The organism is Streptomyces iconiensis, assembly GCF_028657195.3.
Classification (GTDB): domain Bacteria; phylum Actinomycetota; class Actinomycetes; order Streptomycetales; family Streptomycetaceae; genus Streptomyces; species Streptomyces iconiensis.
Window position 1 is genome coordinate 171,394 of the sequence record NZ_JANCPR020000008.1, and the last position, 57,671, is coordinate 229,064.

49 protein-coding genes (2 of these 49 only partly in view) are annotated in these 57,671 nt (G+C 71.2%); 37 read left to right on the top strand and 12 right to left on the bottom strand.

What is annotated here, in order from left to right:
- Nucleotides 1-1,499 carry the 5' portion of an ATP-binding protein gene (locus tag NMN56_RS10445; RefSeq protein ID WP_274038898.1) on the bottom strand. 784 nt of this gene lie to the left of the window's left edge, so only the first 1,499 of its 2,283 coding nucleotides appear in the window; it begins with the start codon at nt 1,497-1,499; the stop codon falls past the left edge of the window.
- A gap of 173 nt (nt 1,500-1,672) precedes the next feature.
- Between NMN56_RS10445 and NMN56_RS10450 the strand changes: the two genes are divergently transcribed.
- The 13 genes from NMN56_RS10450 to nusB all read left to right on the top strand — a co-directional run bounded on the left by NMN56_RS10450 (nt 1,673) and on the right by nusB (nt 14,891).
- Nucleotides 1,673-2,137, top strand: a complete 465-nt coding sequence (locus NMN56_RS10450; protein ID WP_274038899.1) for a DUF948 domain-containing protein — start codon at nt 1,673-1,675, stop codon at nt 2,135-2,137.
- 9 nt (nt 2,138-2,146) lie between these two features.
- Entirely contained in the window at nt 2,147-2,494 is a 348-nt protein-coding gene (locus NMN56_RS10455; RefSeq protein WP_274038900.1) for a DUF6167 family protein, read from the top strand.
- A complete protein-coding gene (alaS, locus tag NMN56_RS10460; protein ID WP_274038901.1) occupies nt 2,494-5,169 on the top strand; it encodes an alanine--tRNA ligase in 2,676 nt (891 codons plus the stop codon). Before NMN56_RS10455 ends, alaS begins: the two co-directional genes overlap by 1 nt.
- Nucleotides 5,169-5,642 (top strand): Holliday junction resolvase RuvX, encoded by a 474-nt coding sequence (gene ruvX, locus NMN56_RS10465; RefSeq protein WP_274038902.1) that lies wholly within the window; start codon nt 5,169-5,171, stop codon nt 5,640-5,642. The genes alaS and ruvX overlap by 1 nt, the downstream gene beginning before the upstream one ends.
- Nucleotides 5,643-5,768: 126 nt before the next feature.
- On the top strand, nt 5,769-7,511 hold the full coding sequence (mltG, locus tag NMN56_RS10470; protein WP_274038903.1) for an endolytic transglycosylase MltG: 1,743 nt from the start codon (nt 5,769-5,771) through the stop codon (nt 7,509-7,511).
- Nucleotides 7,511-8,404 (top strand): shikimate dehydrogenase, encoded by an 894-nt coding sequence (locus NMN56_RS10475; RefSeq protein WP_274038904.1) that lies wholly within the window; start codon nt 7,511-7,513, stop codon nt 8,402-8,404. The genes mltG and NMN56_RS10475 overlap by 1 nt, the downstream gene beginning before the upstream one ends.
- 208 nt (nt 8,405-8,612) lie before the next feature.
- Nucleotides 8,613-9,806 (top strand): chorismate synthase, encoded by a 1,194-nt coding sequence (gene aroC, locus NMN56_RS10480; protein ID WP_274038905.1) that lies wholly within the window; start codon nt 8,613-8,615, stop codon nt 9,804-9,806.
- A complete protein-coding gene (locus NMN56_RS10485; protein WP_430542522.1) occupies nt 9,803-10,327 on the top strand; it encodes a shikimate kinase in 525 nt (174 codons plus the stop codon). The genes aroC and NMN56_RS10485 overlap by 4 nt, the downstream gene beginning before the upstream one ends.
- The gene (gene aroB / locus NMN56_RS10490) at nt 10,324-11,418 is read left to right on the top strand and encodes a 3-dehydroquinate synthase (protein ID WP_274038906.1); all 1,095 of its coding nucleotides are present in this window, start codon (nt 10,324-10,326) and stop codon (nt 11,416-11,418) included. The genes NMN56_RS10485 and aroB overlap by 4 nt, the downstream gene beginning before the upstream one ends.
- Before the next feature lie 183 nt (nt 11,419-11,601).
- The gene (locus NMN56_RS10495; protein WP_274038907.1) at nt 11,602-12,561 is read left to right on the top strand and encodes an AAA family ATPase; all 960 of its coding nucleotides are present in this window, start codon (nt 11,602-11,604) and stop codon (nt 12,559-12,561) included.
- 113 nt (nt 12,562-12,674) lie between these two features.
- Nucleotides 12,675-13,805 carry an aminopeptidase P family protein gene (locus NMN56_RS10500; RefSeq protein WP_274038908.1) on the top strand — a complete coding sequence of 377 codons (1,131 nt, stop codon included), beginning with the start codon at nt 12,675-12,677 and terminating at the stop codon, nt 13,803-13,805.
- A 91-nt stretch (nt 13,806-13,896) separates the two neighbouring features.
- Nucleotides 13,897-14,463 carry an elongation factor P gene (gene efp, locus NMN56_RS10505; protein WP_274038909.1) on the top strand — a complete coding sequence of 189 codons (567 nt, stop codon included), beginning with the start codon at nt 13,897-13,899 and terminating at the stop codon, nt 14,461-14,463.
- A 2-nt stretch (nt 14,464-14,465) separates the two neighbouring features.
- On the top strand, nt 14,466-14,891 hold the full coding sequence (nusB, locus tag NMN56_RS10510; protein ID WP_274038910.1) for a transcription antitermination factor NusB: 426 nt from the start codon (nt 14,466-14,468) through the stop codon (nt 14,889-14,891).
- A 551-nt stretch (nt 14,892-15,442) separates the two neighbouring features.
- Here nusB and bldD read toward each other — a convergent pair.
- Nucleotides 15,443-15,943, bottom strand: coding sequence for a transcriptional regulator BldD (bldD, locus tag NMN56_RS10515; protein ID WP_030875652.1), 501 nt, complete (start codon nt 15,941-15,943; stop codon nt 15,443-15,445).
- Between the two features lie 243 nt (nt 15,944-16,186).
- Here bldD and pyrR point away from each other — a divergent pair, with 243 nt between their 5' ends.
- From pyrR to metK, 13 genes are all read left to right on the top strand, one after another.
- Nucleotides 16,187-16,801: a bifunctional pyr operon transcriptional regulator/uracil phosphoribosyltransferase PyrR gene (gene pyrR, locus NMN56_RS10520; RefSeq protein ID WP_274038911.1), complete on the top strand. Its 615-nt coding sequence runs from the start codon at nt 16,187-16,189 to the stop codon at nt 16,799-16,801.
- A gap of 157 nt (nt 16,802-16,958) precedes the next feature.
- Entirely contained in the window at nt 16,959-17,978 is a 1,020-nt protein-coding gene (locus NMN56_RS10525; RefSeq protein WP_274038912.1) for an aspartate carbamoyltransferase catalytic subunit, read from the top strand.
- A 1-nt stretch (nt 17,979) separates the two neighbouring features.
- Entirely contained in the window at nt 17,980-19,266 is a 1,287-nt protein-coding gene (locus NMN56_RS10530) for a dihydroorotase (protein ID WP_274038913.1), read from the top strand.
- Between the two features lie 5 nt (nt 19,267-19,271).
- Complete coding sequence (locus NMN56_RS10535; protein WP_274039359.1) at nt 19,272-19,859, top strand: PH-like domain-containing protein; 588 nt, start codon at nt 19,272-19,274, stop codon at nt 19,857-19,859.
- A complete protein-coding gene (carA, locus tag NMN56_RS10540) occupies nt 19,859-21,049 on the top strand; it encodes a glutamine-hydrolyzing carbamoyl-phosphate synthase small subunit (protein ID WP_274039360.1) in 1,191 nt (396 codons plus the stop codon). Before NMN56_RS10535 ends, carA begins: the two co-directional genes overlap by 1 nt.
- The gene (gene carB, locus NMN56_RS10545; RefSeq protein ID WP_274038914.1) at nt 21,042-24,362 is read left to right on the top strand and encodes a carbamoyl-phosphate synthase large subunit; all 3,321 of its coding nucleotides are present in this window, start codon (nt 21,042-21,044) and stop codon (nt 24,360-24,362) included. Before carA ends, carB begins: the two co-directional genes overlap by 8 nt.
- Nucleotides 24,363-24,486: 124 nt before the next feature.
- Nucleotides 24,487-25,596: a quinone-dependent dihydroorotate dehydrogenase gene (locus NMN56_RS10550; protein WP_274038915.1), complete on the top strand. Its 1,110-nt coding sequence runs from the start codon at nt 24,487-24,489 to the stop codon at nt 25,594-25,596.
- Complete coding sequence (pyrF, locus tag NMN56_RS10555; RefSeq protein ID WP_274038916.1) at nt 25,593-26,432, top strand: orotidine-5'-phosphate decarboxylase; 840 nt, start codon at nt 25,593-25,595, stop codon at nt 26,430-26,432. Before NMN56_RS10550 ends, pyrF begins: the two co-directional genes overlap by 4 nt.
- 215 nt (nt 26,433-26,647) lie before the next feature.
- A complete protein-coding gene (locus NMN56_RS10560) occupies nt 26,648-26,971 on the top strand; it encodes an integration host factor (protein WP_019356158.1) in 324 nt (107 codons plus the stop codon).
- 37 nt (nt 26,972-27,008) lie between these two features.
- Nucleotides 27,009-27,605, top strand: coding sequence for a guanylate kinase (gene gmk / locus NMN56_RS10565; RefSeq protein ID WP_274038917.1), 597 nt, complete (start codon nt 27,009-27,011; stop codon nt 27,603-27,605).
- Between the two features lie 82 nt (nt 27,606-27,687).
- On the top strand, nt 27,688-27,966 hold the full coding sequence (rpoZ, locus tag NMN56_RS10570) for a DNA-directed RNA polymerase subunit omega (protein ID WP_274038918.1): 279 nt from the start codon (nt 27,688-27,690) through the stop codon (nt 27,964-27,966).
- Between the two features lie 55 nt (nt 27,967-28,021).
- Nucleotides 28,022-29,287: a bifunctional phosphopantothenoylcysteine decarboxylase/phosphopantothenate--cysteine ligase CoaBC gene (gene coaBC / locus NMN56_RS10575; protein WP_274038919.1), complete on the top strand. Its 1,266-nt coding sequence runs from the start codon at nt 28,022-28,024 to the stop codon at nt 29,285-29,287.
- A gap of 272 nt (nt 29,288-29,559) precedes the next feature.
- Complete coding sequence (metK, locus tag NMN56_RS10580) at nt 29,560-30,768, top strand: methionine adenosyltransferase (protein ID WP_274038920.1); 1,209 nt, start codon at nt 29,560-29,562, stop codon at nt 30,766-30,768.
- A gap of 144 nt (nt 30,769-30,912) precedes the next feature.
- Here metK and NMN56_RS10585 read toward each other — a convergent pair whose 3' ends face one another.
- From NMN56_RS10585 to NMN56_RS10600, 4 genes are read right to left on the bottom strand one after another with little or no spacing between them, the layout of a single operon-like run.
- Entirely contained in the window at nt 30,913-32,028 is a 1,116-nt protein-coding gene (locus NMN56_RS10585) for a hypothetical protein (RefSeq protein WP_274038921.1), read from the bottom strand.
- Nucleotides 32,025-33,980, bottom strand: coding sequence for a hypothetical protein (locus NMN56_RS10590; RefSeq protein ID WP_274038922.1), 1,956 nt, complete (start codon nt 33,978-33,980; stop codon nt 32,025-32,027). Before NMN56_RS10590 ends, NMN56_RS10585 begins: the two co-directional genes overlap by 4 nt.
- A complete protein-coding gene (locus NMN56_RS10595; protein WP_274038923.1) occupies nt 33,977-34,744 on the bottom strand; it encodes a toll/interleukin-1 receptor domain-containing protein in 768 nt (255 codons plus the stop codon). Before NMN56_RS10595 ends, NMN56_RS10590 begins: the two co-directional genes overlap by 4 nt.
- A 10-nt stretch (nt 34,745-34,754) precedes the next feature.
- The gene (locus NMN56_RS10600) at nt 34,755-36,059 is read right to left on the bottom strand and encodes a helix-turn-helix domain-containing protein (RefSeq protein ID WP_274038924.1); all 1,305 of its coding nucleotides are present in this window, start codon (nt 36,057-36,059) and stop codon (nt 34,755-34,757) included.
- 211 nt (nt 36,060-36,270) lie between these two features.
- Here NMN56_RS10600 and NMN56_RS10605 point away from each other — a divergent pair, with 211 nt between their 5' ends.
- The gene (locus NMN56_RS10605; RefSeq protein WP_274038925.1) at nt 36,271-36,909 is read left to right on the top strand and encodes a TetR/AcrR family transcriptional regulator; all 639 of its coding nucleotides are present in this window, start codon (nt 36,271-36,273) and stop codon (nt 36,907-36,909) included.
- 245 nt (nt 36,910-37,154) lie between these two features.
- Nucleotides 37,155-39,329, top strand: a complete 2,175-nt coding sequence (locus NMN56_RS10610; protein ID WP_274038926.1) for a primosomal protein N' — start codon at nt 37,155-37,157, stop codon at nt 39,327-39,329.
- Between the two features lie 386 nt (nt 39,330-39,715).
- Here NMN56_RS10610 and NMN56_RS10615 read toward each other — a convergent pair whose 3' ends face one another.
- The gene (locus tag NMN56_RS10615; RefSeq protein WP_274038927.1) at nt 39,716-40,288 is read right to left on the bottom strand and encodes a hypothetical protein; all 573 of its coding nucleotides are present in this window, start codon (nt 40,286-40,288) and stop codon (nt 39,716-39,718) included.
- 315 nt (nt 40,289-40,603) lie between these two features.
- Here NMN56_RS10615 and fmt point away from each other — a divergent pair, with 315 nt between their 5' ends.
- The 7 genes from fmt to NMN56_RS10650 all read left to right on the top strand — a co-directional run bounded on the left by fmt (nt 40,604) and on the right by NMN56_RS10650 (nt 48,721).
- Nucleotides 40,604-41,560: a methionyl-tRNA formyltransferase gene (gene fmt / locus NMN56_RS10620; protein ID WP_274038928.1), complete on the top strand. Its 957-nt coding sequence runs from the start codon at nt 40,604-40,606 to the stop codon at nt 41,558-41,560.
- A gap of 423 nt (nt 41,561-41,983) precedes the next feature.
- Nucleotides 41,984-43,420 carry an RsmB/NOP family class I SAM-dependent RNA methyltransferase gene (locus NMN56_RS10625; RefSeq protein WP_274038929.1) on the top strand — a complete coding sequence of 479 codons (1,437 nt, stop codon included), beginning with the start codon at nt 41,984-41,986 and terminating at the stop codon, nt 43,418-43,420.
- A 33-nt stretch (nt 43,421-43,453) separates the two neighbouring features.
- On the top strand, nt 43,454-44,137 hold the full coding sequence (gene rpe, locus NMN56_RS10630) for a ribulose-phosphate 3-epimerase (RefSeq protein WP_274038930.1): 684 nt from the start codon (nt 43,454-43,456) through the stop codon (nt 44,135-44,137).
- Nucleotides 44,138-44,265: 128 nt separating this feature from the next.
- Nucleotides 44,266-45,279 carry a sugar-binding transcriptional regulator gene (locus NMN56_RS10635; protein WP_274038931.1) on the top strand — a complete coding sequence of 338 codons (1,014 nt, stop codon included), beginning with the start codon at nt 44,266-44,268 and terminating at the stop codon, nt 45,277-45,279.
- Nucleotides 45,280-45,419: 140 nt separating this feature from the next.
- The gene (locus tag NMN56_RS10640; RefSeq protein WP_274038932.1) at nt 45,420-45,896 is read left to right on the top strand and encodes a cation:proton antiporter regulatory subunit; all 477 of its coding nucleotides are present in this window, start codon (nt 45,420-45,422) and stop codon (nt 45,894-45,896) included.
- A gap of 49 nt (nt 45,897-45,945) precedes the next feature.
- Entirely contained in the window at nt 45,946-47,226 is a 1,281-nt protein-coding gene (locus NMN56_RS10645) for a cation:proton antiporter (RefSeq protein WP_274038933.1), read from the top strand.
- A 58-nt stretch (nt 47,227-47,284) separates the two neighbouring features.
- On the top strand, nt 47,285-48,721 hold the full coding sequence (locus NMN56_RS10650) for a hypothetical protein (RefSeq protein WP_274038934.1): 1,437 nt from the start codon (nt 47,285-47,287) through the stop codon (nt 48,719-48,721).
- Between the two features lie 161 nt (nt 48,722-48,882).
- On the opposite strand, the gene NMN56_RS10655 is transcribed toward NMN56_RS10650, so the two are convergent.
- Nucleotides 48,883-50,658, bottom strand: a complete 1,776-nt coding sequence (locus NMN56_RS10655) for an NADH-ubiquinone oxidoreductase-F iron-sulfur binding region domain-containing protein (protein ID WP_274038935.1) — start codon at nt 50,656-50,658, stop codon at nt 48,883-48,885.
- Nucleotides 50,655-51,410, bottom strand: coding sequence for a hypothetical protein (locus NMN56_RS10660; protein WP_280842585.1), 756 nt, complete (start codon nt 51,408-51,410; stop codon nt 50,655-50,657). The genes NMN56_RS10655 and NMN56_RS10660 overlap by 4 nt, the downstream gene beginning before the upstream one ends.
- Before the next feature lie 718 nt (nt 51,411-52,128).
- Between NMN56_RS10660 and NMN56_RS10665 the strand changes: the two genes are divergently transcribed.
- Complete coding sequence (locus NMN56_RS10665) at nt 52,129-53,037, top strand: PucR family transcriptional regulator (protein ID WP_274038937.1); 909 nt, start codon at nt 52,129-52,131, stop codon at nt 53,035-53,037.
- Here NMN56_RS10665 and NMN56_RS10670 read toward each other — a convergent pair.
- The 3 genes from NMN56_RS10670 to NMN56_RS10680 all read right to left on the bottom strand — a co-directional run bounded on the left by NMN56_RS10670 (nt 52,918) and on the right by NMN56_RS10680 (nt 56,693).
- Entirely contained in the window at nt 52,918-53,955 is a 1,038-nt protein-coding gene (locus NMN56_RS10670; protein WP_274038938.1) for a DoxX family protein, read from the bottom strand. The genes NMN56_RS10665 and NMN56_RS10670 overlap by 120 nt on opposite strands.
- 337 nt (nt 53,956-54,292) lie before the next feature.
- Nucleotides 54,293-56,035, bottom strand: coding sequence for a DUF1996 domain-containing protein (locus NMN56_RS10675; RefSeq protein ID WP_274038939.1), 1,743 nt, complete (start codon nt 56,033-56,035; stop codon nt 54,293-54,295).
- 7 nt (nt 56,036-56,042) lie between these two features.
- Nucleotides 56,043-56,693, bottom strand: coding sequence for a DUF4142 domain-containing protein (locus NMN56_RS10680; protein ID WP_274038940.1), 651 nt, complete (start codon nt 56,691-56,693; stop codon nt 56,043-56,045).
- A 596-nt stretch (nt 56,694-57,289) separates the two neighbouring features.
- Here NMN56_RS10680 and NMN56_RS10685 point away from each other — a divergent pair.
- A protein-coding gene (locus NMN56_RS10685; protein WP_274038941.1) for a GuaB1 family IMP dehydrogenase-related protein crosses the window boundary here: on the top strand, nt 57,290-57,671 show its beginning. 1,055 nt of this gene lie beyond the right edge of the window; only the first 382 of its 1,437 coding nucleotides appear in the window; the start codon lies at nt 57,290-57,292; its stop codon lies beyond the right edge, outside the window.

Genomic DNA, 57,671 nt, shown 5'->3' on the forward strand with positions numbered 1-57,671 from the left:
CAGCCGAGCATCTGGAGCGCGTACGCGGTCGCAGTCTCGTCGCCCTCGCGCTCGCTCAGTTCCAGGCACTCGTGCAGCACGCCGAGTGCGGAGACGACCTGGCCGCGCACCGTGAGCACCAGGCCGGAGACCCAGAGCGCCTTCGCGCGGGCACGGGGGTGCACGCCCTCGGTGCCCAGCGCGCGGTCGAGCCAGTGCTGGCCCTCTGTCACGCGCCCGCACCCGATCCAGTAGAACCACAGCGTCGCGGCGAGGTGCTGCCCCGCCTGCGCGTCCCCGGGCTGTTCCAGGCTCAGTTCGAGCGCGAGCCGCAGATTGGGCAGGTCGCGCTCGACGCGCGCCGTCACGTCCTCCTGCCGCGGCCCGAACCAGTCCAGCTCGCACCAGGTGGCCAGGCCCAGGTACCAGTCACGGTGCCGTCTGCGCAGCTCGTGGTCCTCGCCCAGCTTCTCCAGCCATCCGGCGCCGTACTCACGGACCGTCTCCAGCATCCGGTAGCGGGCCTGTCCCTCGGTGTCGGCACGCACGTCCCGTACGACGACGGACTGCGCCACCAGCTCGTCCAGTACGCCCAGCACGCGGTCGGCCGGCAGTGCCTCGTCGGAGCACAGATACTCGACCGCCTCCAGGCCGAAGTCACCGGCGAAGACCGACAGCCGTGCCCACAGCAGCCGTTCCCGCGCGGTGCACAGCTCGTGGCTCCAGCCGATCGCCGTACGCAGCGTCTGGTGGCGGGGGAGCGCGTTGCGGTCGGTGCCGGCCAGCAGCCGGAAGCGGTCCTCGATACGGTGCGCGATCTGCTCGACGGTCAGCACTCGCAGCCGTCCGGCGGCGAGTTCGACGGCGAGCGGGATACCGTCCAGGCGGCGGCACACCTCGGCGACGGTCTCATCAGGCCCGGGCGGACGGGGGAGCACGGCGCTCGCGCGCTCCATGAACAGCTCGACGGCCTCGTCGACCGGCATCGGCCGCAGCGTGAAGACGTGTTCGCCCCCGATCTCCAGCGGCCTGCGGCTGGTGGCCAGCACCCGCAGTCCTGGCGCGCGGCGCAGCAGCGCGCCCACCAGCTCGGCGCACTCGCCGACCAGGTGCTCACAGCCGTCGATCACCAACAGGGCCTCGCGGTCGGCGAGATGGCGCAGCAGCGCGGAACGCGGCGGGCGTACGGAGCCGTTCGCCAGGCCCACGGCTCCCGCGACGGTGTGGTCGAGGAGGCATCCGTCGCGCAGTGAGGAGAGTTCAGCCAGCCATACACCGTCGCAGAAGCGATCCTGCACGCGCTCGGCGACGCGGAGCGCAAGCCGTGATTTCCCCACCCCGCCGACACCTGTCACCGTCACCAGCCTGGAGCGTCCGAGCGCTTCCTCCAGTGCGCCCGACTCGGCGCCGCGGCCCACGAAGCGGTTCAGCTCGGCCGGGATCCGACCGTATGCCGGCGGCGTGCGCCGGGGCCTTCCGGCTCCGTCCGAGGGCTGTCCGTGATGCTCGAAGGGTCGCATGGGACACGGAGCGTACTGGCCTGTTCGCTCACCGTACAATCGCCCGGACCGATGACAGCACGCCCCCTGTGCGGCCCACCAGGAATGCGGTACGGGCGCGGGGGCACGGCGCGATAAGGTCGGTACCTCATCCGCCGCCGCGGTCGGCCACCCGGCGAGCGGCGGCCGACCCCATGACGATCCAAGGGAAGCGGTGCAGCGTGTCCGGTGGAGAAGTTGCCGGCCTCCTCGTGGCCGTCTTCTGGGCGATTCTGGTGTCGTTCCTCGCCGTTGTGCTGGTGAGGCTCGCCCAGACGCTCAAGGCGGCGACCAAGCTGGTGTCAGGCGTGACGGAACAGGCGGTCCCCCTCCTGGGAGAGGCATCGGCGACCGTACGTTCAGCGCAGACCCAGCTCGACCGCGTCGACGCCATCGCGACCGACGTCCAAGAGGTCACCTCCAACGCCTCGGCGCTCTCCTCCACCGTCTCGACCGCCTTCGGCGGCCCACTCGTCAAGGTCGCCGCATTCGGCTACGGCGTCCGCCGTGCCCTGGGGGGCAAGAAGGACGGGGACAGGACGGCGCCGCAGCGCAAGGTGGTCGTGAGCCGCACAGTTCCCGCCGCGAGGCGGGCAGGACGCAAGCGCGGAAAGGGCTGATCCCGCACCATGTTCCGCCGCGCCTTCTGGTTCACCACCGGTGCAGCCGCCGGTGTCTGGGCCACCACCAAGGTCCAGCGCAAGATCCGTTCCCTCGCGCCCGACGCGCTCGCGGTCCGTGCGGCCGACAAGGCCGTCGAGGGCGGCCACAGACTCAAGGAGTTCGCCCTCGACGTGCGCGCCGGGATGTCCCAGCGCGAGGTCGAACTCAAGGACGCGCTCGGTCTGTCGGCGCCCGTCGAAGGGCCCTCGCACCGCGAGCTGCCCGCGCAGCCCGGCAGACAGCAGCTCGGCGCGCGCTCCGCCCCCCGCACCAACTACCCGACGCACCCGTACGACCGGAATGAGGACCACTGATGGAGTCGGCTGAAATCCGCCGCCGCTGGCTGAGCTTCTTCGAGGAGCGTGGGCACCACGTCGTGCCCTCGGCATCGCTGATCGCGGACGACCCGACGCTGCTCCTGGTTCCCGCCGGCATGGTCCCGTTCAAGCCCTACTTCCTCGGTGAGGTCGCCCCGCCCTGGCCGCGCGCCACGAGCGTGCAGAAGTGCGTACGTACGCCGGACATCGAGGAGGTCGGCAAGACCACCCGGCACGGCACCTTCTTCCAGATGTGCGGGAACTTCTCCTTCGGCGACTACTTCAAGGAAGGCGCCATCAAGCTCGCCTGGGAGCTGATGACGACCCCGCAGGACAAGGGCGGATACGGCCTGGACCCCGAGCGCCTGTGGGTCACCGTCTACGAGCAGGACCCCGAGGCCGAGCGGATCTGGCGCGATGTCGTGGGCTTCCCCGAGGAGCGCATCCAGCGCCTCGGCATGGAGGAGAACTACTGGGACATGGGCGTCCCGGGCCCCTGCGGTCCCTGTTCCGAGATCAACTACGACCGCGGCCCCGAGTTCGGCCCCGAGGGCGGCCCCGCCGTCAACGACGAGCGGTACGTCGAGATCTGGAACCTCGTGTTCATGCAGTACGAGCGCGGTGAGGGCTCCAGCAAGACGGACTTCGAGATCCTCGGTGACCTGCCCAGCAAGAACATCGACACCGGGCTCGGCCTGGAGCGCCTGGCGATGATCCTCCAGGGCGTGCACAACATGTACGAGATCGACACCTCGCGCGTCGTCATCGACAAGGCCACCGAGCTGACCGGTGTCGCGTACGGCGCCGCCGAGGGCTCCGACGTCTCCCTGCGCGTCGTCTCCGACCACATCCGTACGTCCGTGATGCTCATCGGCGACGGCGTCACGCCCGGCAACGAGGGCCGTGGCTATGTCCTGCGCCGCATCATGCGCCGCGCCATCCGCAACATGCGCATCCTCGGCGCCACGGGCCCCGTGGTCCAGGACCTCGTCGACACCGTGATCGAGACGATGGGGCAGCAGTACCCGGAGCTGATCACCGACCGCAAGCGGGTCGAGACCGTCGCGCTCGCCGAGGAGGCCGCCTTCCTCAAGACCCTCAAGGCCGGCACCAACATCCTCGACACCGCCGTCAGCGAGACCAGGGCCGAGGGCGGCAAGGTACTCGCGGGCGACAAGGCGTTCCTGCTCCACGACACCTGGGGCTTCCCGATCGACCTCACCCTGGAGATGGCGGCAGAGCAGGGCCTCTCCGTGGACGAGCAGGGCTTCCGCCGCCTCATGAAGGAGCAGCGGGACCGCGCCAAGGCCGATGCCAGGGCCAAGAAGCAGGGCCACGCCGACCTGTCCGCCTACCGCGAGATCGCCGACAGCGCGGGCGCGACCGCCTTCACCGGTTACACCGACACGGCCGACGAGGCCGCCGTCGTCGGGCTGCTCGTCGACGGCGTCTCCTCGCCCGCCGCGCACGAGGGCGACGAGGTCGAGGTCGTCCTCGACCGCACCCCGTTCTACGCGGAGGGCGGCGGCCAGCTCGCCGACACAGGCCGCATCAGGCTGCACAGCGGCGCCATCATCGAGGTCCGCGACGTGCAGCAGCCGGTACCCGGCGTCAGCGTGCACAAGGGCGTCGTACAGGTCGGCGAGGTCACCGTCGGCTCGGCGGCCTATGCGCAGATCGACGCCGGAAGGCGCCGCTCCATCGCCCGCGCGCACAGCGCCACCCACCTCACCCACCAGGCGCTGCGCGACGCGCTGGGCCCGACGGCGGCGCAGGCGGGCTCGGAGAACGCGCCGGGCCGCTTCCGCTTCGACTTCGGCTCGCCCGCGGCCGTGCCCGGCGGTGTGCTCACGGACGTCGAGCAGAAGATCAACGAGGTGCTCGCCCGCGAACTCGACGTGCACGCCGAGTACATGGGCATCGACGACGCCAAGAAGCAGGGCGCGCTGGCCGAGTTCGGCGAGAAGTACGGGCAGACCGTACGCGTGGTGACGATCGGCGACTTCTCCAAGGAGCTGTGCGGCGGCACCCACGTGCACAACACCTCGCAGCTCGGCCTGGTCAAACTGCTCGGCGAATCGTCGATCGGCTCGGGCGTGCGCCGTGTCGAGGCGCTGGTCGGTGTGGACGCCTACAAGTTCCTGGCGCGCGAGCACACCGTCGTCTCGCAGCTCACCGAGCTGGTCAAGGGGCGTCCGGAGGAGCTGCCCGAGCGGGTCTCCGGCATGCTCACCAGGCTGAAGGACGCGGAGAAGGAGATCGAGCGGTTCCGCGCCGAGAAGGTGCTCCAGGCCGCAGCGGGCCTGGCCGAGGGCGCCAGGGACGTACGGGGCGTGGCGCTGGTCACGGCGCGGGTGCCGGACGGCACGGCGGCCGACGATCTGCGCACCCTGGTTCTCGACGTGCGCCAGCGGCTCGGCAGCCGTCCCGCCGTCGTCGCGCTGTTCGCCGTGACCAACGGCCGCCCGCTCACCGTCATCGCGACCAACGAGGCCGCGCGGGAGAACGGCCTCAAGGCCGGTGACCTGGTGCGCGCCGCAGCCAAGACGCTGGGCGGCGGGGGCGGCGGCAAGCCCGACGTCGCGCAGGGCGGCGGCCAGGACCCGTCCGCCGTCGACGGTGCGATCAGCGCGGTCGAGCGGCTCGTCGCCGACGCCGGAGGCAATGCCTGATGTCGTCCGTCCGGCGGGGCAGGCGCCTTGCCGTCGATGTCGGGGACGCCCGTGTCGGGGTCGCGAGCTGCGACCCCGACGGGGTCCTCGCGACCCCCGTCGAGACCGTGCCGGGGCGCGACGTCCCTGCGGCGCAGCGACGGCTCATGGCGCTGGTCGAGGAGTACGAACCGCTGGAGGTCGTCGTCGGCCTTCCCCGTTCGCTGAACGGCGCTGAGGGCCCCGCGGCCCTCAAGGTCCGCGCCTTCGCCGAGGAGTTGGCGAAGAACATCACACCCGTACGGGTCAGACTCGTCGACGAGCGGATGACGACGGTCACCGCCGCGCAAGGAATGCGGGCCTCCGGGGTCAGTTCCAAAAAGGGACGTTCACGCATCGACCAGGCAGCGGCAGTAGTGATCCTGCAGAGCGCACTGGATACCGAACGGGTGTCCGGTGAACCCCCAGGCCAGTGCGTCGAAGTGGTTGTCTGATCGCGGTACGGTAACGTTCCGCGCGACACGGCAGCCGCCCGAACACCACTCGCACAGCGCGGGGATACCGCAGCAAGCGCCCGACGCGCGTCCACCGGCTGCCGCTCTCGCGTCACAAGGGGATCGATGACTGAGTATGGCCGGGGACCTGGTTCCCAACCGTGGCACCCTGAGGATCCCCTTTACGGGGACCCGGAGTGGGGCGGTGGTCAGCACGCCGGTTACCAGGACGGCTGGAATCAGTCCCCTCAGCAGGGCGGTTACGAGGGTCAGCCCGGATACCCCGCTGATCCCGGAGCCCAGCAGCCGTACTACCAGCAGCAGCCGCCGTACCCGCAACAGCAGCAGTACCCGCCGCAGCAGCCGCAGTACCAGGAGCAGCAGCAGTACCAGCAGCCCGTGCAGCAGCAGCCCGTTTATCAGCAGTACGGCGGCGGCTGGGACACCCAGGGTGGGGGCCAGCACTACGATCCGTCGTACGGCGGCGTCGGCACCGATCCGTACGGCATCCCTCCCGTTGACCCGTACGGCACGGGCGAGCAGCCCGCCTACCCCGGCTACCAGGGGGCGCAGGCCCAGGGCGGCTACCCCCAGCAGCAGCCGCAGTACCTGCGCGAGCAGCCGGCACCGCCGCACCAGCCGGGCCCCGTCGACCCCGACCCCGACACCGGCTGGGACCCGGGGCCCGACCAGGGCGAGCACGCCTTCTTCACGGAGCGTGACGAGGACGAGCTGGACTTCCTGGACGAGGACGACGAGGGCGGCCGGCGCGGACGCAGGGGTGGCAAGTCCAAGAAGCGCGGCGGCGAGACCAAGCGCAAGAGCGGCTGTGCCTGTGTGGTCGTCTCGCTCGTCCTCGTGGCAGGCGTCGGCGTGGTCGGCTACTTCGGCTACGACTTCTACCAGGCACATTTCGCCCCCGCCCCGGACTTCGCAGGCCCCGGCTCGGGCGACGTGATGGTCGACATCCCCGACGGCGCCTCCCTCGCCGACATGGGCGAGGTCCTCAAGCGCGAGGGCGTCGTCAAGAGCCCCGGCGCCTTCGTGGACGCGGCGGGCGACAACAAGAAGGCACAGAGCATCCAGGCCGGTACATACACGCTCCGTAAGCAGATGTCCGGAGCCAACGCCGTCGATCTGATGCTCGACCCGGCCAGCCAGAACGGCCTGATCGTCTCGGAGGGCTGGCGTGCCAGTCAGGTCTACGAGGCCATCGACAAGAAGCTCGACGTCCCCAAGGGCACCACCAAGAAGGCGGCCGGTTCCGGGAAGATCGGCCTGCCGAAGTGGGCGAGGGGCAAACCGGAAGGTTTCCTCTTCCCGTCGAAGTACAGCGTCGGCAAGGACAGCGAGCCGGCGGACGTCCTCAAGCAGATGGTCGCGCGGGCCGAGGCGGAGTACGCCAAGACCGGTCTGGAGTCGGCGGCGAAGAAGGCGGGCAAGACGCCGGAACAGATCATCACCGTCGCCTCCCTCGTCCAGGCCGAGGCCCAGCAGGACCACGAGTTCGGCAAGGTCTCCCGGGTCATCTACAACCGGCTCGACCAGGACATGCGGCTCGGCTTCGACTCGACCATCAACTACGCGATGGGCCGCTCCACGCTCGACACCAGCCTGACCGATACGAAGTACCCCTCGAAGTACAACACCTACCTCCACAAGGGCCTCCCGCCCGGCCCCATCGGCAACCCCGGCCACCAGGCGATAGAGGCCGCGCTCAAGCCGACGAAGGGCGACTGGCTCTTCTTCGTCACCGTCAAACCGGGAGACACCCGTTTCACGGCCGACGAGAACGAACACCAGAAGAACGTCGAGGACTTCAACGAGGTCCAGCGTGAGAACGGCAAGAAGAAAGGGAACGGCGGCTGATGCCCCACCAGGTGCACCAGGGGTCACACACCGGCGGAACGCGGGAGGGAGAGCGCCCGGAGGGGCGCCGCCAGGCACGTACGAGACGCGCCGCCGTCCTCGGGTCCCCCATCGCGCACTCCCTCTCTCCGGCGCTGCACCGCGCGGCGTACGCCGAACTCGGCCTGGACACCTGGTCGTACGGTCTCCACGAGGTCGACGAGACCGGCATCGCCGGCTTCCTCGCCGACCTGGACGAGCAGTGGGCCGGCCTCTCCCTGACCATGCCGCTCAAGCGCGCCGTGATCCCGCTGCTCGACGAGATCAGCGAGACGGCCGCCTCCGTCGAGGCCGTCAATACGGTGGTCTTCACCGACGACGGACGGCGGCTCGGTGACAACACGGACATCCCCGGAATGACGGCAGCCCTGCGTGAGCGCGGTGTCGAACGCGTGGAGAGCGCCACCGTTCTCGGTGCGGGCGCCACCGCGTCCTCGGCGCTCGCCGCGCTCGCGCGCGTGGTCAGGGGCGAGGTCACCGCGTACGTACGCAGCGAGGAACGGGCGCGCGAGATGCGCGGGTGGGGCGAGCGGCTCGGCGTCGCCGTCCGTACGGAGGACTGGGCCTCGGCCGCCGCGGGCCTGCGCGCCCCGCTCGTGATCGCCACCACGCCCGTGGGGGCGACCGACGGGCTCGCGTACGCGGCGCCCGCCGTCGGGGGCACGCTCTTCGACGTCGTCTACGACCCCTGGCCGACGGCGCTCGCCGCCGCCTGGAACGGGCCCGTCGTCGGCGGCCTTGATCTCCTGGTCCACCAGGCGGTGCTCCAGGTCGAGCAGATGACGGGCTGCCGTCCCGCGCCGCTGGCCGCCATGCGTGCCGCGGGCGAGGCCGAGCTGCGCGCACGCTCCTGATCTCCGTACGGCGCTTCCCTTGCACGGCTCCCCGTACGCGCCTGTGCACGGCACGGTCCGCCGCCCACCAGCGGTGGCTGCCCGCCCGCGTCCTGGGGCCGGGCGGCGAGCCGTCCGGCATCCGGGCCGTTGCGAGGCGGTGGCGCCGTACGTGGCAGGATCGGAAACACACATTGAGCGGGCCGCGCGGCGGCTGAGAGGAGCACCGTTGAGCAGGTTGCGCTGGCTGACGGCGGGGGAGTCGCACGGCCCCGCACTCGTGGCGACGCTGGAGGGGCTGCCCGCCGGCGTTCCCGTCACCACGGACATGGTGGCGGACGAGCTGGCGCGCAGGCGTCTCGGCTACGGCCGTGGTGCGCGGATGAAGTTCGAGCGCGACGAGGTCACCTTCCTCGGCGGCGTACGCCACGGTGCCTCGCTCGGTTCCCCTGTCGCCGTCATGGTGGGCAACACCGAGTGGCCCAAGTGGGAGAAGGTCATGGCGGCCGACCCCGTCGACCCCGCCGAACTGGCCGAACTGGCGCGCAACGCCCCCCTCACCCGCCCCCGCCCCGGCCACGCCGACCTGGCCGGAATGCAGAAGTACGGCTTCGACGAGGCACGCCCGATCCTGGAGCGCGCCTCGGCCCGCGAGACGGCGGCCCGGGTGGCGCTGGGCACCGTCGCACGCTCGTTCCTGCGCGAGGTAGCCGGGATCGAGATCGTCTCGCACGTCGTGGAGCTGGGCGGAGCGCGGGCGCCGTACGGCACGGTCCCCGTGCCCGGCGACGTGGAGCGGCTGGACGCCGACCCCGTGCGCTGCCTGGACGCCGACGCGAGCGAGGCGATGGTCGCGGAGATCGACCAGGCACACAAGGACGGCGACACCCTCGGCGGTGTGGTCGAGGTCGTCGCACACGGCGTGCCCGTCGGGCTCGGCTCGCACGTGCACTGGGACCGGCGCCTGGACTCGCGGCTCGCCGGCGCGCTGATGGGCATCCAGGCGATCAAGGGTGTGGAGCTGGGCGACGGCTTCGGGCTCGCGCGGGTCCCCGGCTCGCAGGCACACGACGAGATCCTGGCCCCCGAGCAGCCCGGCGGTGCCATCCGCCGTGCCTCGGGCCGTTCCGGCGGCACCGAGGGCGGCCTGTCCACGGGCGAACTCCTGCGCGTACGGGCCGCGATGAAGCCGATCGCGACCGTGCCCCGCGCGCTGGCCACCGTGGACGTGAGCACGGGAGAGGCCGAACGGGCCCACCACCAGCGCTCGGACGTGTGTGCCGTACCAGCGGCCGGCATCGTCGCCGAGGCGATGGTCGCGCTGGTGCTGGCGGACTCGGTGGCGGAGAAGTTCGGCGGCGACAGCGTCACCGAGACCCGCCGCAACGTCAACGGCTTCCTCGACAACCTGGACATCAAGTGACGGCCGTCGCGGGCCCCGCCGTCGTCCTCGTCGGGCCCATGGGTGTCGGCAAGTCGACCGTCGGCGAGATCCTCGCCGAACGGCTGGGCGTCGACTGCCGCGACACCGACCAGGACGTCGCGCGGACGGCGGGCAAGGCCATCTCCGAGATCTTCCTCGACGACGGCGAGGACAGCTTCCGCGAGCTGGAACGGGCCGCCGTACGGACCGCGCTCGCCGAACACAGGGGCGTGCTCGCGCTGGGCGGCGGAGCGGTGCTCTCCGAGGAGACCCGCGGCCTGCTGGCCGGGCAGCCCGTGGTCTATCTGGAGATGGGCGTCCATGAGGCCGTCAAGCGCGTCGGCCTGGACGCGCCCCGCCCGCTGCTCGTCATCAACCCGCGCCAGCAGTGGCGCAAGCTGATGGACGAGCGCAGGCCGCTGTACACCGAGGTCGCGCGCATGGTCATCAGTACCGAGGACCTCACACCCGAAGAGGTCGCCGAGGCGATCCTCGACGCATTGGAGCTCAAGAAAGCATGACGGAGCAGGCACTCACCCGCATCACCGTGGGGGGCACGGCGGGCACGGAACCCTACGACGTGCTCGTCGGGCGGCAACTGCTCGACGAACTCCCCGCTCTGATCGGCCAGGAAGCGCGCCGCGTCGCCGTCCTGCACCCCGAGGCGCTCGCCGGGACCGGTGAGGCACTCCGCGAGGACCTGGCGGAGCAGGGCTACGAGGCCGTCGCCGTCCAGCTGCCCAACGCCGAGGAGTCCAAGACCGCCGAGGTCGCCGCCTACTGCTGGAAGGCGCTCGGCCAGACCGGCTTCACCCGTACCGATGTGATCGTCGGCGTCGGGGGAGGGGCCACGACCGACATCGCCGGGTTCGTGGCGGCCACCTGGCTGCGTGGAGTGCGCTGGATCGCCGTACCGACCACGGTCCTGGGCATGGTGGACGCCGCCGTCGGCGGCAAGACCGGTATCAACACGGCCGAGGGCAAGAACCTCGTCGGCGCCTTCCACCCACCGGCCGGAGTCCTGTGCGACCTGGCCGCGCTGGAGTCGCTGGGCACCCACGACTACGTCAGCGGCCTCGCGGAGATCATCAAGGCGGGCTTCATCGCCGATCCCGTGATCCTGGACCTCGTGGAGAAGGACCCGGCCGCGGCGCGTACGCCCCAGGGCACGCACACCGCCGAGCTGATCGAGCGTTCGATCCGGGTCAAGGCCGAGGTCGTCACCGACGACCTGAAGGAGTCCGGCCGCCGCGAGTTCCTCAACTACGGGCACACCCTCGCGCACGCGATCGAGAAGAACGAGCGGTACAACTGGCGCCACGGCGCGGCCGTTTCGGTCGGTATGGTCTTCGCCGCCGAACTGGGCCGTATCGCCGGACGACTGGACGACGCGACGGCCGACAGGCACCGCACCGTGCTGGAGGCCGTCGGGCTGCCTGTGACCTACAGGGGCGACCAGTGGCCCAAGCTCCTGGACACCATGAAGGTCGACAAGAAGTCCCGGGGCGACAGGCTGCGCTTCATCGTCCTGGAGGGCCTGGCCAGGCCCTCCGTCCTGGAGAGCCCCGACCCCGCCATGCTGCTGGCAGCGCACGCCGAGATCGCGGCCTGAGGGCGCTCCGGAACATCCGGTACCGGGCCGTTCCCGGAACCGTGGAGGTGCTCCCGTGCGTCGGGCACTCGGGAGCGGACTCGGCCGTTCATACGGGGACGGCCGGGGGGGTACGTTCAGTACCCGCACAACACACGGCGCTGGCCGCCAGCGCCCGCACACGTGAGACGGAGTGGGGTCCGGATGCAGCACTACGGTGCCCATGGCGCCTATGGAGGCTTCGGGGCACAGCGGCCCGTTCCCCCTCCAGGCCCCTTCGCGCCCGGTGGCCCCGCACAGCACCACCCCCAGCCCCCGCAGCACCGTCCCCAGCCGCCCCACCCCCCGCAGCCGATGCGCCAGCCGCCGCAGCAGCCACCGCCCCAGCAGCCGCAACGGCAGCCATCGCCCCAGCCACCCCAGCCGCCCCGGCAGCCGTCCCCGCCGCAGGGGCCTCCCGCGCCCACGGGGCCGGGACCGGGGCAGCAGGGCCCGCCGGCCGGCGCGGTGCCGTCGAGCGAGACGACCGGGCACATCAGGCTGCCGACCGGCACCCCCGTGGAGATCCCCGCTCCTGACGCGGGACCGGCCCAGCTCGACGGCACGCGTGCGGCAGTGGCCGTGCTGCTCATCGGCCCCGCGGGCGCGGGCAAGACGACCGTGGCACGCTACTGGGCCGAGCACCGCGCCGTGCCCACGGCGCACATCAGCCTGGACGACGTACGGGAGTGGGTGCGCTCGGGCTTCGCCGACCCGCAGGCCGGCTGGAACGACCACTCGGAGGCCCAGTACCGCCTCGCACGCCGTACCTGCGGCTTCGCCGCGCGTAACTTCCTGGCCAACGGCGTTTCCTGCGTCCTGGACGACGCCGTCTTCCCCGACTGGCCCGTCGTCGGCCTCGGCGGCTGGAAGCGCCATGTCGGCCCGGGACTCATCCCCGTCGTCCTGCTGCCGGGGCTGGACGTCGTCCTGGAGCGCAATGCCGCGCGCTCGGGCAACAGGCGGCTGTCCGACGAGGAGGTGGCCCACATACACGGCCGGATGGCGGGCTGGTACGGCTCGGGCCTGCCGATCATCGACAACTCCCGGCAGGACGTGGCCAGTACGGCCCGCATGCTCGACAACGTCGTGGCCCGCAGCCTCGCCAGCCCCCTGAGCTGGTAGCGGCCCCGGAACGCACCCGCGGCGCCGGCCCTCGCCGGCCGACCGCGAGCGCCCGTCGCCCGCACGGCCCTGTCCGGACGGCCGCACCAGCTCCCTGTGCGTACCCTCGCCATATGTCCGAGGTGCATGTGTCCCGCCGCACACGACTGCGAGACCGCTGTGCGGCGAGCACGGCCCACGACGGCCCCGCAGACGCGGTGCTGATCTCCCGTCCCGCCAACGTCCGTTACCTCACGGGCCGCGCAGCTCCCGGCAGCGTGCTGCTGCTGGGACCCGACGGGGCCGACACCCTGGTCTCCCTCCCCGGCGAGGGCCCCGCCCATGGTGCACACCCCGCCGACGATCTGCGCGAGACCGTGCTGCCGGGTGACGCCTCGGCGGACGTGGACGCGGTCGTCGCCGCCGCGACGCTCGCCGAGAAGGGCGGAGGCCGCACCCTCGCCGTCGAGGAGCACCATCTGACCGTCGCCAGGCACCGTGCCCTGGGCACGGCTGCGCCCTCGCTCCGGCTGGCCGACCTCGGGCCGGCCGTTGAGCAGCAGCGCGTGGTCAAGGACGAGGAGGAGATCTCCGCGCTCCGTATCGCCGCCGAGATCACCGACCAGGCACTCGGCGAGCTGCTGGAGTCGATCCTCGTCGGGCGCACGGAACGGCACCTCGCGCTGGAGCTGGAACGGCGGCTGATCGACCATGGGGCGGAGGGCGCGGCCTTTCCCACGTCCGTCGCCACCGGGCACAACTCCGGACTTCCCGGACACCGGCCGACCGACCGGCGTGTGGAAGAAGGTGACTTTCTCACCGTGCGCCTGGGCGCTCGCTACCGCGGATACTGCTGCCAGATCGGCCGTACGTTCGTCATCGGCACGGCGCCCGACGACTGGCAGATCGAGTTGTACGACAACGTCTTCGCCGCTCAGCGGGCTGCCCGGGAGGCGCTAGGACCCGGAACCGAGTGCCGCGAGGTGGACAGGGCCGCGCGCCAGGTGCTCGTCTCCGCGGGGCACGGTGCGGGGCTCGGGGAGTCGACGGGGCACGGTGTGGGACTGGAAATTGGTGAGGACCCTCGGCTGTCACCTGCGGCCATGGGTAAACTGGACGCTTGTGTGCCGGTCACCGTCGAACCGGGGGTCCATCTCCCGGGCCGGGGCGGCGTCCGGATCGACGACACGCTCGTCGTTCGCCCGCAGGCGGACGGCGGACCCGAGCTACTCACCATCACGACCAAGGAACTGCTCGCCCTCTAGCCCCGCACCGGGCCTGGCCCTCCGGGGCGCTCCCGGAGGTGCGGCAGCCGCCTTGGTCTCCGCAGCAGCAGTCTCAGGAGATTCCGCGACCGTGGCATCCACGAACGACCTCAAGAACGGCATGGTGCTCAAGCTCGACGCCGACCAGCTCTGGTCCGTCGTTGAGTTCCAGCACGTCAAGCCCGGCAAGGGCCCCGCTTTCGTCCGCACCAAGCTCAAGAACATCCTGTCGGGCAAGATTGTCGACAAGACGTTCAACGCTGGTACCAAGGTCGAGACGGCCACCGTGGACCGCCGTGACATGCAGTTCTCGTACATGGACGGCGATTACTTCGTGTTCATGGACATGCAGACATTCGACCAGCTCCACATCGACCGCAAGGTCGTCGGCGACGCCGCCAACTACCTCATCGAGGGCTTCGAGGCGACCGTCGCGCAGCACGAGGGCGAGGTGCTCTACGTCGAGCTGCCTGCCGCCGTCGAGCTGGACATCAAGCACACCGAGCCGGGCGTCCAGGGCGACCGCTCCACCGGCGGTTCCAAGCCCGCCGAGCTGCAGACCGGCTACAGCATCCAGGTCCCGCTCTTCATCACCACCGGTGAGAAGATCAAGGTCGACACCCGCTCCGGTGAATACCTCGGCCGGGTGAACAGCTAACCGTGGCTGCCCGCACCAAGGCCCGTAAGCGCGCCTTCCAGATCCTCTTCGAGGCCGACCAGCGCGACGCCGATGTGCAGACCGTGCTGGCGGACTGGCTGCGGCTCGCCCGGACCGACTCCCGCCAGCCCCCCGTCACCGAATACACGATGGCGCTCGTCGAGGGCTACGCGGGCAACGCCCCACGCATCGACGAGCTGCTGTCCACCTACGCGGTGGACTGGACGCTCGACCGAATGCCCGACGTGGACCGAAGCATCCTGCGGCTGGGCGTCTACGAGCTGCTGTGGGTCGACGACGTGCCCGACGCGGTCGTCATCGACGAGGCCATCCAGCTCGCGAAGGAATTCTCGACCGACGAGTCCCCGAACTTCATCAACGGCCTGCTCGGCCGCCTGAAGGAGCTCAAGCCGGGGCTCTTGCGTTGACAGACCCTCGCTGACATCGGTGTGCCCTCTCACATGAGTGAGAGGGCACACCGCTTTCTTGGGCCGGCCACCCGAGCCTTTTCCGCCGGGGCGGTGCCGGGTCGGCTGGTTCCCGCCGGCTCCCGCCGTTTGGCGTGAGTTACGGGCGGTTGGGCACCGCCGGGTTGCGTTGATGGCTTCTCGCTGTTGCGGCGGGGGGCGTTCTTTTTCGCCGCGACGGTGCTTGGTCACGGTGTACGAGTACGGCGGTGCCGAGCCGGCCGTTTCCCGCTGTTTTGGCGTGGGTCACGGATGGCTTGGCACCGCCGGGTTGCGTTGATTCGCTTCTCGCCGTTGCGGCGGGGAGAGGGGGGTGCTCCTCTTTCCGCCGGGTTGCGTTGGTGGGTTTTCGCCGTTGCGGCGGGAAGAAGGGGGTGCCCTTCTTTTCCGCGGCGATGGTGCTTGGCCGCCGTGTACGGGGACGGCGGTGCCGAGCCCGGCCGCTTCCCGTCGTTGCGGCGGGAAGGAGGGGCCGCGGTCGGGAAGGCGGGTGGCGGGTGGGGCTGGGGCCCTTACACGTCCTCGTGGGAGACCGCGCGACGGGCGTCAGCGTCGAGGACGCCCCAGCTGATGAGCTGTTCGGTCAGGACGGAGGGGGACTGGTCGTAGATGACGGCCAGGGTCCGCAGGTCGTCCTGGCGGATGGAGAGGACCTTGCCGTTGTAGTCCCCGCGCTGCGACTGGATCGTCGCCGCGTACCGCTGGAGGGGACCGGCCTTCTCGGCCGGCACGTGGGCCAGGCGCTCCAGGTCGAGGACGAGCTTCGGCGGCGGCTCGGCGGCCCCGCCAGGTGTGGTGCCAGGCAGCAGTTCCTGCACCGGCACCCCGTAGAAGTCCGCCAGCTCGGCGAGACGCTGCACGGTCACGGCCCGGTCGCCGCGCTCGTACGAGCCCACCACGACGGCCTTCCAACGGCCCTGGGACTTCTCCTCGACACCGTGGAGGGAGAGGCCCTGCTGGGTGCGGATGGCGCGGAGCTTGGCTCCGAGCTGTTTGGCGTATTCGCTGGACATAAGGCTCCCCGGACGCTGTATCGCGCTGAATCGCTGAGCGGCTCCGCCGCGTGGGGCTGCGCCGCCTTTCGTAACTCACTGTGAGGTTACGCAGCGTAATGTGCCGCGTCAAGCCGGAGGGGTCCAGACGGAGGTCCGCACCCCGCGCGGGGGCCTGGGCAGGGCCCTGGTAACGTGGGTCGGCGACAGATTGACGTCCTTTAAGGCCCGTCCAGTGAGGCGGGGAAGGAGGTCCGGTTTTTCATGGACGACAGCAACGCAGACCCGCGTCCGGCACGCCCCGTTCTGGAGGCGCCGGACATCGCGCGGGTTCTCACCCGTATCTCCCACGAGATCGTCGAGCGCGCCAAGGGCGCCGACGACGTGGTACTTCTCGGCATTCCCACCCGCGGCGTCTTCCTCGCGCGGAGGCTGGCCGACAAGCTCGAAGAGATCACCGGCGGAGCGATCCCCGTCGGTTCGCTCGACATCACGATGTACCGCGACGATCTCCGTATGGGCCCCGCGCGGACTCTGGCGCGTACCGAGATCCCCGCTGACGGCGTCGACGGACGGCTCGTCGTACTCGTCGACGACGTGCTCTACTCCGGCCGCACGATCCGCGCCGCGCTCGATGCCCTGGGTGACATCGGCCGCCCGCGCGCGGTCCAGCTCGCCGTTCTGGTCGACCGCGGTCACCGGGAGCTTCCGATCCGCGCCGACTACGTCGGCAAGAACCTGCCCACCTCCCAGCGGGAGACCGTCAAGGTCCAGCTCACCGAGGAGGACGGCCGCGACGGCGTACTGCTCGGCACGCATGAGCCCAAGGACACCCCGGGGGACACGCGCGCCCCGCGCGGCACGGCGCCCGCGGGTTAGGCGCGTCCGCGCACATCCCACGGCGGCCGGGACACCCGTACCCGGGCAGCCCCGGCACCCACGCCTGCGCGCGGCTGGTCCCGCGTGCGCGGGCAGCGCCCCGCAGCGCCCATCGCGATGAACCCACATCCCATCCACGGAAGGCATCAGGCAACAGATGAAGCGCCACCTCATCTCGGCCTCCGACCTCACCCGCGACGACGCCGTCCTCGTCCTCGACACAGCCGAGGAGATGGCCAGGTTCGCCGACCGGCCGATCAAGAAGCTGCCGACACTGCGCGGCCGTACCATCGTCAATCTGTTCTTCGAGGACTCCACCCGCACCCGGATCTCGTTCGAGGCCGCGGCCAAGCGCCTGTCGGCCGATGTCATCAACTTCTCGGCGAAGGGCTCCTCCGTCTCCAAGGGCGAGTCCCTCAAGGACACCGCGCTCACCCTGGAGGCCATGGGTGCCGACGCCGTCGTCATCCGGCACGGCGAGTCGGGTGCCCCGCACCGGCTGGCCACCTCGGGCTGGATCGGCGGCTCCGTCATCAACGCGGGTGACGGCACCCACGAGCACCCCACCCAGGCCCTGCTGGACGCCTTCACCATGCGGCGCCGGCTGGTGGGCGAGGAGGGAGCCGACCTCGCGGGCAAGCGCATCACGATCGTCGGGGACATCCTGCACAGCCGCGTCGCCCGCTCCAATGTCCATCTGCTCAGCACGCTCGGCGCCCATGTCACCCTCGTCGCACCGCCCACGCTGGTGCCCTTCGGGGTCGAGAGCTGGCCGTGCGAGGTGTCGTACGACCTGGACGCCGTGCTCGCCAAGTCGGACGCCGTGATGATGCTGCGGGTGCAGCGCGAGCGGATGAACGCGGCCTTCTTCCCCACCGAGCGCGAGTACGCGCGGCGCTACGGGCTCGACGGGGAGCGCATGGCCCGGATGCCCGACCACGCGATCGTGATGCACCCCGGGCCCATGAACCGGGGCATGGAGATCACGGCGCAGGTCGCCGACTCGCCCCGCTGCACCGCCGTCGAACAGGTCGCCAACGGTGTGAGCACCCGCATGGCCGTGATGTACCTGCTGCTCGGCGGCGCCGAACCCGCCGTGACCACCCACCAGGCGCCCGCCGCCACCCCCGAGCGCGGCGCTCAGGTCCGCCCCTCCACCGCCGAGGAGAACAACTGACATGACCCACACCCTTATCCGCGGGGCCAAGCTCCTCGGCGGCGAGCCGCAGGACGTCGTGATCGAGAACGGCACCGTCTCCGCAGTGGGGCGCGGCCTGGAGGCACCCGGCGCCGATGTCATCGAGGCCGGAGGCGCCGTACTGCTGCCCGGGCTCGTCGACCTGCACACCCACCTGCGCGAGCCGGGGCGCGAGGACTCCGAGACGGTCCTCACCGGTACCCGCGCTGCGGCGGCCGGCGGCTTCACCGCCGTACACGCCATGGCCAACACCTTTCCCGTCGCCGACTCGGCCGGCGTGGTCGAGCAGGTGTGGCGGCTGGGCAAGGAGCACGGCTACTGCGACGTACGCCCCGTGGGCGCCGTCACCGTCGGCCTGGAGGGCAGCAAGCTCGCCGAACTGGGCGCCATGCACGACTCGGCGGCCGGGGTGCGGGTCTTCTCCGACGACGGCAAGTGCGTGGACGACGCGGTGATCATGCGGCGTGCGCTGGAGTACGTGAAGGCGTTCGACGGCGTCATCGCACAGCACGCCCAGGAGCCCCGGCTGACCGAGGGCGCCCAGATGAACGAGGGCACCGTCTCCGCCGAACTCGGGCTCCAGGGCTGGCCCGCCGTCGCCGAGGAGTCCGTGATCGCCCGCGACGTGCTCCTCGCCGCGCACGTCGGCTCCCGCGTCCACATCTGCCACCTGTCGACCGCAGGATCCGTCGAGATCGTGCGCTGGGCCAAGTCCAAGGGCTGGAACGTCACCGCCGAGGTCACTCCGCACCATCTGCTGCTCACCGACGAGCTGGTCCGTTCGTACGACCCCGTCTACAAGGTCAACCCGCCCCTGCGTACCGAGGCCGATGTGATGGCCCTGCGCGAGGCGCTGGCCGACGGCACCATCGACTGCGTCGCCACCGACCACGCCCCGCACCCGCACGAGGACAAGGACTGCGAGTGGGGTGCGGCGGCCATGGGGATGATCGGCCTGGAGACCGCGCTCTCCGTGGTGCAGCACACCATGGTCGACACCGGGCTGCTCGACTGGGCGCAGGTCGCCGACCGTATGTCGTACCGCCCGGCTGCCATCGGGCGCCTCGAAGGGCACGGGCGGCCCGTCTCACCCGGCGAGCCCGCCAACCTCGTCCTCGTCGACCCGGCTTACCGTGGAGAAGTGGACCCCGCGGGCTTCGCCTCCCGCAGCGGCAACACCCCCTACGAGGGCCGTGAGCTGCCCGGACGCGTCACCCACACCTGGCTGCGGGGCCGCGCGACGGTCGTGGACGGGAAGCTGGCGTGAGCACAATGAACATCCATCTGGTCGGCCTTGCCGCCGAACAGAAATCGCAGGAAGTCACCGACTGGGCGTCCCGTGCGGGCTGGGTCGTCGGACTGGTCCTCTTCATCGCGCTGCTGTACTGGCTGATGCGCCAGGGCTGGAAGTGGCGCGGCACGCTCCAGGGCGACCTGCCCGAGCTGCCCCAGCGTCCGGCGGAGACCGGCAAGCCGCTGCTCGTGATGACCGGGCGCTATCACGGTTCCACCAGCGAGGGGCAGTGGCTGGACCGGATCGTCGCCCAGGGGCTCGGCACCCGCAGCCGCGCCGAGCTGACCCTGACGAGAGAGGGCCTCGATGTCGTACGCCCCGGTGCGCAGGACTTCTTCGTGCCGGCCGAGCAGCTGCGCGGGGCCCGGCTCGACACCGGGATCGCGGGCAAGGTCCTCACGGAGGGCGGTCTGCTGGTGATCACCTGGGAGCACGGCGACAGGCGGCTCGACTCCGGCTTCCGCTTCGACCACTCGGCGCGGCACGCCGAGTGGGCCGAGAAGATCAACGAAATGAGCGGCGACAACGGCGTCACCGCGACCCAGCACAATCGGGAAGGCGCATGATGACGACCTCCGCCAGGGGAGCCACACACAAGACGATCAACCACGCGTTGCTCGTCCTGGAGGACGGCCGCTCCTTCCGTGGCCGCGCCTACGGGGCGGTGGGGGAGACCTTCGGCGAGGCCGTGTTCTCCACCGGCATGACGGGGTATCAGGAGACGCTGACCGACCCCTCCTACCACCGTCAGGTCGTGGTCATGACGGCCCCGCACGTGGGCAACACCGGAGTCAACGACGAGGACCCCGAGTCCCGGAAGATCTGGGTCTCCGGCTACGTCGTACGCGACCCCGCGCGCGTCCCCTCGAACTGGCGCGCAACCCGTTCCCTCGACGAGGAACTGGCCGACCAGGGCGTCGTCGGCATCTCCGGCATCGACACCCGCGCCCTCACCCGCCACCTGCGGGAACGCGGCGCGATGCGCGTCGGGATCTTCTCCGGTGAGGCCGCAGCCGCCGACGAGGCCGCACTGCTCGAACGCGTGCGCTCGGCGCCGCAGATGAAGGGCACCAGCCTCTACGAGGAGGTCACGGTCCAGCAGGCCCACGTCGTCCCCGCGATCGGCGAGAAGCGCTTCACCGTCGCCGCCATCGACCTGGGCATCAAGGGCATGACCCCGCACCGCCTGGCCGAGCGCGGCATCGAGGTACACGTGCTGCCCGGCACCGCGACGCCCGAGGACGTCTACGCAGTGAACCCGGACGGGGTCTTCTTCTCCAACGGTCCAGGCGACCCGTCCACGGCCGAGCACCCCGTCGCGCTGATGCGGGCCGTCCTGGAGCGGGGCACTCCGCTCTTCGGCATCTGCCTGGGCAACCAGATCCTCGGCCGGGCGCTCGGCTTCGGCACCTTCAAGCTGAAGTACGGCCACCGGGGCATCAACCAGCCCGTGCAGGACCGCGCCACGGGCAAGGTCGAGGTCACGGCGCACAACCACGGCTTCGCCGTCGACGCGCCCCTCGACCGGGCAAGCGACACCCCGTACGGGCGGGCCGAGGTCTCGCACGTGTGCCTGAACGACAACGTCGTGGAAGGGCTGAGGCTGCTCGACAAGCCCGCCTTCAGCGTCCAGTACCACCCCGAAGCCGCGGCAGGACCGCACGACGCCGCCTACCTCTTCGACCGGTTCGTCGCGCTGATGCGCGACGGACACAACCCGCACAGCGTTTCCCCCATGGAGGACCAGCGTGCCTAAGCGCACCGATATCCAGTCCGTCCTGGTCATCGGCTCAGGACCGATCGTCATCGGGCAGGCCGCCGAGTTCGACTACTCAGGTACCCAGGCGTGCCGCGTACTCAAGGCCGAGGGCCTGCGCGTGATCCTGGTCAACTCCAACCCCGCCACGATCATGACGGACCCGGAGATCGCCGACGCCACGTATGTCGAGCCGATCACCCCCGAGTTCGTCGAGAAGATCATCGCCAAGGAGCGTCCCGACACGCTGCTGCCCACCCTCGGCGGCCAGACCGCGCTCAACACCGCGATCTCCCTGCACGGGGACGGAACCCTGGACAAGTACGGCGTCGAACTGATCGGCGCCAATGTCGAGGCCATCAACAAGGGCGAGGACCGCGACCAGTTCAAGGACGTCGTGGAGGCCGTACGCGGCAAGATCGGCCACGGCGCCTCCGCGCGCTCCTTCATCTGCCACTCCATGGACGACGTGCTGCGCGGCGTCGGCGAGCTGGGCGGCTACCCCGTGGTCGTCCGCCCCTCCTTCACCATGGGCGGCGCCGGTTCCGGCTTCGCACACGACGAGGACGAGCTGCGCCGCATCGCGGGCCAGGGCCTCGAACTGTCGCCGACCACCGAGGTGCTCCTGGAGGAGTCCATCCTCGGCTGGAAGGAGTACGAGCTGGAGCTGATGCGCGACAAGAACGACAACGTCGTGGTCGTCTGCTCCATCGAGAACTTCGACCCCATGGGCGTGCACACCGGCGACTCCATCACCGTCGCGCCCGCGATGACGCTGACCGACCGCGAGTACCAGGTGCTGCGTGACATCGGCATCGCCGTCATCCGCGAGGTCGGCGTCGACACCGGTGGCTGCAACATCCAGTTCGCCGTCAACCCCGAGGACGGCCGCGTCGTCGTCATCGAGATGAACCCGCGCGTTTCGAGGTCGTCCGCGCTGGCGTCCAAGGCCACCGGGTTCCCCATCGCGAAGATCGCGGCGAAGCTCGCCGTCGGCTACACGCTCGATGAGATCCCCAACGACATCACCGAGAAGACCCCGGCGTCCTTCGAGCCCACACTCGACTATGTCGTCGTCAAGGCGCCCCGCTTCGCCTTCGAGAAGTTCCCGGCCGCCGACTCGACCCTCACCACCACCATGAAGTCGGTCGGCGAGGCCATGGCCATCGGCCGTAACTTCCCCGAGGCCCTCAACAAGGCGCTGCGCTCGCTGGAGAAGAAGGGCAGCCAGTTCGACTTCGCCACCCCGGTGGCCGAACTCGGCGACAAGGCGCAGCTCCTCACCGACGCCGGGCGGCCGACCGACGGCCGGATCAACACCGTCATGGACGCGATCCGGGCCGGTGCCACGCAGGAGGAGGTCTTCGAAGCGACGAAGATCGACCCCTGGTTCGTCGACCAGCTGTTCCTCATCAAGGAGACCGCCGACGAGCTCGCCGCTGCGCCCGAGCTGAGCCGCGAACTGTTCGCGCACGCCAAGCGCAACGGCTTCTCCGACGCGCAGATCGGCGCCGTACGCTCCCTGCGCGAGGACGTGGTACGCGAGGTCAGGCACGCGCTCGGCGTCCGGCCCGTCTACAAGACCGTCGACACCTGCGCCGCCGAGTTCGCAGCGAAGACCCCGTACTTCTACTCCTCCTACGACGAGGAGACCGAGGTCGCACCCCGCGAGAAGCCCGCGGTGATCATCCTCGGCTCGGGGCCCAACCGCATCGGCCAGGGCATCGAGTTCGACTACTCGTGCGTCCACGCCTCCTTCGCGCTCGGGGCGGCCGGCTACGAGACGATCATGGTCAACTGCAACCCCGAGACGGTCTCCACCGACTACGACACCTCCGACCGGCTCTACTTCGAGCCGCTCACCCTGGAGGACGTCCTGGAGATCGTCCACGCGGAGCGGCAGGCAGGACCCGTCGCCGGCGTCCTCGTCCAGCTCGGCGGGCAGACCCCGCTGGGCCTCGCACAGGCGCTCAAGGACAACGGCGTACCGATCGCCGGCACCTCACCCGAGGCCATCGAACTGGCCGAGGAGCGCGGCGCGTTCGGCCGCGTGCTGACCGAGGCGGGCCTGCCGGCGCCCAAGTACGGCACCGCTTTCTCGTTCGCACAGGCCAAGGGGATCGCCGCCGAGATCAACTACCCGGTGATGGTCCGCCCCTCGTACGTTCTCGGCGGGCGCGGCATGGAGATCGTCTACGACGAGCCCTCGCTGGAGTCCTACCTGGAGCGCCACGCGGGCCTCATCGAGAAGCACCCGGTCCTCATCGACCGCTTCCTCGACGACGCCATCGAGATCGACGTCGACGCGCTCTACGACGGCGAGGAGCTGTACCTCGGCGGCGTGATGGAGCACATCGAGGAGGCCGGTATCCACTCCGGCGACTCCGCCTGCGCGCTGCCTCCGATCACCCTCGGCGGCTACGACATCAAGCGGCTGCGCGCCTCGACCGAGGCCATCGCGCGGGGCGTCGGCGTCCAGGGCCTGATCAACATCCAGTTCGCGATGGCAGGGGACATCCTCTACGTGCTGGAGGCCAACCCCCGTGCCTCCCGTACGGTCCCCTTCACCTCCAAGGCCACGGCCGTCCCGCTCGCAAAGGCTGCGGCCCGTATCTCGCTCGGCGCCACCGTCGCCGAGCTGCGCGCCGAGGGCATGCTCCCGGCCGAGGGCGACGGGGGCGACCTGCCGCTGGACGCGCCGATCTCGGTCAAGGAAGCGGTACTCCCGTGGAACCGCTTCCGGGACGTGCAGGGTCGCGGAGTCGATACCGTGCTCGGCCCGGAGATGCGCTCCACCGGTGAAGTCATGGGCATCGACTCGGTGTTCGGCACCGCGTACGCCAAGTCGCAGGCCGCCGCCTACGGTGCGCTGCCGAGCAAGGGCCGCGCCTTCGTCTCCGTCGCCAACCGGGACAAGCGCTCGCTGATCTTCCCCGCCAGGGAACTGGTCGGCATGGGCTTCGAACTGCTCGCCACCTCCGGCACGGCTGAAGTTCTCAAGCGCAACGGAATCAACGCGACCGTCGTCCGCAAGCAGAGCCAGGGCGAGGGCCCCGCGGGTGAACCGACCATCGTCCAGCTCATCCACGACGGCCAGGTCGACCTCATCGTCAACACCCCGTACGGCACCGGTGGCCGCCTCGACGGCTACGACATCCGCACGGCCGCCGTCGCGCGCTCGGTGCCGTGCCTCACGACCGTGCAGGCGCTGGCCGCGGCGGTGCAGGGCATCGAGGCGCTGCAGCGCGGTGAGGTGTCGGTCCGCTCCCTGCAGGACCACGCCCTGCATCTGACGGCGGCCCGCGAGGGCTGAGGCCGCGTTCCTCCCCCCCCCCAGCGCGCGCACCCGAGCCCCGGGCGCCGGAGAACCCTCTCCGGCGCCCGGGAGTCCGGGGCAGGGCGGCGCGGGGGCACCATCACCCACGGAAAGCCCACACATGTACGGACTCCTCTTCCGGGCCCTCTTCGCGCGCATGGACCCGGAGAAGGCCCACCACCTGGCCTTCTCCTGGATCCGTTGCGCCGCCCGCATCCCCGTCCTGCGCACGTTCGCCGCAGCGGTACTCGCCCCCCGTCACAAGGCACTCCGCGTCGAAGCGCTGGGCCGCCGCATGCACGGCCCCTTCGGCCTGGCGGCCGGCTTCGACAAGAACGCCGAGGGCACCGACGGCCTCGCGATGCTCGGCTTCGACCACGTCGAGATCGGCACGGTCACCGGGCAGCCCCAGCCGGGCAACCCCAAGAAGCGGCTCTTCCGCCTGGTCGAGGACCGCGCGCTGATCAACCGCATGGGCTTCAACAACGAGGGCTCAGCCGCCGTCGCAGCCCGCCTCGCCGCACGCGACGCGGTCTTTCCCACGACCCTCGGAGTCAACATCGGCAAGACCAAGGCGGTCACCGAGGCCGACGCCGTTGGGGACTACGTCACCTCGACCGAGGCACTCGCGCCGCACGCCGACTACCTCGTGGTGAATGTCTCCTCGCCGAACACCCCGGGCCTGCGGAACCTCCAGGCCACCGAGCATCTGCGCCCGCTCCTCACCGCCGTACGCGAGGCGGCCGACCGTACGGTGACCGACCGCCGCGTTCCGCTTCTCGTCAAGATCGCGCCCGATCTGGCGGACGAGGACATCGACGCGGTGGCCGACCTCGCCGTCGAACTGGGCCTCGACGGCATCATCGCCACCAACACCACCATCGCCCGCGAAGGGCTCGGCCTGACCGCTGCCCCGGCGCTCCTCGCAGAGACGGGCGGTCTCTCCGGCGCACCGGTCGGTGACCGTTCCACCGAGGTGCTGCGCCGCCTCTACGCGCGGGCCGGCGACCGGCTCACGCTGATCGGCGTCGGCGGCATCACCACGGCCGAGGACGCCTGGCGGCGCATCCTGGCCGGAGCCACCCTTGTGCAGGGCTACACGGCGTTCCTCTACGAGGGCCCGTTCTGGATGCGCACCGTGCACGCCGGGCTCGCGCGGCGGCTGGAGGCCAGCCCGTACGCCACTCTCGCCGAGGCCGTCGGCGCCGACCACCGGAAGGTGACCGTATGACCGAGCCCGTACCCTTCGGCGCCAGGCTGCGCGCCGCCATGGAGACGCGCGGTCCGCTGTGCGTGGGCATCGACCCGCACGCCTCGCTGCTGCGCGACTGGGGCCTGAGCGACGACGTCGCCGGCCTTGAGCGCTTCACCCGTACGACCGTCGAGGCGCTCGCCGACCGGGTCGCTGTCCTCAAGCCGCAGTCCGCCTTCTTCGAGCGCTTCGGCTCGCGCGGCCTCGCCGTGCTGGAGAAGGCGGTCGCCGAGGCCCGCGAAGCCGGGGCGCTGGTGCTGATGGACGCCAAGCGCGGCGACATCGGCTCGACCATGGGCGCCTACGCGGCCACGTACCTCGACAGGGACAGCCCGCTCTTCTCCGACGCGCTCACCGTCAGCCCGTATCTGGGCTTCGAGGCGCTGCGCCCGGCACTGGACGCGGCCCACGCCGGCGGTGCGGGGCTCTTCGTGCTCGCGCTCACCTCCAACGAGGAGGGGCGGGAGGTGCAGCGTGCCGTACGCGAGGACGGTTCCAGCGTGGCGGCGACCATGCTGCGGCACCTCGCGTCCGAGAACGCGGGCGCGGCTCCGCTCGGCTCCTTCGGCGCGGTCGTCGGCGCGACGCTGGGCGATCTGTCCGACTTCGATCTCGATGTCAACGGTCCGCTCCTCGCCCCCGGCATCGGAGCGCAGGGCGCGACCCCGGCCGATCTCCCCGCGGTCTTCGGTGACGCGGTGCGCAATGTGGTGCCGAGCGTCAGCAGGGGGGTGCTCCGGCACGGCCCCGTTACATCCGGATTGCGTGATTCCGCGGCCCGTTTTGCCGATGAGGTGTGGGCAGCGGTCAACTGACGCAGAAAAATCTGCTCATTATGCCCGGAAATGTCCTGGTCGACAGAGGCTGACCAGGACTTTTCGTCTGTTCTCGCTGACTGTTGGGCCGCAGGCCGCTAGTCTCCGTCGAGAGCACCGCGAACAGGCGCGTTGCTCGTTGCTCCGCAGGTGTAGGGCTACTAGGTTCCTCACCGGTCCGTATCCGACAGTTCGACATCCGAGGTGACGTAGGCGTGGCTCTTCCGCCCCTTACCCCTGAACAGCGCGCAGCCGCGCTCGAAAAGGCCGCCGCGGCTCGCCGGGAGCGCGCCGAGGTCAAGAACCGGCTGAAGCACTCCGGCGCATCCCTCCATGAGGTCATCAAGCAGGGCCAGGAGAACGATGTCATCGGCAAGATGAAGGTCTCCGCGCTCCTGGAGTCCCTGCCCGGCGTCGGCAAGGTCCGCGCCAAGCAGATCATGGAGCGTCTGGGGATCTCCGAGAGCCGCCGCGTGCGTGGCCTCGGCTCCAACCAGATCGCGGCTCTTGAGCGCGAGTTCGGCGGTGCGAACGCCTGAGGTCTCAGGCACTCGCGCGAACCGGGATAATCGCTGCATGAGTTCTGCAGTTCCCCGGGGGGAGACCCCGGCACCCCCGGTCGGCACATCGCGACTGACCGTGCTCTCCGGCCCCTCGGGGGTCGGCAAGAGCACGGTCGTCGCCCATATGCGCAAGGCCCATCCCGAGGTCTGGCTCTCCGTCTCCGCCACCACCCGAAGGCCCCGCCCGGGCGAGCGCCATGGGGTGCAGTACTTCTTCGTGGACGACGAGGAGTTCGACAAGCTCGTCGCCAACGGCGAGTTGCTGGAGTGGGCCGAGTTCGCGGGCAACAGGTACGGCACCCCACGCCAGGCGGTGCTGGAACACCTGGAGCGAGGTGAGCCCGTCCTGCTGGAGATCGATCTCCAGGGGGCACGGCTCGTCAAGCAGTCGATGCCCGAGGCGCAACTCGTCTTCCTCGCCCCTCCCACCTGGGAGGAACTGGTCAGGCGCCTGACCGGGCGGGGAACCGAGGCGCCCGAGATCATCGAACGACGCCTGGAGGCGGCCCGCACGGAGCTGGCCGCCGGCGCCGAGTTCGATGTGACGCTCGTCAACACCTCCGTCGAGGAGGTCAGCGCTGAGCTGCTAGCCTTGATGAGTATCGATTGATCCCGTGACCTTGGTCTTATGCCTCGGTTCCGGCTCAAGATCGTAAATCGATCATTCACACCCACCCTCCGGAAGGCAGAGAGTGTCCTCTTCCATCACCACGCCCGAGGGCATCATCAACCCGCCGATTGATGAGCTTCTTGAGGCCACCGACTCGAAGTACAGCCTCGTGATCTACGCCGCCAAGCGCGCGCGTCAGATCAACGCGTACTACTCCCAGCTCGGTGAGGGCCTTCTTGAGTACGTCGGCCCGCTGGTGGACACGCACGTGCATGAGAAGCCGCTCTCCATCGCGCTCCGCGAGATCAACGCGGGCCTGCTGACGTCCGAGGCCATCGAGGCCCCGCCCATCGGCCAGTAATCGCACATCCGCACCTCCACCAGGGGCCCGGCAGCGCGGCTGCCGGGCCCCTGGTGTGTCATGGAGCCATACGTCCGCGCGTGGGGAGAGACGAGTGACAGAGCAGCAGGGCAGGCCGAAGGTCGTTCTCGGGATCGGCGGGGGCATCGCCGCTTACAAGGCGTGCGAGCTGGTCCGGCGGCTGACCGAGAGCGGGCACGACGTCCGCGCCGTCCCCACCGACTCGGCGCTGCACTTCGTCGGCTCCGCCACCTGGTCGGCGCTGACCGGGCATCCCGTCTCGACCGAGGTGTGGGACTCGGTGCACGAGGTGCCGCATGTGCGCATCGGACAGACGGCCGACCTCGTCGTCGTCGCCCCCGCGACCGCCGATCTGCTCGCCAAGGCAGCACACGGCCTGGCCGACGACCTGCTCACCAACACGCTCCTGACCGCGCGATGTCCCGTCGTCTTCGCGCCCGCCATGCACACCGAGATGTGGGAGCACCCCGCGACCCAGGAGAACGTCGCCACGCTGCGCCGCCGCGGCGCGGTCGTCATCGAGCCCGCCGTCGGACGTCTGACAGGTGTGGACACGGGCAAGGGACGCTTTCCTGACCCCGAAGCGATCTTCGAGGTCTGCCGCCGCGTCCTCGCGCGGGGCGCGGCGCCCGTCACCGCCGACCTCGCGGGCCGCCACGTCGTCGTCAGCGCTGGCGGCACCCGGGAGCCGCTGGACCCCGTGCGCTTCCTCGGGAACCGCTCCTCGGGCAAGCAGGGCTACGCGCTGGCCCGTACGGCTGCCGCGCGGGGGGCCCGCGTCACGCTCCTCGCGGCGAACAGCGCACTGCCCGACCCCGCGGGCGTCGATGTCGTACCGGTGGGCACAGCGCGTGACCTACGGGAGGCCGTCGTGCGAGCTGCGGCGGACGCCGACGCGGTGGTGATGGCGGCGGCCGTCGCCGACTTCCGGCCCGCCTCCTACGCCACCGGAAAGATCAAGAAGAAGGACGGCGCGGAGCCCGAACCCGTCGCGCTCGTGCGTAACCCGGACATCCTCGCCGAAATCGCTACGTCGCGTCCCCGTGAAGGGCAGATCGTCGCGGGGTTCGCAGCCGAGACCGACGACGTGCTCGCACACGGCCGCGCCAAACTCGCCTCCAAGGGGTGTGACCTGCTGGTTGTCAACGAGGTCGGGGAGCGTAAGACCTTCGGTTCGGAGGAGAACGCGGCGGTCGTTCTCGGTGCCGACGGCAGCGAGACCGTCGTTCCGCACGGCCCGAAGGAAGCGCTCGCCGACACGGTCTGGGACCTCGTGGTGGAGCGCCTTCCGGGAAAGTGAACGAGTGGGCCTGAACTGATCGCATGGGGCTGGAACGGCGCACTTGACCTGCGTTCTCGATATCCGACACGCCTGGATATGTCCGTACCTCCGGCCCGTCTGTGGCAGTGCTGGAGTTCAGATTGAGCAGGTCATGGTCGTCTCGGAGTTCGAGAGTCCGTGATTGGATGCCGGTGGAGATGGATAAACTGGCCGCGGACCGTGCTTGGGCGCAGCCCCCGACCGGTCCGCCCCATGCTCAGCCAGCAGCCGCTGCAACCCCAGGGAGCGATGTGTCGCGCCGCTTGTTCACCTCGGAATCTGTGACCGAGGGTCACCCTGACAAGATCGCTGACCAGATCAGCGACACCATCCTCGACGCCCTGCTCAAGGAGGACCCGCATTCCCGGGTCGCCGTCGAGACGCTGATCACCACCGGCCTCGTGCATGTGGCCGGAGAGGTGACGACCAAGGCGTACGCGCCTATTCCGACGCTTGTGCGCAACAAGATTCTCGACATTGGTTACGACTCGTCCAAGAAGGGCTTCGACGGCGCCTCCTGCGGCGTCTCCGAGTCCATCGGGGCCCAGTCGCCCGACATCGCCCAGGGCGTCGACACCGCTTACGAGCGGCGAGTCGAGGGCGACAAGGACGAACTCGACGAGCAGGGCGCGGGCGACCAGGGCCTGATGTTCGGCTACGCCTGCGACGAGACCGCCGAGTACATGCCGCTGCCCATCACGCTGGCACACCGGCTCTCGGAGCGGCTCTCCGCCGTACGCAAGAACGGGACGATCCCGTACCTGCGCCCCGACGGCAAGACGCAGGTCACCATCGAGTACAACGGCGACAAGCCCGTACGCCTGGACACCGTCGTGGTCTCCTCGCAGCACGCAGCCGACATCGACCTCGACTCGCTGCTCGCGCCGGACATCCGCGAGTTCGTCGTGGAGCCCGAGCTGAAGGCTCTCGTCGACGAGGGCATCAAGATCGACACCGAGGGCTACCGACTGCTCGTCAACCCGACGGGCCGCTTCGAGATCGGCGGCCCCATGGGTGACGCCGGGCTCACCGGGCGCAAGATCATCATCGACACCTACGGCGGTATGGCCCGCCACGGTGGCGGCGCCTTCTCCGGCAAGGACCCGTCCAAGGTGGACCGCTCCGCGGCCTACGCGATGCGCTGGGTCGCCAAGAACGTCGTCGCCGCCGGGCTCGCCGGCCGCTGCGAGGTCCAGGTCGCCTACGCGATCGGCAAGGCCGAGCCGGTCGGCCTCTTCGTGGAGACGTTCGGCACGGCGACGGTCGAGGCCGAGAAGATCGAACAGGCCATCGCCGACGTCTTCGACCTCCGCCCGGCCGCGATCATCCGCGACCTGGACCTGCTCCGCCCGATCTACGCTCAGACCGCGGCCTACGGCCACTTCGGCCGCGCTCTCCCGGACTTCACCTGGGAGCGCACGGACCGCGTCGAGGCACTGCGCAAGGCGGTCGGCGTCTAGCCGCTCCGCGCCGTCTCCATCCCGGAGGCCCGACACCCCACGCTGGCGGGGGTCGGGCCTCCGGCATGGGCGGGTGTCGCCGATCCTGGCTCTGGACGCTTTCTGGTGTCCTCGTGCTCCTCGTGCCCTGGCGCCTTTACGTCCTCAGAACGGGGGGTTCTGGGCCGGGTCCACGCTGTTGGGGTCGGAGTCCTCGGCGGCGGGGATGGCCGCCGGGTCGAACCGGAGACGGATGGCCTCGGCTGCCTCCGTCCGGCCGACCGCCCTCGCTCCCTCATGGAGACAGCGCGCGAGGACGCCGGAGTCCGCGTGCTCAGCCGGGACGCCCATGGCTCCCAGCAGCCTCTCGAAGTGGTCCGCCGGGCTGGGAGGAGCGGCCCCGTTCGCGCCAAGGCCCGGCTGGTTCAGGGCTGATCCGCCGTGTCCGTAATGTTCTGTGGGCTCGTCCGGCTCCGGAGGGCGCGGGGGGTGGGGCACGATGTGCGCGAAGCGCTCGGGAACATCGAGATTGTTGGCGGCTGCCGAGAGCTGCGCGAGCACGCCGAGGTCTTCGACGGTCTTGCTGATCTGTTCGTCGTTCTTCGTGAGCCACCACACCACCGCGCTGCCGGTGTCGCTGAGTACGTCCTCGCGCAGGTACTCGCGCCGGTCGCGCTCGTATCTGCGCTCATGCGACCACAGCACCTCGTCCTTGCGAACGGTGGAGAGCTTGCGCAGACGCAGGGCGTCGGCCTCCGAGAGCGAGAGGGTCACGTCCTCCGCCATCGCCAGTACGCGCCCGCCCGAGTCAGGCCGCATGACGGCCAGTTCCCCATCGAGCTGGTGCTGCGCGAGCGAGCCGCGATGCGGCTCCCGCGTCTCCGTGAGGGCGCCGGCTCTCTCCAGCACCGCGTCCACCGCCACACCGGCCGCGCTGAAGGGCGGCCCGTCCCGTGGAGGGTCCAGGGGGCACCAGCGGACGGTGGCGGAGAAGCGGAAGTCGTAGTCCGGCTCCGAGGTGGGCAGCGCCACGTCACGGAGAACGCGTTCCCGGCGCTCCGGAGGCGGGATGGGGACATCGGGTTCATGGGTGAACTCGGGGCCGAGCGGGTCCACGGGCCGCCTCATGAGCCGCCGGGCCAGAAGGGCGGCGGCGGTGAACGCCATGGCCACGGTGCCCCACACCCAGGGCGGCCAGTCGAGGACGAGGCCGACGATGACCAGGACGAGCCCGGTGATGACGGTGAAGAAGGCGGTCACGGTCCCGTGTCCAGAACTCATGGGGACGTCTCCTTGGCGGGATGAAGGGCGAGGGTGGACGTTTCGGTGCCGAGGGCGGACTTGACCCGCTGCCACAGGGCGTCCACGGTCTCCCCGCGGGCGGGGTCGCCCCGGGCCCAGAGGCATGCGACGGCGTAGACACCGCTGAAGGCCGAGGGCTCCCGGACGCAGGCGGCGGCCATGACCTCCACGGCCCCGGAGCGGGCGGTGGGACTGGCTTGCCCCCGGTCCAGCCAGTGACGCAGATGCGTTTCCCACGCCGTACGGGGCAGATCCCGCAGCACCGCTGCCCAGTGGTCGGCGAACTGTGTCCGAAGCGATCTGTCCCTGGCGAGCCGGGCGGGGTCGGCGAGTTCCAGGAAGAGTGTGGCGTCATGCCGTCCTGGGCCCTCAGGGCCGGGGCGTAACCGGTGCAGCAGGGAGCGGTGAAGCAGGTCGTCCGCGTCGGTGATGCGCAACAGCGCCTCGCGGGCGGCGGCCCGTATGCCGGGCTTGCTGTGACGGGTCAGGTGCCGCAGACGCGTCATCGCCTGGTCGGGGAAGCGGCGGGACAGCGCCTCGGAGCAGACGCTGATGACGACATAGGCACGGGACGGCACCAGATCCTGCTCCCGCGACCAGGCGTACAGGGTCCGGCGGAAGACGCTCCCGTATCCGGTGTGGATCACGCCCTCGCCCAGGGCGCGGGCGGCCATGGACTGTTCCGCCTGGGTGGCCGAGTTCCTCGTCCAGTGTTGTGCGAGCGCCGTGACCGTATCCGGTGGGCCGGTGCGCAGGCACTCGCGTACGTAGCGCGTCACGAGGTTCAGCAGATCGCCCGGCGCGAGCGAGGGCAGGTCCGACGCGTGGGTGATCCAGTCCCGTAACGGGTCCCGGAGCTGCGGAAAGTTGTCCCAGAAGTACGTGCGTACCTTGTCGTCGTACTTGCGCCGGTCGAAGCGGACCCGTCCGTCCCGGTGCGGAGCCGCTTCGACGTCTGCGAGACGTGCGGTCAGCGAACGGTGCTGGAGCACGGGGCCTGACATGTCGGGTTGCTCGGCGGCCCGCAACAGCCGGGACGTGGCTTCGTGCAGCGTGTCGGGACGTGCCCCGTGCAGCAGCGCCGTCGTGAGGAGGAGGGCGCGTTGGCGCCCGGTCGGCAGCTTCGCCAGCAGTGAGTCCACCGCATCGGGGCCCGGTTCGAGCTCCGTCAGTGCCGCGCTGAGCCACGCCCCGAAGCCGGGTCCGTGGCACGCCGAGTCCCTGGCGAAGCGGATCCCCTCGCTCAGGTCGGCGACGGCGGCCATGGACGCCTCGCGGAGGAACGCCTCCAGACGGGAGCCGGTCAGTTCCTCGGGCGCCGGTGTGATGCCGTTGAGGCGCAGGTGCTTTCGCAGCACGTCCCTGCTCGGCGGGCGACCGAGCGGCGCGACGAGGTCACGTAGCAGCGGGTTCAGCGAATCCTTCCAGTCCTGGGGGAGTACGACGGCGAGTTGGGCGTGGCGCTCACGCAGGACCGCGAGAAGACCCGGAAGTTCCTCCATGGCCGTTTGGTAACGGTCCTCGCTGCTCGTGGATAGATCGAGCAGGAGCGCGGCCCCGTCCTCGACCTGTTCCGAGGCCAGCGCGTAACTCTCTCCCTGCTCCGCCTGGTCGACGAGTTCCCGGAAGCGTTCGGCGCCCTGGGGCAGTTCGCACAGCAGAACCTTGGCCGCGGTGTGCGCCCCGGTCCTCGGAGCGGCGGTGAGCAGGACCGCGCTCCGTTCCTCCAGAAGCTGTCGTGCCCGCTCGACTCCGGGTGGTGGCTCGAAACGCCTTCTGAGCCTGCGGAGTTCGTCAACGGCCAGCCGCCTGGGATTGCGGCGCGCGGTGTCCGGGGAAACGGAGTCCCGGATGGCGGTGTTGACGTTCACCGTGACCGGGCCGGTGTTCACCGGCCCCTGCGAGCTGTTGATGGTCGTGGTGTCGGTCACCGGTCGTCCTCGGGGGTGGGGGCACCGGTGTTGAAGCGAGGGCTGACGCCGCCCTGGTTGCCGCCCGTGATGAACGTGGTGCCGTCGCCGTTCACCTGAGGCTGGTGGATGTTCTGCTCGCCGCTTCCTGTGTTCACGGGGCCTTCGGACCTGTGGATGACGGTGCCTGTCACACCTCCGGAGACGTCCCTGGCCTGTACGTTCCCGCTTCCGTCACCTGTGAGGGTGTTGCTCGTGCTGCCGGGCGCCTGCGGCGGGTCGGGCGTACCCTTGCCCGCCCGTTGGTCGGTGAGTCCGGGGACCAGATCCGCCACCACGTCGCCGATACGGGCGAGGTCGGAGGACGCCTGCTGGGTGTCGTACCTCAGGGACTGGATGTAGGCCAGCCTCGCCAGCGGCTGCGGAAGCCGGGCCGCGCTGAGGCGTTCCATGCGTCGCCCCACGAGCACGGGGATCACGGGGAGCCCCCAGGACAGCGCCTCCAGGATCTCCTTGCGTACCCAGTCCTCCTCGTTGTCCAGTGCCCTGCTGTTCGCATCGGCGCTGTCCGGCGATTCGAGCCACTGAGGGCCTATGACGGCGAGGAGCGCGCTGCTCTTGCGTACGCCGGCGAGCAGTTCGTCGGGGTAGCACTGCCCGGGCTTGATGGACTCACTGGCGCGGAAGACCAGTTCCTCACCGAAGCGGTGGGCCAGCTCGCGGGCGATGGTGGTCGCGGACTGTTCGCCGTCGCCGGTGCGGTAGTTGATGAAGATCTCGGGCATGGACTCTCCTCTATCGGTGATGGCCGGCCAGCCAGGGGGCCAGGGAGCGGGTGGTCGGTGTGGGGCGGCGGGAGAGGGTGCGGGACAGGCGGCGGAGGTCAGCGGAGAGGGTGGCGGACGCAAGGGTGTCCGTGGCGGGGGCGAGGGCCATGAGGAGGGCGCAGGCGTGGTCGATCTCGCCCGCCGCCGCATGGGCGAGGGCACGGCGCAGCCCGTAACGGGTCTGGGAGCGCAGGGCGTGTGCGGGCAGACGGCCCGTCTCGTGGTCGAGGATCTCGGCGGCCTCGCGCGGCCGGCCGAGGTCGTGCAGGCACCAGCCGGTGATCATGGCCACGGGGTCGGGAAGCGTGGTGGTGCCGATCATGGGGGAGCCGTCGTCCTCGGCGGCGTGGCCGAGGAGTTCGCGTGCGCGGTCCAGGCAGCTCATGCACGCGTCGTAGTCGCCGGCGAGAGCGTGTCCCTGTGCCTCACGCTGGGCCGCGAGGCCGCGGACGCGCGCGGGAGCCGCGAAGCTCTGCGCGTGGGCTGCCAACTCGATGGTCTGCGCGGCTTCATCGCGGTAGAGGGTGACCAGCGCGCGGCGTACGAGGGCATACGCCGCGAGGTCGCGGTCACCACCGGCTTCCGCCAGTTCGACGGCGCGGTCCGTCCACCACAGCGCGCCCCTGTCGTCACCGGTCTCCTGGACCAGCCAACCGACGTATTCGGCGTAGCGGGAGGCGAGGGAGAGCAGGTCGTCGCGGGTGCGAGGGCCCGCACGGAGGGCGATTCGACGCAGGGAGTGCGTCTGCGCGACCAGGGCGGGGAGGATCACGTCACCTCCTGCCGACTGGCCCAGCGTGCGGTAGTGGTCGAAAAGGGAGCGGGCCGTGGCGAGGAGCGAGGCGCACTCCTGCGGCGCCGCTTCACGCGGGGCCGCCCCGAGGGTGAAGGTGACGGCTGTGGCGCCGCCCGCCGCCATGAGCGTTCTGCGGGCCACGGGCTGGAACCAGCTGGGGCCGTCGGAGGACAGGTGCATCAGCCAGACCTCGCCTTCGTCGGGTTCTGCGGGGAGCGCAGGGTCTGTCGGGGTGGGGAGCGCCGGGGCTGCTGGGGCGGGGCGGGTGGGGGCCAGGGACGTGAGGGCGCCGGCTGCGTCGAGGGTGGTGTCGCAGAGGCGGGCCAGTTCGGGGCTGGGGGGCTTGAGGCCGCGTTCGACCTTGCTCAGCTGGCTCTTGCTGTAGTGGACGAGCTGGCCGAGGCGGGTGAGGGAGAGCTGCGCTGCGAGCCGTCGTCTGCGGAGTTCAGGACCGAACCGGGTTGGCTGCTGGGGCACTTCGAACCTCCGTGACTCTCACTCCGGGCAGCAGCCGGTCGCCGGAAGTCAGCGTGGGACAGGCTGCCTGGACCAACAAGGCGGATCGGGGTGTTTCCCGTTTCCCCTTCCGCAGGACACAGGAAAGCGTGCCGCCCGTCGAGAGTGCGTGAGAGCGGAGTGAGTACTCGCTCATTGACGGAGTGAGCACTCACTCCGTAAGATGCGGGGCATGAACGAGACATCTTCTCGGCGCCGTGCGCCTGCCATGGACCCCGACCAGCGTCGGGCAATGATCATCACAGCGGCACTGCCGCTCGTCGTCGAGTACGGCGCCTCGGTGACCACCGCGAAGATCGCGAGGGCGGCCGGAATCGGGGAGGGCACGATCTTCCGGGTCTTCCCCGACAAGGACGCGGTGCTCCAGGCGTGCATGGAGGAGGTGTTGCGGCCCGACGACACCGTTGCGCTCCTGGAGGCCATCTCGGTGGACCAGCCGCTGTCCGGCCGGCTCATAGAGGCGGCCGAGGTGATGCGCGGCCGGATGCACCGGATAGGGGATGTCGCCGGGGCGCTCGCCGCTACGGGCAAGCTCACGCGAGGGGCACCCCCCGGCCCCGACTCCGGTACCGACGCCGACCCCGACGCGGCGGCCCGGCAGCGTGAGGCCAGTCTCGCAGCGCCCAGGGCCGTGCTGGCAGCGCTCTTCGAGCCCGAGCGGGACAGGCTGCGGCTGGCGCCCGAACGGCTCGCCGACGCCTTCCACTTGCTGCTGATGAGCGCCGGACGGATGGGCGCCCCCGACCCGTTGGAGAACGCCGAACTCGTCGACCTGTTCCTGCACGGAGCTGTTGTCGGAGACGCTGAATGAGCGAACGGGCCGAGCCGTACGACGCGCTCACGCGCGGCAGCCGGCGCCTTGTCACGTTAGCGCCTCGCCGGTCTGCCGGCGCTCGGTGCGCTGCTTGTGACGCGGGGCGTCACCGCGCCGACGCCGGCAGGCCGTACGGCGGTGGCCGGCGGGCGCCCCGGGAGCCGGGAGCCGCACGGTGGAGGGCGGGTGAGCGTGGGGAGCGCACGCGCGGCCTGTCGTACCCGTCTGCTAAGACTGGGGCTGTGAGCAGGGACGACGACGAACGGCGGGAGCCGGAGGGGCGGGCTGCCGAGGTGCCCGAGCAGCTCGCGCTGATCCGGGAGACCGTGCGCGAGCACAAGGAGCGGCAGGCTCCCAAGGCCAGGCCCCGGACCTGGCGCGGGGCCGAGCTGGCCGCCACGCTGCCCGTGGCGCGGGTGCTCGTCGACAAGGGCCTGGTCCATCTCGACCGGTACTTCGACTACGCGGTCCCCGCGGCCATGGACGAGGAGGCGCAGCCCGGTGTCCGGGTCAGGGTGCGGTTCGGGGCGGGGGAGCGTGAGGGGCGCCGCGAGGGCGGAAAGCTCATCAACGGGTTCATCGTCGAGCGCCGTGCCGACAGCGACTTCACCGGCAGACTCGCCCCCCTCGCCCAGGTGCTGTCGCCCGAGCCCGTGCTCGGACCTGAACTGCTCCAGCTGTGCCGCGCGGTGGCCGACCGCTACGCGGGCTCGCTCGCCGATGTCGTCCAGCTGGCCGTGCCTCCCAGGATGGCCAGGGCCGAGAAGAAGCCCTCACCCCGCCGGCCCCCGGCGCCCCGGGCCCCGGAGCCCGGCGGCTGGGAGCGGTACGAACAGGGGCCCGCCTTCCTGCAGGCGCTCGCGGGGAAGGACACGCCCCGGGCCGTGTGGACCGCGTTGCCGGGCGCGGGGGACTGGGCCGACGAGCTGGCCAGAGCCCTCGCCGCCACCCTCGCCTCCGGGCGTGGAGCGCTCGCCGTACTGCCCGACGGGCGTGCGGCGGCCCGGGTGGACGCCGCGCTCACCGCGCACGTCGGCGAGGGCCAGCATGTGCTGCTCACAGCGGACTCAGGCCCAGAACAGCGCTACCGCCGCTGGCTCGCCGTCAGCAGAGGCGCCGTGCGCGCCGTGGTCGGCACCCGCGCGGCGATGTTCGCGCCCGTGGCCAAACTGGGCCTCGCCGCCATCTGGGACGACGGCGACTCCAGCCACAGCGACGACCACGCGCCCCAGCCGCACGCACGCGAAGTCCTGCTCCAGCGCGCCGTCACCGAGCGCGCGGCCTTCCTGCTGGGTGCGCACGGCTGCACGGTCGAGGCGGCGCAGCTGGTCGAGTCGGGCTTCGCACACCCGCTGGCTGCCGAGCGCGCCACCGTCCGCACCGTGGCCCCCCTGGTCCGTACGGTCGGGGACCGCGACGAGGAGCGCGACGAGGCGGCACGCAGCGCCCGGCTGCCCACCCTCGCCTGGCGTGCGGCGCGCGACGGCCTGGAGCGCGGGCCGGTACTCGTACAGGTGCCCCGCCGTGGGTACGTGCCACGGCTCGCCTGCGCGCGCTGCCGCGAGCCCGCCCGTTGCGCACACTGCGCCGGCCCCCTGGAAGCCGCAGGTGAGGGCGCCGAGCTGCGCTGTGGCTGGTGCGCGCGCGAGGCGCCCGACTGGCACTGCTCCTTGTGCGGCGGCGCCCGGCTGCGGGGCAGCGTCTTCGGCGCCCGGCGTACGGCGGAGGAACTGGGCCGCGCCTTCCCCACCGTGCCCGTCCGCACCTCAGGTGGCGAGCACGTGCTGGACTCCGTGCCGGGCAGGCCGGCGCTTGTGGTGTCCACACCGGGCGCCGAACCGGTGCCGGAGGGCGGAGAGGGTTACGCGGCGGCGCTGCTCCTGGACGGCTGGGCGCTGCTGGGACGGCCCGATCTGCGCGCGGGCGAAGAGGCGTTGCGCCGCTGGCTGGGCGCTGCCTCGCTGGTGCGCGGACAGGGGGAGGGCGGCAGTGTGGTGATCGTCGCCGAGGAGACGCTGCGCCCGGTGCAGGCGCTGGTCCGCTGGGACCCCGTGGGGCACGCGATGCGGGAGTTGGCCGACCGTGCGGAGCTGGGCTTTCCCCCCGTCTCCAGAATGGCGGCCGTCAGCGGCCCTCCCGAGGCCGTGACGGGGCTGCTGGACGCGGCGGGCGAGGCCGGACTCCCGGAGCACACCGAGGTGTTGGGCCCCGTTCCCCTGCCCGCCACCGAGCGCGGCCGACCACGCAGAACCGGTGCTCCGCCGCCCGGCGAGCAGTGGGAACGGGCACTGGTCCGTGTGCCCCGGGGCAGCGGCGCGGCGTTGGCTGCGGCGCTGAAGACCGCACAGGTACGCAGGCTCACAGGCCGCGAAGGGCCCGTGGCGCACATCCGTATCGATCCGCCGGACATCGGCTGAACGTGCCGCGTGGCAGCGGCACTTGTCTGCGGCGCCCCCACCGCGCCCCCGAGCCGTTCCCCGCTGCCCGTACTGTCTTGCCGCGCGTCGTCGCTTGCCGCTTGCCGCTTGCCGCTCGCCTCTCGTCCCTCGTCGCACGTCGCACGTGCCTTGTGTCGCCGTGCCTTGGGACTCAGGGGGTGGGCCGTCTGTGTGCAGGGCCCCGTCTGCGTATAGGGCCGTTGCGTACAGGGATGGGCTTCGTGCCGGGATGGCTGCGTACAGCGTGCTGCCCGGCGCGAAGTAGGCACCGGGCAGCGGTTTTCACCTGTTGGGGGGGCGGGATCCGGGGCGGGGTCGGCGTGGGCTGAGCGAGCCGGGAAGGAGCGGAGGAGCCTGTGCGGGGTTCAGCCGTTGCGGGGGCCGGGGAAGGCGCCGGGGCGTGAGTCGTGGGTGGGGGCGGATTGCGGCTGCTGCGGCGGGATGGAACGGGCGGCGGGCACGGCAGCCGCCGGCCTGGGTGCCCCCTGGACGACCGGAACGGGGCGCTGTGGCGTGCCGGTTACGGAGGGCTCCTGGGGACGTGCGGGTGCCGCCGTGGTCTCGGGTGACTCGGCGGCGCCGCGCGCGGTACCGCGCCGCGAACCGTACCTGCGGTGCACCGCCTGCTTGGTGACGCCCAGCGCCGAGCCGACCGCGTCCCAGGAGAAGCCCAGCGAGCGGTCGAAGTCCACCGCGGCTGTCACGAGGGTCTCGACGCTGTCGCGTAGTTCCTGAGCGAGCCTGACGGTCGGGGCGGGGGCGCGGCCGTAGACGACGAAGCCCGCTGACGGGCCGGTGCGCCGCGGGCGGTAGACGTTTCCGAGCTGCGCTGTGAGGGTGCGCAGTGCGTCCACCTGCCGGCGGACCCGCTCGATGTCCCGTACCAGAAGATGCAGGCTGGCCCGCGCCTGGGCGTCGTGGGTTGCGTGGTCGGCCATGAAAAAGCCTCTCGAACCGGCTGAAAAGGGCTGTTTGAGCTGTTGTTCGGGGATATGCGGAACCAGGCCGCTGAGCACGCTGAGCGATGCCCGATTCGGTCAATCTGACTTGACCAACGCCATAACGGTCGCTCTGGTCACGCTGCGGGGGCGCGGAAACGGCGATCGGAGGGCGCGCAGGTGTGCGTACGCCCCCTCGGGCGGGAGCCGCGCGCTGACCGTAAACTGGCTGCCTTTCCGCTCGTTTCCCGCCACTTGTCTCTCTGACACTCCGTCCATTTCACCCGCTCGTGCGTGAGAGGTAGTTCGCCACTGATGAGGCTCGTCTTCGCAGGTACCCCCGAGGTCGCCGTCCCCGCCCTCGACACCCTGATCGCCTCGGACCGGCACGAGGTCGTCGCCGTCGTCACCCGGCCCGACGCGCGCGCCGGGCGCGGGCGGCACCTGGTGCCTAGCCCTGTCGCGCAACGTGCGGCCGAAGAGGGCATCGAGGTGCTGCAGCCCAAGCGCCCCAAGGACGAGGACTTCCTTGTCCGGCTCCGCGAGATCGGACCCGACTGCTGCCCCGTTGTCGCCTACGGCGCGCTGCTGCCCCGCGTCGCGCTCGACGTACCGGCCAACGGGTGGGTCAATCTGCACTTCTCGCTGCTGCCCGCCTGGCGTGGTGCGGCGCCCGTGCAGCACGCGCTGCTCGCGGGTGACGAGGTGGCGGGAGCCTCCACCTTCCTCATCGAGGAGGGAATGGACTCCGGCCCCGTCTACGGCGTCGTCACCGAGGACGTACGTCCCACCGACACCAGCGGCGACCTGCTCACGCGGCTCGCCTTCGCGGGCGCCGGGCTGCTGGCCGCCACGATGGACGGCATCGAGGACGGCAGCCTTGAGGCGGTTCAGCAGCCGGCCGACGGGGTGTCGCTCGCGCCGAAGATCAACGTCGAGGACGCGCGCATCGACTGGACTGCTCCCGCACTCCGTGTCGACCGCGTGGTGCGCGCCTGCTCGCCCGCACCCGGCGCGTGGACCGTCTTCCGCGACGAACGGCTCAAGGTGCGGTCCGTCGGACTCGGCAAGGGGGAAGTCCCCGTCGGCCCGGGGGAGGGGGAGGTCTCTCTGGAGCCCGGTGAGCTGCTTGTCGGGAAGAAGTCCGTGTGGGTGGGGACCGGTTCGCATCCCGTCGAGCTGGAGTGGGTGCAGCCACAGGGCAAGAAGCCCATGCGGGCCGCGGACTGGGCCCGCGGCTCGCGGATCGGGGCGGGCGAACACGTGCGGTAGCCCTTGCGGGCGGCTTCCTCGCTTGGTGTTGCGGGGTCCGTCGTGGTCGCCCCGTTGTGGTCGCCGCGGCGCCTCTTCATTTCGCCATTTCGCCAGGACGCCGGTGTTTTTTTCCTGGATTTCCGATCTTTCCGCCTCAATGGCGGGATGTTGTATGACGGGGTATCGCGGGTTCCGGCGGCGTGGACTCACCGGTAGCGGTGGGTCCGGCACCGCCGGTCACGTCGTGTGGGGTGTTCGCCGTCGCGGCCGAGAAGGGGCGTGCTCGCCGTCTGCTGCGGGGAGGGGGCGTGCTCGCCGTCCCGGTGGGAGAGGGCGTGGGTGGTGGGTGCTGGGGGTGTCTGGCCGTGGGGGGCTTGGGGTGGCGGGGGACGTAGGGTGGGGCTTCGTCCCCCTTTTCTCTTCAGCGGAGCACCTTCAGACGTGAGTACCCGTCCCCGCCAGGGCGCGAAGCCCTACCGGCGTCCCCGTAAGGACCCCGTCCGCGTTCTCGCCTTCGAGGCGTTGCGGGCCGTGGACGAGCGGGACGCGTACGCCAACCTCGTGCTGCCGCCGCTGCTGCGCAAGGCGCGGGAGAAGGAACCGGAGAAGGGCGGGATCGACGCGCGGGACGCCGCGCTCGCGACCGAGCTGGTCTACGGGACGCTGCGCGGACAGGGAACGTACGACGCGATCATCTCCGAGTGCGTCGACCGGCCGCTGCGCGAGGTGGACCCGCCGGTGCTGGACGTACTCGCGCTCGGCGCGCACCAGTTGCTCGGCACCCGTATCCCCGGGCATGCGGCGGTCAGCGCGACCGTCGAGCTGGCGCGGGTGGTGCTGGGGGACGGGCGTGCGAAGTTCGTGAACGCGGTGCTGCGCAAGATCTCGGCCGATGACCTGGAGGGCTGGCTGGAGCGGATCGCACCGCCCTACGACGAGGACGCCGAGGAACATCTCGCGCTGCGCAACTCCCATCCGCGCTGGATCGTCTCCGCGCTGTGGGACGCGCTCGGCGGCGGGCGCCGGGGCATCACCGAGCTGCTGGAGGCCGACAACGCGCGGCCCGAGGTCACCCTCGTCGCGCGTCCCGGACGTTCGACGGCCGAGGAGTTGCTGACCGGCGAGGCGGAGCCTGGCCGCTGGTCGCCCTACGCCGTGCGGCTCGCCGAGGGCGGTGAGCCCGGCGCGCTCGACGCCGTCCGGGAAGGCAGGGCGGGGGTGCAGGACGAGGGCAGCCAGCTTGTGGCGCTCGCGCTCGCACACGCTCCCGTCGAGGGCTCCGACGCCCGCTGGCTCGACACCTGTGCGGGGCCGGGCGGCAAGGCGGCGCTGCTCGGGGCGCTCGCGGCCGAGCGGGGCGCCGCGCTGCTGGCGGCGGAGAAGCAGCCGCACAGGGCCAGGCTGGTGGCCCGTTCGCTGGAGGGCAACCCTGGCCCGTACGCGGTCGTGGCCGCCGACGGCACCCGGCCGGCCTGGGCACCGGGCAGCTTCGACCGGGTGATCGCCGATGTGCCCTGCACCGGGCTCGGGGCGCTGCGCCGCAGGCCCGAGGCGCGCTGGCGGCGCAGGCCCGAGGACCTGGCGGGGTTCGCTCCGCTGCAGCGCGGACTGCTGCGTGAGGCGCTGAACGCGGCGCGCGTCGGCGGGGTCGTCGCGTATGTGACCTGTTCACCGCATCCGGCCGAGACCCGCGCCGTCGTGGACGACGTACTCAAGGCCGCTGGCAAGGAAGCGGGAGGGGCAGCGGCCGAACTGATCGACGCGCGCCCGCTGCTGCCCGGCGTCACCGAGCTCGGCGAAGGCCCCGACATTCAACTCTGGCCCCATCTGCACGGCACGGACGCGATGTACCTCGCGATGCTGCGCCGTACCGCCTGATCACACCGTCCGCCCACACGAGATACTGGACCCATGGCTCAGATCAACCCCAGCATTCTGTCCGCCGACTTCGCCCGCCTCGCCGAGGAGGCGAAGGCGGTGGACGGCGCCGACTGGCTCCACGTCGACGTGATGGACAACCACTTCGTCCCGAACCTGACCCTCGGCACCCCCGTGGTGGAGTCGTTGAGCAGGGTCACGGACACCCCGCTGGACTGCCACTTGATGATCGAGGAGCCGGACCGCTGGGCGCCCGCCTACGTCGAGGCCGGCGCGGGGTCCGTCACCTTCCACGCCGAGGCCGCCGCCGCACCTGTGCGGCTGGCCCGTGAGATCAGGGCCAAGGGGGCGCGCGCCTCGATGGCGCTCAAGCCCGCCACCCCCATCGAGCCCTACGAGGACCTGCTGCCCGAGCTGGACATGCTGCTGGTCATGACGGTGGAGCCGGGCTTCGGCGGACAGGCGTTCCTCGACATCATGCTGCCGAAGATCCGCAGGACCCGGCAGCTCATCGAGAAGCACGGACTCCAGATGTGGCTCCAGGTCGACGGCGGCGTCTCGGCCTCCACGATCGAACGGTGCGCCGAGGCCGGCGCCGATGTCTTCGTCGCGGGGTCGGCCGTGTACGGGGCCGACGACCCGGCAGCGGCGGTGCGGGCACTGCGTGAGCAGGCCAGGTCCGCTGAGAAGAAGGCACACGGGAGCTGCGCCGGCTGAGGGATGAGCGAGCCCGGTTCCGGGTGGCGGCGGATCTGCAAGGATGAACGCGCAGCGCAAAAGCGCCAACAGCGCGGAAACGGCAAGACAGTGAGGTGAGTGCGGTGTCGTCGGGGCGAGCCACGCGAATGGGACCCGCCGAACTCATGCAAGCTGCGGCGATGGCCCGCCGCTTCTATCTGGAGGGCAAGTCCAAGATCCAGATTGCCGATGAGTTCGGTGTCAGCCGCTTCAAGGTGGCCAGGGTCCTGGAGACCGCACTCGAACGGGACCTGGTGCGGATCGAGATCCGGGTCCCCTCCGAGCTGGACGCCGAGCGCTCCGACGCGCTCCGCGCCCGCTTCGGGCTGCGGCACGCCGTCGTCGTGGAGTCGCCCACCGAGGCGGTCGACGACGCGGCCGACCCCGAGAACCTGGGCGAGGTGGCGGCCGACCTCCTCGGCGAGCTGGTCACCGACGGCGATGTGCTCGGGCTCGCCTGGGGCCGCTCCACCATCCATATGGCCACCGCGCTGCGCCAGTTGCCGCCGTGCACCGTCGTCCAGCTCACGGGCGTCTACGACGCGGGAACGGCCGACAGAGGCTCTGTGGAAGCGGTACGCCGCGCCGCCGAGGTCGCCGGGGGAGAGGCGCACCCCATCTACGCGCCCATGCTGCTGCCGGACAGCGCCACGGCCGCCGCGCTGCGGAGCCAGACCGGGATCGCCCGCGCCTTCGAGTACTTCGACAAGGTCACGGTCGCCGCCGTCTCCATCGGCTCCTGGGAGACGGGCATCTCCACCGTGCACGACATGATCAGCACCGAGGAGCGCGACCACTACTCCTCGCTGGGTGTCGCCGCCGAGATGTCGGCCCACCTCTTCGACGTCAACGGCCGGCGCATCGGCCGGGACCTCGGTGAGCGCTGCATCACCGTCGAGGCCGAGCGGCTGCGCCGTATCCCCGAGGTGGTGGCCATCGCCGGCGGGCAGCGCAAGGCAGCCGCCATCGGCGCCGTGCTCCGCTCCGGGCTCGTCACCAGCCTGGTGACCGACACGGCAGCGGCAGACTGGCTGCTCAACGAGGAAGAACCGGGCCCCCGTCCGGCGTTGGAACGTACGGACCCGGACCTCACCGACGTTGCCGGGACAGACAGCTCGTAGCTTCCGGACCGCGGCGCGTGACTGTGCGCCAAGCGGTCGCGGGCGGGGTGCGTACCGGCATGCGAACAGCGCTACGATGCGTCCGGCCCCGGCCGGGAGGCGGCCGGTCAGCGCACGTACGAGGAGGCAGGCAGCACGCCATGACGACCAAGAGCACCAAGCTGCCAGGGCTGGGCACGCAGTACGACATCTCCACCCGTACGGGCCGTCACATCTCCGTCGTCACGCACCAGGACGGCAGGCGGTTCCTCGGTTTCTACAACGAGGAGGACCCGGACGCCTGTGAGGCGACGGTCCGCCTGGACAGGGACGAGGCCGAGTCCCTCGCCGAGATCCTCGCCCCGGGTGAGAACCCCAGGCTGGGGACCTGCGAGATGGAGCTGGACCTGGTCACGGTCCGTATCCCGCTGACAGCCCTGTCCCCCTACAGCGGCGCCCCGTTGGGCGACACACAGGCCCGCACCCGTACCGGCGCCTCCATCGTCGCCGTACTGCGCCGCACCGGGGCCGTTCCGTCGCCCACTCCCAGCTTCCGGCTGGAGGCGGGGGACACGCTCGTCGCCGTCGGTACGCGCGAGGGCGTCGACGAACTCACCCGGATCATCTCCGGCACGTGATCGGCGGGCACGTGACCGGCATATTCCGGACAACCGAGAAAGGCCACACGTGCACGACACCACCATCCTGCTGATCGAACTCGGCGCCGTCGTTCTGGGGCTGGGCCTGGTCGGTCGGTTCGCCGGCCGTATCGGGCTCTCCCCGATCCCGCTCTATCTGCTGGGCGGACTGGCCTTCGGCCAAGGCGGCATCTTCCCGCTGACAGCCAGCGAGGAGTTCATCGAGGTCGGCGCGGAGATCGGGGTGATCCTCCTCCTGTTGCTGCTCGGTCTGGAGTACAGCGCTTCCGAACTGCTCACCAGCCTCAAGACCCAGTACCCGTCCGGAATCGTCGACTTCACACTCAACGCGGTCCCGGGCGCGCTCGCCGCGCTGCTGCTGGGCTGGGGCCCGGTCGCCGCCGTCGCGCTCGCGGGTGTCACCTGGATCTCCTCGTCAGGGGTGATCGCGAAGGTCCTCACCGACCTCGGCAGACTCGGCAACCGCGAGACACCCGTCATCCTCGGCATCCTCGTCATCGAGGACCTGTCCATGGCCGTCTACCTCCCGCTGCTGACCGCGCTGGTGGCCGGGCTCGGGGTCGCGGGAACGAGCGTCGCGATGCTCATCGCCGTCGGCACCGTCGGCCTCGTCCTCGTTCTGGCCCTGCGCTACGGCAAGCTCATCAGCCGCGCCGTCAGCTCCGACATCCCCGAGATGCTGCTGCTCGTCGTTCTCGGGCTCACGCTGCTCATCGCCGGGCTCGCCGCGAAGCTCCAGGTCTCGGCCGCCGTCGGCGCCTTCCTCGTCGGCATCGCGCTCTCCGGGGAGACGGCTGAGAACGCGCGCAGCCTGCTCAGCCCGCTGCGCGACCTGTTCGCCGCGGTCTTCTTCGTCTTCTTCGGGCTGCGCACCGTGCCCTCAGACATCCCGCCCGTTCTGATTCCCGCGCTGATCCTCGCCGTCGTCACCTCCATCAGCAAGATCGCGACCGGCTGGTACGCGGCACGCCGCGCGGGCATCGGCACCCGCGGGGGGCTGCGTGCCGGCGGTGCGCTCGTCGCGCGCGGAGAGTTCTCGATCGTCATCGCCGGACTCGCGGCAGCCGCCGATCCACGGATCACCCCGCTGGCCACCGCCTATGTGATGCTGCTCGTCGTCATCGGGCCGCTCACCGCGCGCTGGACCGAGCCCGCGGTGCGCAGACTCAAGCAGCTGTACGACTCGCGCCGCCCGCCCTCGGGCGGCGCTTCGCTGCCCGCGCCGGTGGAGGCGCCGGAAACGGCCGAGAAGCCCCGGGTGCTCCCGCGTACGACCTTGCGCAATCTCCGTACCGATACGGACAGTTGACGCCGGGGTCCGACGCGCGCCGGGTCCCTTGCGGAAGCCGAGGGGATGTGGGGACCGGATGGGACACGCGGTGGTACTGGGCGCGGGGATGGCCGGACTGTGCGCGGCACGCGCGGCGGCGGGGCACTTCGAGAAGGTCACGGTCGTGGAGCGCGACCGGCTGCCGCCGGATGCCACCGCACGCCGCGGCATCCCGCAGGGCCGCCATGTGCACGCGCTGCTCGGTACGGGAGCGCATGCGCTGGAACGGCTCTTCCCCGGGCTCGCCGGGGAACTGGTCGCCTCGGGCGCCGTGCGCTCCGAACTGCTGGCCGAGGCCCGTTACGTCCTGGGTGACCTGCCGCTCGCGCGCGGCGACGCGCGGGTGACGTCACTCCAGGCGACACGGCCCCTGCTGGAGGCCGGGATCAGGGAACGGGTACGGGCGCTCCCCGGCGTGACGTTCCTGGAGGGGTACGACGTGCTGGACCCGGTCATCGAGGGGCGCGCGGTGACGGGCGTGCGCGTCCAGCGGCGCGCGGGCGGGGGACAGCGGACGAAGCCCGGCGCGGCGGAGTCAGCCGCGGGGAGCGGAGCGGACCCCCACGTGGGACCGGGCGGAACGGAGCCCGAGGTGGAGCCGGGCGGAACGGGGCCCGGCGGGGAGCCGGCCGGGAACGAGCCCGAGGTGCTGCCCGCAGCGCTGGTGGTGGACGCGATGGGCCGCGCAGGGCGCGCGGCGGGATGGCTGGCCGCCGGGGGATATGAGGCGCCGCCCGAGGAACGTACGGACATCGACGTCGGCTACGCGACCCGCTTCCTCATGCTGACCAACGGCGCGCTGGGCGGCGACAAGACCGTGCTGACCGGGAACTTCCCCGCGCACCCCGGGCGGGGCTGCGCGCTCTTCCTCCAGGAGGACAAGCGCTGGATACTCACCCTCGCGGGCATGGGCGGTGACCATCCGCCCATCGACGAGGAGGGCTTCCGCGCCTTCGCGCGTACGGCCCTGCCAGCCGCCCTGTACGACGTCGTACGCGGTGCCGAGGTGCTGGGCACACCGGTCTTCCACCGCTTCCCGTACAGCGTGCGGCGCCGATTCGAGCGGCTGGAGTCGTACCCGGACGGGCTGGTGGCCGCGGGGGACAGCGTGTGCAGCTTCAACCCCGTCTACGGGCAGGGCATGAGCGTCGCGGCGCGTGAGGCCGAAGTGCTGGACACATGTCTGCGCGGCGCGCTTCCCGACCTGCCCCGGCGCTACTTCGCGCAGATCGTCAAGGTCGTCGGACCGGCGTGGGACCTGGCACGCTCCGCCGACCTGTCCGTACCGGGAGTGGGCGCACGGCGCACGCTGGGCACGCGGATCGTCAGCCGTTACATGCAGCGGCTGCTCACCTCGGCCCAGCGCGACCCCGAACTGGCCGCGCTCTACGTCCGCGTCATCGGCCTCCTCGACCCGCCCTCCAGGATGCTGGCACCCAGGGTGGTGCGCGCGGTGGTGCGCGGAGGCGGGTGACCTGGACGCCTGTGTGTGGGGTGGGGGTGCGGGCACGGCGAGTGCTTGTGGGCTGCGGGTGCGGGTGCGGGTGCGGGTGCGGTTCGGTTGCGGTGGCGACTGTTTTCGTGCGGGGTGCTCCTTTCCTGCGTACCGTCTCAATCCTCTTCCTGCGTATCGCCTCAGCCCTCCACGCGCAGTGCCAGCGCGGGGCAGCGGCGTACCGCGCGTTGCGCGTCCCTGCGCAGATGTGCGGGGACGGGGATCGAGGAGTGCGTGGGGTAACCGTCGGGACTCAGCTGAACGAGGCCCGGAACGACCCCGGCGCACAGGCCGTGGCCCTGGCACAGCGCCCAGTTGACGACCAGTCGCGCCGTGTCGCGGGCGGGAGCTGAGGGGCTGGACAGCGGGACACCGGGTGCCGGCAGGGAGCCGAGCACCGGGCGGCCACAGGGCCGGCCCGCCGCGTGCGCGGCGTAGTCGTCGGCGAAGGCGGACAGCGCCGAGGTGACGAAGCGCGCCGTACCGTCCGGGTGCGTGCACGCGCCCCGGCCCGCGAGAGCGCGTGCCCTCCGCCGTACGCTGTCCAGGGCCGCTGAGGAGCCCGCGCCCTCTGCTGCCCGTTCCAACTCGGCCGCCAGCGCGGGCAGTCCGAGCACGCAGGGCCCGCACTGGCCGGCCGACTCACGGGCCAGCCAGTGCGCCACACGTACCGTCTCGCCGACGGGGCACGTCTCCTCGGGCAACGGCAGCACGGCTCCGGCGCCCAGGGTGCCGCCGAGGGACTCCAGCGACTCGCGGGACACCCGTGCCGCGCGCGCCGCATGGGGACCGAGCCAGCCGCCGTGGTAGCCCCCGACCAGGACGCCCTGGCCCGGGGGTGTCCCGCACAGTTCCAGCAGATACGCGAGCGGCACGCCCGTCGGTGTCTCCAGGACCCTGCTCCCCGCCACCGTCAACAGCACCGTGCCCGGCTCGGCCGGGAGACCCTTGGCGCGGAACCCCGTGGGGCCCAGCCGTGCCACCAGCGCGAGCTGCGCGAAAGTCTCCGCGTTGCACAGCAGCGTGGGCGCCCCGCCGACACCGGCATCGCTCACGTGCTCCCTACGGCTCCCTGAAGGCAACGCCGGGGCCTGGCCCAGCCCGTTGACCAGCGCGGACGACTCACCCGTCACATAGCGGTCGGGCAGCAGCGCCACCCGCACCCGTGCGCGTGCCGCCTCGGTGCCCCGTGCGGCGAGCGCCTCCTGTACCGAGGACGCCACATCGCGCCGGGTCACGCCCACGCACACCTCCCGGGCGCCGAGCGCTTCGGCCGCCAACAGGGCGCCGTCCAGGACGAGATGAGGGGTGTGCAGCAGCAGGGCAGTGTCCTTGAGGCTGGCGGGTTCGCCCTCACAGGCGTTGACCACGACGGCCGTACGGGCCCCGCGCCGTGCGGCGGTGTGCAGCACGGCGCGCAGCTTGCGCGCCAGCGGGAAACCCGCGCCGCCCCGGCCTCTCAATCCGGTCAGCTCCGCCAGTTCCAGCAGTTCACCGGCCCGCAGCGGGGGCGGCGAGCCGTGCACACGCAGGTGCGTGGCCCGGTCCAGACGCCGCACCTGCTCCAGCCCCGCCAGCACCCGGGGCGGCCCGAACGAGGCGAGCTGCACGGCGCCGGCCTCCGGAACGCCGGACGGGGTACGGGTATCAGCCCGGGGCGCCGGTCCGGCATCGGCTGGTGTACGGGCTCCGGGGGGCGGCACACCGGCTCTGGACGGTGGGATTCCGGACCTGGGTGACGGTGTGCGGGGGCCGGGAGGTGTGCGGGCATCGGCGGCGGTGCGGGGCTCGGTGGTGGCGCGGGTACGCGTGGGTGTGCGAGCACGGACGCGGGCGCCGCTCGCGATACGAGTGCCGGCTGCGGTACGGGCCTCGGCCGCGGTACGGGCGCCGGGCGGCAGGGACTGGGAGGTCACGGGCGCTCCTTCGTGTCGGCGGGAAGCGTGGCGGTTCCGGGGGTGCCCGAGTCGTCGGGGGATGCCGGACCTGCGGCAGCACGGGGCGAGTTGGAGCCGCCGTTCCCCGGGGCCAGTCGGTGTGCGAGGACAGCGGCGACCCCGACGAGGCAGAGCGCATAGGCCACCGTCACCCAGGCGCTCGCGTGCCGGCCAGAGCGCAACCCGTGCACGAGCGCCGCGCCCCACGCCGGGTAGGCACACATGTGGAGTGCGCGCCACCAACGGGGGTGGCCGCCACGCGCGAACGCGGCCCGCACGGCGCCGGTGACAGCGACCGCCACGAAGAGGTAGCCCGCGACCGTGCCGAGGCCGATGAGTACGGGCCGTGCCTCGTCCGTGAGCGGGACGGCCGCAGCGCGGACTCCGGTGACTTCGCTCGCCACCTTCACCCACACGTGCAGCCCGAGGAAACCGAGGCCCGCGACGGCTGTTCCCCTGTGCACGCCCTGCGCGAGGAGCCGGTGTATGGGCCCGAGGACGATCCGGTCGGTGGCCGCGAGCCCCCACAGAACGGTCGCGGTGAGCGAGACGAGTGCGAGCACTCCCGCAGCGCGGTCGAGGAAGGCCCACGCGCGGCTGAGCGTTCCGTCGGTGACGGCGTAGAACAGCGCGAGAAGCGCCACGATCCCGAACGCCGTGTGCAGCGCACCGGGCCGGGGCCCTGCCGTACGGCGCCCCGAGCGGAACCAGCGTCCTGGGAACTGCGGCACGGGCCGCCGTGCCGGCGGGGGCGAGGGGAAGCGCGGGGGGACCGGGGGGAGTTGTTGCCTGTGTGACGGGAGCTGCTGTGGGGACATCGGGATCTCCCGAAGTGGCGGGCGTCGTGCTTCCTGCCTGGTCGCGGCCCTTCTGCGCTGGCCACAACGGGTGGGCCGGGAGTCAGAAGCATCGTTCAACAGGGCGGGCTCCACCCAGTCTTTGTCGCGCTGTGACAAATTCCCGCACTGACGGCACCGCCGCGTCCCGAGGCTGCGGATGATGCCCTCCGACCCGGTTGGAAGGAGCGTGCACATGTGTGACCTTCGAGCCGAACTCCCCGTCATGGCCGACCAGGTGGTCGAGGCGTTACGCGCCAACCTCCACGGGGACATCGATGCGGACGGGGCCAGAGCGACAGTCGAACGCGTGCTGCGCGAGGCGCTGTGCCCGCGCGAGCCGGCGGGGACGCTCGGCCACGAGGGCTCGCGAGGCCCAGGTCCAGATCCAGGTTCGGGCCCAGGCCCGGGTTCAGGTCCAGGCCCAGGTCCGGGGCCAGGTCTGGGGCCTGGTTTGGGTCCCAGCCCGGGGCCTGGGCCGGGTCCGAGTTCGAGCCCGGGTTTAGACCCGGGTTCGAGTCCAGATCCAGATCCAGGCCCGGTTCCGGGGCCAAGCCGAGGACCAGGCCCGGGTCCAGGTCCAGATCTCGGCCCGGGACCAAGCCCCGAGGTGGTGCCCGGACACGGGGTGGTGTCCGAGGGCGAGGAGGTGCCCGTGCACGAGGGCGTGGCGGGAGGACCGGTGCCCGACACGGTGGAGCGGGCGCGCAGATTGCTGTTCGCCACGCTCACCGCGGAGCCCTGGCCGCCGGGCGCATACGGGCACAACCCGGTGCTGCCGGTGCCCGAACTCGCCCGCTCGGCGCGGTGGCCGCTGCCCGCGACCGTATGTGCCGTCGTCCTGGCCACACCGTGCGAGACACCGCCGCTCGCCACCGCGTTCGCGCACACCCTCGCCGGCCCCGTGGACGGGGAGCCCTGCTTCCTCCTTCCCGATCCCGACGCCGGAACCTGTGAGGAACTGGACGCCGTGCTGCGCGGCTGGACGGCCGCCGTCGGCCACACTGTGTCGCTCGCCGACACCACCGCCTCCGTCCGCTGGGCCAGACGCCTGCTGGAGCTGGCCCCGGTACGCGGCGCGGGCGCTGCCGAGCAGCGTGCTGCTTTTGTCGACGACCATCTCTCCATGCTGCTCCTGCTCCAGGACGAGTCGCTGGCCCGCGCACTCTCCGAACGCTGGCTGGGCCCCCTCGCCGAGCTGACACCACGGCAGAGCGAGAGGCTCGAAGTCACGCTGCTGGCCTGGCTGGAGAGCGGGGGAGCACCCGAGGCGGCCAAGGTTCTCCAGGTGCATCCGCAGACCGTTCGCTACAGGTTGCGCCAGATCGAGAAGGTCTTCGGCCCCGCACTGCGCGACCCGCGCTCCCGCTTCGAGCTGGAGCTGGCCCTGCGCAGCCGCCGCCTACTCGACCTTGCCCGCCGAAACGGCACCCGCGCCACCTCGCGCAGACCCCGTCCACCCGCCTCCCTCGGCACCCGCCTGCCGGGCGCCGCCAAGGAGGCCCGCATCAACGGGCTTTAGGAAGGAAGCCCCAAGGCCCTCCGGGGTGGCCGGGGTGTGTGTGCGGGGTATGGGGCGTAGGGCCCAGGACATCAGGGTGCAGAGGGTGAAGAGTCCGGTCCACAGGAGGTGGGTCGAGGCGGAGCCGGATATGACGTGTGAGGTGAACGCGCCCGCGAAGTTGAAGAACGCTCCGGCGTAGGCCCATTCCTTGAGCCGGGGGTGGCGGGGTGCGAGCAGGGCGAGGGTGCCCAGGATCTTCCAACTGCCCAGGAGAGTCAGGAAGTAGGGCGGGTAGCCGAGGTCAAGAACCCCTGCCGCGGTGCCCGCACGGCGCAGCAGATCGGCAAAGCCGCCGGTGAGCAGGACGAACGCGATGATGCCTGTGCTTGCCCAGTAGCCGATTCTCTGCGCTCTTTCCTTGCGCGGAGAGTGCGGAGACCGCGTTGACGTGTGGAACGGGGGCAGGGGGCGGGCGCTCAGGGCGCGGCGGGGCGCGGGTCTGGTGAGCCAGGAAGCCGCGGTGAGTGCCGCGAAACCGAGCGGAATGGTCGCGGCGGCGGGGTCACCCGTCGCGGATTGCGAGGCCACAGCGCCGCTGTAGAGGAAGAACACCCCGGCGTAGGCCCATTCCTTCAGGCGCGGCACCCCGCGAGCGACCAGCACCACCGCGCCCGCGACCTTGCAGACCCCGATGATGAGGGCTGCGAAGGAGGGGTAGCCCAGGTCCTGTTCGAAGACGGCACGCACAGAGTCCGTCCGCAGTACGTACCAGATGCCGTACACCAAGGACTCGGCCGCGATGATCAACGTGGCCGACCAGTAGGTCAGGCTGCGCGGCCTGGCCCTGGCCCTAACCCTGGCCGGGGCCCCGTCCTTGGCCCCGGCCCCGGCACGGTCCCGGACAAGTGCCGGGATCATCTTGCTGTTTCTGTTCACGTGCTCGCTCCTCGTGTCCCCGCGTCACATCGACGCGCTTCGGCGGGTCATATAAGTGACACGCGGCGAACGGGGAGTGTGACCGATGGACAGGAACGGCACGGGATTCTCGCGGAGGGTTCCGGGGAGTACCGGCCCCTTCTACGGGCCGGCGCGGGGGAACCCGACCGCAGGCGCGGACCGTCAGCGGAGCGGGTCCGTGACGCATGCGGCAGTGCCGCTCGGGCGCGACCAGCCAGGCAGGCGCCTGCCTGCTCGAAGAGTTCGCGCGATCACCCCCTGCCCGCGCAGGACGGACAGGGGGACGACCTCCCCACCGAGGCCAGCCGGGCACGGCCTACCCGCACGTGCGCCCGCTGTTGACGCAGTCCACCGCCCTTCGCATCAGCGGCTCCGGCATGACGTTGATGAAGTCGCCGTGGTCAGTGACCGGCTTGTGCAACTGCTCGGGAAAGCTGTCGACCGCATAGGGCGTGTCCTCGGGCACCCCTTCGCCCCGCGGCACGTCGTACGTGATCCGCTGGCGCAGCTGCGGCACGGCGCGGAAGCCGTCGGGGCAGCTGCCGTCCTCGCGAGCGAAGGCGACGTGGTCACGGTGGTTTCCGCTGTCGGTGTTCGCGCCGTCCCAGCAGCTCTGGAAGTGGAAGGTGCGTACGACCTTGCTGCCCTCGGGACACAGCGGGTACTTGTCCTTGAGTTGCCGGTTCTCGAATCCCTCGCAGCTCCAGGAGGCGTTCGCGTTGGCGATGCCGTTGGTGAACGACTTGGCGTCGCCCGTGATGATGCGCAGGAAGCGCGGCATCTCGGCCACCTCGCTCACGGGGCTTCCTGCGAATGTGAGCGTGACCTCGTCGGGCTTGAGCACCGAGCCCACGTTCCCGTCGTCAGCTCCGCCCGGCTGGCCGCCGGACTGCTCTCCCTCCGGCGGCTGTTCACCTGGACGCTGTTCCTCCGGCTGCTGTTCACCTGGCTGTTCCTCGGGCCGCTGCCCCTTCGACAGCTGTGGGTCCGGCTGTTGTCCCTCCGGCTGCCCTTCGGTTCGCCCGTCTGTGTGGCCGCTCCGGTGGCCGGGGCCCGTTCCGCGTTTTTCGACCGCCGAGGTGCCCTCGCGTCCGTCCTCCCCGTCTCCGTTCCCCTCTCCCTCCCCCTCGTTCCCGTCCCTGCCCTGGTCCTCGTGGCCGTCGAGAGAGCGGAGCACCGGCCAGTAATATGTGGACAGATCGCCGTCGCGGCAGGTCGAGTCCGCCGCCGCGAGACTCTCGTTCGTGGAGAAGGCATTGGTGGAGAGGTTGCCTACATAGTCATGCGTGTGGTGGGCGCCGTTGCTGACACCGGGTGCGGCGATCACGTTGTCGGAGTTGTAGTGGCCCTCCCCGTTGCGCCCGCAGCGCGTGGTGAACGTTCCGGTGGAGGCGTCCTCGCCGGGCGCCGGCTCTTGGACATTGGGCTCGACGGTCGTGATGTCCACGAAGTCCTCGGGCACCGGACCTTGTGGCCGCTGTACGGGCCCGGTGCCACTGCCACCCTTAGCGCGCGTACGGTCGTCCGGCAGCCCGGACTGTCCCTCGCCCTCGCGGACCGTACAGCTGCTCATACGGGCCAGGCGGTCGGGGCCGGCGGCGCCGGCCGCGGCGAGGCTGTCCGCGATCTCCCCGATGGTCGCGGCCCGCCGCTCACGCAACTCGCCGAGCACGGCGCCTTGTTGGCCGCCCGGGCCGTCCGGGCCGTCGGCACTCTGCGCTTCGCCCGAGGCAAGCCGCTCATATGCGCCCGCGACGAGGTGGTCGAGCCGGGCGAGTCCTGCGGCCACATCGTGGCGCGCTTCCCGAGGGACGTCGCCGAGCGCGAGGCCCACGTCGGGACAGTCGATGGTGCGTCCGGAAGCGGAAGCGGCGGCGGCAGTGCTGGGGGCCTTCCCGGGGGCGCGTTGCTCCTCGCCGGCAGTGGCGTTCACCGCTACCACGGTCGCGCCGCCACCGCCGAGGATGAGCGCGGTGGCTAGCGCGGCGAGCGTACGGTTCGTGTGCGAGCGCCGGTGGGTGGGGCGGGTCGGGCGTGGGGGCCTTGGCCGGTCTCTCATGTGCGGATCACTCCACTCGGTTCAGGGCGTCGAAGTCGACGAGGCCCGTGTCCTCCAGCACCGTGATGTGGTCGAGGACGACGGCGTTGGCGCGGCTGGCCAGGGAACGCACCATCGAATTGCGCGTCTTGTCGCGCACGAGGCCGATCAGCGCGAAGACCTTGCCGTGTGCGCGGCGCAGGACGTTGGCGAACGTGCGGTCGTACGTGTCGCCCTTCACGGCGGCCAGTCGGCTCAGCCAGCCGCGTTGCTGGCGGTTGGGCTGGTTGGCCAGGTCGACGCCGAGCGCCCTGCCCGCTTCGACGGACCGCTTGTCCAGCTCCATGTGCCCCTCCACCAGGTGCGAGCCCGCGGTGCGCACGGTCTCGCGTGAACCGCGTTCCTCGGCCTCACGCCCGGCGGGCCCCTCCCACAGCCCGGCGAGCCGCACCTTGCGCACGAAGTCGCGGTCCAGCGCGCTGAGCGGGCCGTAAGGGGTGCTCATGGTGCCCATGCCGTCGTCCTCCCACCCTTCGCGGGAGGCCGTCAGTGAGCGGGTGCCGCCGAAGGTGTGCAGGGGGAGGAGCAGGGCCGTGAGCGTCGCGAGGAGAGCGCCGATCACCAGCAGCGTGCCGATGGCGCGACCGCTGGTGAGCTGCCGCACAACGGCGGACCGCATGCCGCTCCCTCCCTTCAGCCCCTTCCGCACCCTGCTCTGTCACGATGCGCGCCCGGAGCGACTGTCACGATTCGCATCCGAAGCGACACCGGACGTTAGTGCGCGGGGGCACCGTGTGGGCGGGCTTTCGTGCGCGGCTGACAAAGAAGGGCCGGAGGCGGGGGAGCGGTGCTACCTTGCGCGGCCCGTCTCCCGGCCGGGTCGCCGGGAAACGGGCGGCCGTGCCCGGGGCGGCCGGGTGCGGGGCCGGCTGTGCGCGGGGCCGGGCCGGCTGCCGGGAGTTGGGTACGTCGCGGGCGGTGTCGTGCCGCTGCCCGCTGCCCACCGGGGCATCGGAGGGCCGACCACTCCGGGTTCGGCCGAACTGGCCGTACCGGCGGGACACCGAACAGGCGAGGGCCCCGACCGGCGGTGCAGAGGCAAGGCGGGACGTAGCGGCAGGGCGGGACGCAGAGATAAGGCGGGACGCAGAGGCGAGGCGAGGCGAGGGGCAGGGGACAGGGGGGCGTGGTGCTGTGGGATCGCACAGGGCGGGGGGCCGTTCTACGGGGGATCGTCCGTTCGCATATCTGTGCGGACATGGGAGACTGAGGTACGTGCGATTTCTCAATGATCAGCCGCCTCCGTACGACCTCACGTACGACGACGTCTTCATGGTGCCGAACCGCTCAGCGGTCGGTTCCCGGCAGGGCGTGGACCTTTCCACACCGGACGGCACAGGGACCACCATCCCGCTGGTGGTCTCCAACATGACCGCCATCGCGGGCCGCCGGATGGCCGAGACCGTTGCCCGCCGAGGCGGGCTGGTGGTGATCCCACAGGACATTCCGCTGGACGTCGTCGCCGAGGTGACGGGGTGGGTCAAGCAGCGCCACCACGTTCTCGACACCCCCATCACGCTCGCTCCTGGGCAGACCGTCGCCGACGCGCTGTCGCTCCTCCCGAAGCGTGCGCATGGCGCGGGTGTCGTGGTGCGGG

What these genes read in the sequence shown, in the direction of transcription:
- NMN56_RS10495 (WP_274038907.1), top strand. Translation starts at nt 11,602, where the DNA reads ATGCAGCACTACGGTGCCCATGGCGCCTATGGAGGCTTCGGGGCACAG.
- ruvX (WP_274038902.1), top strand. Translation starts at nt 5,169, where the DNA reads ATGTCGTCCGTCCGGCGGGGCAGGCGCCTTGCCGTCGATGTCGGGGAC.
- alaS (WP_274038901.1), top strand. Translation starts at nt 2,494, where the DNA reads ATGGAGTCGGCTGAAATCCGCCGCCGCTGGCTGAGCTTCTTCGAGGAG.
- NMN56_RS10585 (WP_274038921.1), bottom strand. Translation starts at nt 32,028, where the DNA reads ATGAGTTCTGGACACGGGACCGTGACCGCCTTCTTCACCGTCATCACC.
- NMN56_RS10605 (WP_274038925.1), top strand. Translation starts at nt 36,271, where the DNA reads ATGAACGAGACATCTTCTCGGCGCCGTGCGCCTGCCATGGACCCCGAC.
- pyrF (WP_274038916.1), top strand. Translation starts at nt 25,593, where the DNA reads ATGACCGAGCCCGTACCCTTCGGCGCCAGGCTGCGCGCCGCCATGGAG.
- pyrR (WP_274038911.1), top strand. Translation starts at nt 16,187, where the DNA reads ATGGACGACAGCAACGCAGACCCGCGTCCGGCACGCCCCGTTCTGGAG.
- NMN56_RS10450 (WP_274038899.1), top strand. Translation starts at nt 1,673, where the DNA reads ATGACGATCCAAGGGAAGCGGTGCAGCGTGTCCGGTGGAGAAGTTGCC.
- NMN56_RS10475 (WP_274038904.1), top strand. Translation starts at nt 7,511, where the DNA reads ATGCCCCACCAGGTGCACCAGGGGTCACACACCGGCGGAACGCGGGAG.
- aroB (WP_274038906.1), top strand. Translation starts at nt 10,324, where the DNA reads ATGACGGAGCAGGCACTCACCCGCATCACCGTGGGGGGCACGGCGGGC.
- NMN56_RS10615 (WP_274038927.1), bottom strand. Translation starts at nt 40,288, where the DNA reads ATGGCCGACCACGCAACCCACGACGCCCAGGCGCGGGCCAGCCTGCAT.
- NMN56_RS10455 (WP_274038900.1), top strand. Translation starts at nt 2,147, where the DNA reads ATGTTCCGCCGCGCCTTCTGGTTCACCACCGGTGCAGCCGCCGGTGTC.
- NMN56_RS10535 (WP_274039359.1), top strand. Translation starts at nt 19,272, where the DNA reads ATGAACATCCATCTGGTCGGCCTTGCCGCCGAACAGAAATCGCAGGAA.
- NMN56_RS10525 (WP_274038912.1), top strand. Translation starts at nt 16,959, where the DNA reads ATGAAGCGCCACCTCATCTCGGCCTCCGACCTCACCCGCGACGACGCC.
- bldD (WP_030875652.1), bottom strand. Translation starts at nt 15,943, where the DNA reads ATGTCCAGCGAATACGCCAAACAGCTCGGAGCCAAGCTCCGCGCCATC.
- rpe (WP_274038930.1), top strand. Translation starts at nt 43,454, where the DNA reads ATGGCTCAGATCAACCCCAGCATTCTGTCCGCCGACTTCGCCCGCCTC.
- carA (WP_274039360.1), top strand. Translation starts at nt 19,859, where the DNA reads ATGACGACCTCCGCCAGGGGAGCCACACACAAGACGATCAACCACGCG.
- gmk (WP_274038917.1), top strand. Translation starts at nt 27,009, where the DNA reads ATGAGTTCTGCAGTTCCCCGGGGGGAGACCCCGGCACCCCCGGTCGGC.
- NMN56_RS10680 (WP_274038940.1), bottom strand. Translation starts at nt 56,693, where the DNA reads ATGCGGTCCGCCGTTGTGCGGCAGCTCACCAGCGGTCGCGCCATCGGC.
- NMN56_RS10530 (WP_274038913.1), top strand. Translation starts at nt 17,980, where the DNA reads ATGACCCACACCCTTATCCGCGGGGCCAAGCTCCTCGGCGGCGAGCCG.
- NMN56_RS10640 (WP_274038932.1), top strand. Translation starts at nt 45,420, where the DNA reads ATGACGACCAAGAGCACCAAGCTGCCAGGGCTGGGCACGCAGTACGAC.
- NMN56_RS10635 (WP_274038931.1), top strand. Translation starts at nt 44,266, where the DNA reads ATGGGACCCGCCGAACTCATGCAAGCTGCGGCGATGGCCCGCCGCTTC.
- fmt (WP_274038928.1), top strand. Translation starts at nt 40,604, where the DNA reads ATGAGGCTCGTCTTCGCAGGTACCCCCGAGGTCGCCGTCCCCGCCCTC.
- NMN56_RS10650 (WP_274038934.1), top strand. Translation starts at nt 47,285, where the DNA reads ATGGGACACGCGGTGGTACTGGGCGCGGGGATGGCCGGACTGTGCGCG.
- NMN56_RS10550 (WP_274038915.1), top strand. Translation starts at nt 24,487, where the DNA reads ATGTACGGACTCCTCTTCCGGGCCCTCTTCGCGCGCATGGACCCGGAG.
- NMN56_RS10675 (WP_274038939.1), bottom strand. Translation starts at nt 56,035, where the DNA reads ATGAGAGACCGGCCAAGGCCCCCACGCCCGACCCGCCCCACCCACCGG.
- NMN56_RS10595 (WP_274038923.1), bottom strand. Translation starts at nt 34,744, where the DNA reads ATGCCCGAGATCTTCATCAACTACCGCACCGGCGACGGCGAACAGTCC.
- NMN56_RS10500 (WP_274038908.1), top strand. Translation starts at nt 12,675, where the DNA reads ATGTCCGAGGTGCATGTGTCCCGCCGCACACGACTGCGAGACCGCTGT.
- mltG (WP_274038903.1), top strand. Translation starts at nt 5,769, where the DNA reads ATGACTGAGTATGGCCGGGGACCTGGTTCCCAACCGTGGCACCCTGAG.